General features: G+C 42.4%; 34 protein-coding genes. 8 read left to right on the forward strand and 26 right to left on the reverse strand.

Annotation, left to right across the window (positions count from 1 at the left end):
* Positions 1–381 precede the first annotated feature (381 nt).
* Positions 382–555, forward strand: a complete 174-nt coding sequence (locus H5185_RS07550) for a hypothetical protein (RefSeq protein WP_182741740.1) — start codon at positions 382–384, stop codon at positions 553–555.
* A 266-nt stretch (positions 556–821) separates the two neighbouring features.
* Here H5185_RS07550 and H5185_RS07555 read toward each other — a convergent pair whose 3' ends face one another.
* Entirely contained in the window at positions 822–2402 is a 1581-nt protein-coding gene (locus H5185_RS07555) for a M28 family metallopeptidase (protein WP_182741741.1), read from the reverse strand.
* A 342-nt stretch (positions 2403–2744) separates the two neighbouring features.
* Here H5185_RS07555 and H5185_RS07560 point away from each other — a divergent pair, with 342 nt between their 5' ends.
* Positions 2745–3086, forward strand: a complete 342-nt coding sequence (locus H5185_RS07560; protein ID WP_124017000.1) for a hypothetical protein — start codon at positions 2745–2747, stop codon at positions 3084–3086.
* Positions 3087–3088: 2 nt separating this feature from the next.
* Here the strand turns inward: H5185_RS07560 and tilS are convergent, their stop codons facing one another.
* From tilS to rpsB, 17 genes are all read right to left on the reverse strand, one after another.
* Entirely contained in the window at positions 3089–4540 is a 1452-nt protein-coding gene (gene tilS, locus H5185_RS07565) for a tRNA lysidine(34) synthetase TilS (protein ID WP_182741742.1), read from the reverse strand.
* 9 nt (positions 4541–4549) lie between these two features.
* Positions 4550–8023: a DNA polymerase III subunit alpha gene (dnaE, locus tag H5185_RS07570; protein WP_124016998.1), complete on the reverse strand. Its 3474-nt coding sequence runs from the start codon at positions 8021–8023 to the stop codon at positions 4550–4552.
* 109 nt (positions 8024–8132) lie between these two features.
* Positions 8133–8780, reverse strand: a complete 648-nt coding sequence (gene rnhB / locus H5185_RS07575; protein ID WP_404716157.1) for a ribonuclease HII — start codon at positions 8778–8780, stop codon at positions 8133–8135.
* 18 nt (positions 8781–8798) lie between these two features.
* On the reverse strand, positions 8799–9947 hold the full coding sequence (gene lpxB / locus H5185_RS07580) for a lipid-A-disaccharide synthase (protein WP_124016997.1): 1149 nt from the start codon (positions 9945–9947) through the stop codon (positions 8799–8801).
* A gap of 9 nt (positions 9948–9956) precedes the next feature.
* On the reverse strand, positions 9957–10727 hold the full coding sequence (lpxA, locus tag H5185_RS07585; RefSeq protein ID WP_124016996.1) for an acyl-ACP--UDP-N-acetylglucosamine O-acyltransferase: 771 nt from the start codon (positions 10725–10727) through the stop codon (positions 9957–9959).
* Complete coding sequence (fabZ, locus tag H5185_RS07590) at positions 10724–11185, reverse strand: 3-hydroxyacyl-ACP dehydratase FabZ (RefSeq protein ID WP_124016995.1); 462 nt, start codon at positions 11183–11185, stop codon at positions 10724–10726. The genes lpxA and fabZ overlap by 4 nt, the downstream gene beginning before the upstream one ends.
* A 31-nt stretch (positions 11186–11216) precedes the next feature.
* A complete protein-coding gene (gene lpxD, locus H5185_RS07595; RefSeq protein ID WP_124016994.1) occupies positions 11217–12242 on the reverse strand; it encodes a UDP-3-O-(3-hydroxymyristoyl)glucosamine N-acyltransferase in 1026 nt (341 codons plus the stop codon).
* A 5-nt stretch (positions 12243–12247) separates the two neighbouring features.
* Entirely contained in the window at positions 12248–12745 is a 498-nt protein-coding gene (locus H5185_RS07600) for an OmpH family outer membrane protein (protein ID WP_124017027.1), read from the reverse strand.
* Between the two features lie 65 nt (positions 12746–12810).
* Positions 12811–15294, reverse strand: coding sequence for an outer membrane protein assembly factor BamA (gene bamA, locus H5185_RS07605; RefSeq protein ID WP_124016993.1), 2484 nt, complete (start codon positions 15292–15294; stop codon positions 12811–12813).
* Between the two features lie 31 nt (positions 15295–15325).
* Positions 15326–16696, reverse strand: coding sequence for a sigma E protease regulator RseP (rseP, locus tag H5185_RS07610; RefSeq protein ID WP_182741743.1), 1371 nt, complete (start codon positions 16694–16696; stop codon positions 15326–15328).
* A 12-nt stretch (positions 16697–16708) separates the two neighbouring features.
* Positions 16709–17899 carry a 1-deoxy-D-xylulose-5-phosphate reductoisomerase gene (ispC, locus tag H5185_RS07615; RefSeq protein WP_124017026.1) on the reverse strand — a complete coding sequence of 397 codons (1191 nt, stop codon included), beginning with the start codon at positions 17897–17899 and terminating at the stop codon, positions 16709–16711.
* 5 nt (positions 17900–17904) lie between these two features.
* Positions 17905–18762 carry a phosphatidate cytidylyltransferase gene (locus H5185_RS07620; RefSeq protein WP_124016991.1) on the reverse strand — a complete coding sequence of 286 codons (858 nt, stop codon included), beginning with the start codon at positions 18760–18762 and terminating at the stop codon, positions 17905–17907.
* Between the two features lie 19 nt (positions 18763–18781).
* Positions 18782–19606, reverse strand: a complete 825-nt coding sequence (gene uppS, locus H5185_RS07625) for a polyprenyl diphosphate synthase (protein ID WP_124016990.1) — start codon at positions 19604–19606, stop codon at positions 18782–18784.
* An 81-nt stretch (positions 19607–19687) separates the two neighbouring features.
* Entirely contained in the window at positions 19688–20230 is a 543-nt protein-coding gene (frr, locus tag H5185_RS07630; protein ID WP_220487623.1) for a ribosome recycling factor, read from the reverse strand.
* Between the two features lie 134 nt (positions 20231–20364).
* Positions 20365–21102, reverse strand: coding sequence for a UMP kinase (pyrH, locus tag H5185_RS07635; RefSeq protein WP_124016988.1), 738 nt, complete (start codon positions 21100–21102; stop codon positions 20365–20367).
* A gap of 68 nt (positions 21103–21170) precedes the next feature.
* Entirely contained in the window at positions 21171–22022 is an 852-nt protein-coding gene (gene tsf / locus H5185_RS07640; protein ID WP_124016987.1) for a translation elongation factor Ts, read from the reverse strand.
* 117 nt (positions 22023–22139) lie between these two features.
* Positions 22140–22868 (reverse strand): 30S ribosomal protein S2, encoded by a 729-nt coding sequence (rpsB, locus tag H5185_RS07645; RefSeq protein WP_124016986.1) that lies wholly within the window; start codon positions 22866–22868, stop codon positions 22140–22142.
* A 350-nt stretch (positions 22869–23218) separates the two neighbouring features.
* On the opposite strand from rpsB, the gene map reads away from it, so the two are divergent.
* From map to dapD, 3 genes are read left to right on the forward strand one after another with little or no spacing between them, the layout of a single operon-like run.
* Entirely contained in the window at positions 23219–24016 is a 798-nt protein-coding gene (gene map, locus H5185_RS07650; protein WP_124016985.1) for a type I methionyl aminopeptidase, read from the forward strand.
* A 23-nt stretch (positions 24017–24039) separates the two neighbouring features.
* The gene (gene glnD / locus H5185_RS07655) at positions 24040–26613 is read left to right on the forward strand and encodes a bifunctional uridylyltransferase/uridylyl-removing protein GlnD (protein ID WP_182741744.1); all 2574 of its coding nucleotides are present in this window, start codon (positions 24040–24042) and stop codon (positions 26611–26613) included.
* A gap of 53 nt (positions 26614–26666) precedes the next feature.
* Positions 26667–27491: a 2,3,4,5-tetrahydropyridine-2,6-dicarboxylate N-succinyltransferase gene (dapD, locus tag H5185_RS07660; RefSeq protein ID WP_124016983.1), complete on the forward strand. Its 825-nt coding sequence runs from the start codon at positions 26667–26669 to the stop codon at positions 27489–27491.
* 167 nt (positions 27492–27658) lie between these two features.
* Here the strand turns inward: dapD and H5185_RS07665 are convergent, their stop codons facing one another.
* From H5185_RS07665 to H5185_RS07690, 6 genes are all read right to left on the reverse strand, one after another.
* Entirely contained in the window at positions 27659–29557 is a 1899-nt protein-coding gene (locus H5185_RS07665) for an HD domain-containing phosphohydrolase (protein WP_182741745.1), read from the reverse strand.
* A 362-nt stretch (positions 29558–29919) separates the two neighbouring features.
* Positions 29920–30792 carry a formyltetrahydrofolate deformylase gene (gene purU / locus H5185_RS07670; protein ID WP_124016981.1) on the reverse strand — a complete coding sequence of 291 codons (873 nt, stop codon included), beginning with the start codon at positions 30790–30792 and terminating at the stop codon, positions 29920–29922.
* A 178-nt stretch (positions 30793–30970) separates the two neighbouring features.
* Positions 30971–32449, reverse strand: coding sequence for a PTS transporter subunit EIIC (locus H5185_RS07675; protein ID WP_124016980.1), 1479 nt, complete (start codon positions 32447–32449; stop codon positions 30971–30973).
* Entirely contained in the window at positions 32401–32865 is a 465-nt protein-coding gene (locus tag H5185_RS07680) for a flavodoxin (protein WP_182741746.1), read from the reverse strand. Before H5185_RS07680 ends, H5185_RS07675 begins: the two co-directional genes overlap by 49 nt.
* Before the next feature lie 350 nt (positions 32866–33215).
* Positions 33216–34016, reverse strand: a complete 801-nt coding sequence (gene truC, locus H5185_RS07685) for a tRNA pseudouridine(65) synthase TruC (protein WP_404716461.1) — start codon at positions 34014–34016, stop codon at positions 33216–33218.
* 172 nt (positions 34017–34188) lie between these two features.
* The gene (locus H5185_RS07690) at positions 34189–34551 is read right to left on the reverse strand and encodes a YqcC family protein (protein WP_182741747.1); all 363 of its coding nucleotides are present in this window, start codon (positions 34549–34551) and stop codon (positions 34189–34191) included.
* 49 nt (positions 34552–34600) lie between these two features.
* Here H5185_RS07690 and H5185_RS07695 point away from each other — a divergent pair, with 49 nt between their 5' ends.
* Both H5185_RS07695 and H5185_RS07700 read left to right on the forward strand, forming a co-directional pair.
* Positions 34601–35614, forward strand: coding sequence for a DUF3549 family protein (locus tag H5185_RS07695; RefSeq protein ID WP_182698042.1), 1014 nt, complete (start codon positions 34601–34603; stop codon positions 35612–35614).
* Positions 35611–35997, forward strand: a complete 387-nt coding sequence (locus H5185_RS07700) for a DUF3301 domain-containing protein (protein WP_124016976.1) — start codon at positions 35611–35613, stop codon at positions 35995–35997. Before H5185_RS07695 ends, H5185_RS07700 begins: the two co-directional genes overlap by 4 nt.
* 119 nt (positions 35998–36116) lie before the next feature.
* Here the strand turns inward: H5185_RS07700 and H5185_RS07705 are convergent, their stop codons facing one another.
* On the reverse strand, positions 36117–36824 hold the full coding sequence (locus H5185_RS07705) for a hypothetical protein (protein WP_124016975.1): 708 nt from the start codon (positions 36822–36824) through the stop codon (positions 36117–36119).
* A gap of 1426 nt (positions 36825–38250) precedes the next feature.
* Between H5185_RS07705 and focA the strand changes: the two genes are divergently transcribed.
* The gene (gene focA / locus H5185_RS07710; RefSeq protein WP_182741748.1) at positions 38251–39831 is read left to right on the forward strand and encodes a formate transporter FocA; all 1581 of its coding nucleotides are present in this window, start codon (positions 38251–38253) and stop codon (positions 39829–39831) included.
* Between the two features lie 363 nt (positions 39832–40194).
* Here focA and H5185_RS07715 read toward each other — a convergent pair.
* Positions 40195–40502, reverse strand: a 308-nt coding sequence (locus H5185_RS07715) for a LuxR C-terminal-related transcriptional regulator (RefSeq protein ID WP_220494426.1), incomplete at its 5' end; no start/stop codon positions are given.

Genomic DNA, 40502 nt, shown 5'->3' on the forward strand with positions numbered 1-40502 from the left:
AAGCGTCCCGAAGCAGTATTTGCACATAAGCTCACTGCAGGTGATTGACTGCGTTGAAGCTACAAGCTTCAAACCCATTTAACCAAACACGACTCAACCAAACATAAAAATGCCAAACCTCATTCTAAGGCCAACAAACTTCGGGGCATAAATGATTTTCATACCTTGCTTGCAATTGGTGTGATTCAACTCTGAACTTGAGGACGCTGAAGACTCTTTATAAAAGAATGCGTGAGTCTGACAGGCCTTTCTCGCACATCCATGTGCTTCAAGGCAGGATGCCTGACAGGACGTCAGGCTAGCTTTCGCGGTACAGGATGTACCATCGGAAGCGTTAGCATTTTCACTCCTTATTAAAAGATGGGCCGAAGCAGGTTTCAAATGAAGTTAAAAGCTGGATCAATTTCCGTTGCGACCTTTTCGCTCTTTGAAAATGTTGCCGGAACGGCAGGGGTGATCCAAGAGGGGATTGCTGTTGATCCCCTCTTGGCCAGTGCAGGGTGGAACCTTGCGATCTTAATTCAAACGAAGTTTGAAAAAGTCTGGTGTGGGTGAAGCGCCACGACGTTGGTGGCCGCAGGCCATGTGTATCAGCCCATGTAGGGTGGAACCTTGCGATCTTAATTCAAACGAAGTTTGAAAAAGTCTGCTGTGAGTTAAGCGCCACGACTTTGGTGGCCGCAGGCCATATGTATCAGCCCATATAGGGTGGAACCTTGCGATATTACTTCAAACGAAGTTTGAAAATACCTTAGTGGCTGTAGGCCATATCTAATAAAAAAGGAGGCTTTCGCCTCCTCTCTTTATCCAACTATCTGACACTACTTACCGTCTTGTGCTCGACGCTTTTTGAAGTCTGAATCTTCGATCCATTTTGGCCAGTCGTTGTTATTGGCGAGCTTTTCAATAATGTCGCTGATCAAGGCTAAGTCTTGCTCTACCCCGCCTAAATCCCAATTAGCATCATAGTCATCTGCACCTTGATGGTATTTATGGGCAATGTAGTCTGGGTCGGTGTCGCCTAGGCTCATGAACATTAAACCTGGGACGCCTTGTTGGGCTAAGGCAAAATGGTCTGAACGGAACATTAAACCATTTTGTGGGCGAGGATCAGCCTTTACAGTGCGGCCTTGTGCTTTGGCGGCATCATCTAAATAGGTTTCAAGTTGTGATACACCTTGGCCGTAACGCAAGATGTAATTAACCCCTTTACCCACGTTCATGCCGTCTATGTTTAAAAACGATACCAGTTGTTTAGTCGGTACAGGAGGATTCGCGGCAAAGTATTGCGCGCCAATAAGGCCAGTTTCTTCTGCGGTAAATGCAGTAAATAAAATAGAGCGTTTAGGTGCTTTGTTTTGCTGTTTAAAATGACGCGCAAGTTGCAATACGCCTGCAACCCCAGAGGCATTGTCGACGGCACCGTTTAAAATTACCGCTTTACCGTCTTGCATGGTTTTACCTAAGTGATCCCAGTGGGCATGCATGACTACCCATTCATCGGCTTGACTGGTGCCTGGTATGAGTCCTGCTACGTTATTGGATGTAGCTAATTCAATAGTATTTTTTACCGCTAAATTGGCTTTGAGTTTAAGTGGTATAGATTTAAAACCCGCTTTTGCTGCACTGAGTTTCACTTTATCAAAGTCTAGGCCTGCTGCTTGAAACACCTTTTGCGCGGTTTGATGTTGCACCCAGCCCATGACACCAATATGTGATTGGTTTTTGTGATCATCAACTAAGGTGTATTTAGTATTGGTGTTGCTGTTTTCTACCACATTCCAGCCGTAGGCTGCAGGTGCAGTTTCATGGACAATAAACACCGCTTTGGCGCCCTGCCTAGCTGCTTCTTCGTACTTGTAGGTCCAACGGCCATAATAGGTCATGGCATTGCCTTTAAAGATAGCGGGATCTTGAGTGGCAAAGCCTGGATCATTAACTAACACAATGACGGTTTTGCCTTTAACATCAATGTTGGCATAGTCATTCCACTGATATTCCGGCGCATTAATACCATAGCCAACAAACACTATATCGCTGTTATCTACACTCACTTGAGGTAGAACTTGCTCAGTACGTGCAGTGAAATCAGTGCCATTATTAAACACTAAATCGCCAATAGTGAGTTGCATGCTTTGATCCGCGGTAATCTTAGCCATCGGCACAGCTTGACGATAACTGTCACCGAAACCTGGAGCGAGTCCCATTGCTTTGTATGCGTTTTCTAAATACTCAACGGTTAGCTTTTCGCCATGAGATAACGGCCCACGGCCCTCAAATTCATCACTGGCTAAGGTTTGGACATCTTGACGATAGGTTTTTTGATCAAATTGAAATGGCGTAGCATTGACACTTGGCAGAAGCAACACACCAAACACAGCTAATAAACGAAAGGTTTTCACGGACAAGGTCCCCTGTTGAGTATTGAGAGCAACCATTGTAACAGCAAGCAGCTAAAGCGAAAGTCGTTAACGCAGCATAATAAATAACGTCAGCTGGGTTCACACAAGACGCTTTGCATACGGCCATCTCTAACTAAATGCATAGCTATCTGACTAAAAATGATCGGCATGCATTTGTAATACAACAACACCTATTGACATAATATGTCGCAGCGTTCTATAGTGAGACATAAAATGTCATTGAGGGTATGTTTGCCATTTTGATGATTTAACGTGTATGAGCTTGTGTTAATAAAACACCCGAGGTGAATAGTGACAATACCGAAATATAAAGGGAAATATATGAAATTTATCATCGTTGGTGTAATCAGTTTTACACTGGGCATAACTGGCGCGGGCATGATTGCACTTAAATTTTTTGCCTATGGAGGTCAAAGCGTTGCCGCTGCAGAAATTCAAATGTCGGCGAGTACCTTACAACTGCTTGAATCAAATCAAACCGATATGGTAGTCAACAAGCTGTGTTCGATACTGCCTATTGCATTAAAAAATAAAGCCGAATTTGACGCCTCATGGTTTGCTATCGAATTTAATTATGGTCATACCCAATCAGACGAAGATATTGAAACAATCGCCAAAAATATGTTGGCAAAGGGCAATATTTGCAACCCGATAACGCATTAACATCAAAGTAAACTAATGCCTTGGTGCCCTGTTTGCGCTAAATAGCGTTTGTCTACCCATAGGCCGATAGCAGCAACTAATACTTCATCATAGAAAACTAACGGAATAAGTTGCCGACGCCAAGGTGGGATATTGCACTCTTGCCATAGTTTTTTTAACTCACGCGGTTTTGGCCGTTGTGAGGTAGCAAATTGTGGTTGGCACTTAATAGAGCCTGCTGCGCCATAGCGAATCGTCACTTTACTGTTAGTTGGCGCTAACGCTAATAGAGGCTTATCAGCAGATATTTGTTGGCTTAAAAGGCATTGATGCTGGCCGATATCTATCTGCAACTCAGTAACATCACCCTTTAATAGACGAATAAAATCAGCGGTTAATGAGAGCGGATCGGGCGTTTTAAGATCACTATTGCTCAGTACATAGGCCACCCCTGCATAGCGTTTTACTTGGTAGCCACCCCATTGGATCGCCATATTAGCATCATCTTTAGCAGCCAGCAGTTGTGACAGTATCTGCTGTAATTGCGCTTGCGAAGGTAAACTAACGCCACAATGGCTTAAATATCCGCGAAATAGTAATGCTTGCCAAGCAGCACTTAATTGACCAAAACCGCTAAGCTTAAATCCGCTTGATTCGATTATTGATGCATTGTCATCACTGGCTAACATTAGCCATTGAGGTAAGCGATGACTGACTTCATAATCAATAACGTCTTGTTGCTGAGCACACAATGCCGCACTTCTGGCGGCTGTTACTGCGATACTTGGCCAGCGTTGTTTTAAGCGGGGAATAATATCTAAACGCAGAAAGTTACGATCATAACTGTCGTCTTGATTACTTTCATCTTCAATATGAGTTAAACGCTGTTGCAGTGCAAATTGCTCTATTTGCTCTCGGCTGACATCTAATAATGGCCTAACCAACCAAGCGTGATGATAAGCTTGTATGGCGCCCATCGCACCAAGCCCTTTAGGGCCTTGGCCACGCTTTAATGCCAGCAATAACGTTTCAAGTTGATCATCCTGGTGATGGGCCGTGAGTAAAATATCACCCGGATTAAGGTAGCGGTCAAACGCTTGATAACGGGCGTCACGCGCTTGTGCCTCAAGGCTTTGCCTTGGACCTTTGTCAACATTAACGCGCTCAATTTGCACGGGTAATTGGTAATAACCCGCGCGCGTTATACAGTGTTGCACCCAAGTGTCGGCATTGGGACTGAGCCCATGATGAACATGGATAAGTAAACACGCAATATGTGGGTATTTTTGGGCGAACGCACTCAAACCATAAGCTAATACTTCAGAATCAACCCCACCACTGTAAGCCAGCACTAACTTAGGTGTGCGCTCATGTTGCAAACTCGTCTGTTGATAAAGTGGCATTACCGCTTGTTCAAGCAAACTAAGCAATTGTTGGCCGCTGAGTTGAGCTAAAGTCGAGTGTTTCACTGTCATGGTATGTACCTAGAAAACAATTTTAACATTGGTTGACCCGAGCATACTTTCGAGTGCTAACATCAACTCATCACTGGGATTAACTCGCCATTCATCACCTAAAGTAATTTTACCGCTAGCATGGTCTTGTGCATAATTAATGGTCACCGGAACCACACCATTTCGCCAAGGGGTTAAGGTTTGTTCAAAGGTTTCCAGCCATGCTTGGGTAACATCGTTGCCATGAACATTTATTGCAACCGCTTTAGCAAAATGACTACGAGCTTCACCAATTTCGATAATATTACGGGCATTCATCCGGTTACCACCAGAGAAATCATCAAAACTGACATCACCTTCGCAAATTAAAATACGATCTTTTTCAAGCATGTGGCCAAACTTTTCAAACGGTTCGGTAAACAGCATGACTTCTAAACGGGCACTTTTGTCATCTAAGGTGACTAGGCCCATTTTAGAGCCACGCTTGGTGATCATTACCCGCGTAGCAACTACTAGACCAGCAACTTTAACGGTTTTACCACGTTCTGTTGGGTGAATATCTTTTAAGCGACCGTTTGTGTATTGCTTCAACTCTTTTAAATACTGGTTAATCGGATGACCCGTTAGATACAACCCTAATGTTTCACGCTCCCCTTCAAGCCAAATTTTGTCTGGCCAAGGGGTACACTGAACAAAGTTTTGCTTACTGTCTTCTGGCTCAGAGTTGAGTAAACCAAACATATCATGCTGACCAATGGCTTCGGCTTTAGCATGTTGCGCGGCAGCACTAATAGCCTCTGGCAAAGTGGCCATCATTGAAGCGCGATGTGGGCCTAAGGTATCTAGTGCACCCGCAAGGATCAGTTTTTCAATCACTCGTTTGTTGAGCTTTTTCAAATCAACACGGGCACAGAAATCAAATAAGTCGATAAATGGGCCGTCTTTTCGGGCCTCTAAAATGGACTCAACCGGACCTTCACCTACGCCTTTAATCGCGCCGATACCATAAACAATATTTAAGTCGTCATCGACGGTAAATTTAAATTGGCCTTTGTTCACATCGGGCGGAATTAACGGTAAGCCCATGCGCTCACATTCATCCACTAAGGTGACAATTTTATCAGTGTTATCCATGTCGGCAGACATTACCGCCGCCATAAACTGCGCAGGAAAATGGGTTTTTAACCACAGGGTTTGGTACGAGACGAGTGCATAAGCGGCTGAGTGAGATTTGTTAAACCCGTAACCGGCAAACTTTTCCACCAAGTCAAAGATCTTCATCGACAAATCGCCATCGATACCGTTGTTAATCGCCCCTTCTTTAAACGTGCCGCGCTGCTTGGCCATTTCTTCGGGTTTTTTCTTACCCATGGCACGACGGAGCATATCCGCACCACCTAGGGTATAACCCGACAATACTTGCGCAATCTGCATCACCTGCTCTTGATACAAGATAATGCCGTAAGTTGGTGACAATAATTCTTTTAACGATTCATGCTGATATTCGGCATCTGGGTATGAGACTTCTTCACGCCCATGCTTACGTTCAATAAAGTTATCCACCATGCCTGATTGCAAAGGACCTGGGCGGAATAACGCTACAAGCGCAATCATGTCTTCAAAACAGTCTGGTTGCAGACGTTTGATCAAATCTTTCATGCCGCGAGATTCGAGCTGGAATACCGCTGTGGTCTCATAACGTTGCAGTAATCTAAAGCAAGCAGGATCGGCAAGTGGAATGGCTTCAATCAGTACCGGCTCTTTACCTTCTTTGGCTAGGCGCGGATTAATCATCTGCAATGCCCAATCAATGATGGTTAAGGTACGTAAACCCAAGAAGTCGAACTTAACTAAACCCGCGGTTTCAACATCGTTTTTATCAAATTGCGTAACCGGGTTTAGACCTTCTGCATCGCAATACAGTGGCGCGAAATCGGTAATCCGAGTGGGCGCAATAACCACACCACCGGCATGTTTACCCGCGTTGCGCGTCACACCTTCTAGGCGCCGACACATGTCGATGAGCTCTTTAACATCTTCGTCGCTGTCATAGGCTTCTGGTAGCGATGGCTCAACTTCAAACGCTTTAGCTAACGTCATCCCAGGCTCTGCGGGGATCATTTTAGTGAGACGTTCAACAAAGCCGTATGGATGACCTAAAACACGGCCAACGTCGCGCACAACCGCTTTAGCCGCCATGGTGCCAAAGGTAATAATTTGCGATACCGCTTCTCGGCCGTACAGCTCTGCTACGTGATCAATGACCTCATCGCGTCGGTCCATGCAAAAGTCGACGTCGAAATCGGGCATGGATACGCGTTCAGGGTTCAAGAAACGTTCGAACAGTAAGTCGTATTCGAGTGGATCTAAGTCGGTAATTTTAAGTGCGTATGCCACTAATGAACCGGCACCTGAACCACGACCTGGGCCAACCGGAATACCGTTATCTTTACCCCATTGGATAAACTCCATTACGATAAGGAAGTAGCCAGGAAACCCCATCTGGTTAATGACTTTCAGCTCAATCGCAAGGCGTTCGTCATACTCGCCACGCTTTTCGATACGAACTTGTGGGTCGGGGAATAAAAACGCCAGACGCTCTTCGAGGCCTTTTTCGGAGGCGGCGACTAAGAAGTCTTCAATCGATAAATCACCGGTGGGGAAATTAGGTAAAAAGTATTCATGCAAGCGGATGGTGACATTACAACGTTTAGCAATTTCAACACTGTTTTGAATCGCCGACGGAATATCACTAAACAGCGCGAGCATTTCGTCTTCGGTGCGCAGATATTGTTGATCGCTGTAGGTTTTAGGGCGACGGGGGTCAACTAAAGTATAACCATCATGGATCGCAACACGGATCTCATGAGCTTCAAAGTCGTCTTGCTTTAAAAACACCACTTGGTTAGTGGCCACAACGGGTAAACCTTTAATTGACGCTAGCTCAACCGCCATGTGTAAATAGCGTTCTTCGTGTGCCCGGCCGGTGCGAATAAGTTCGAGGTAATAGCGATCTTCAAAGTGTTGTTGATAAAAAGCAATCAGTGACTCAACTTGATTTTGGTTGCCTTTTAATAAGGCTTTGCCCACATCACCGTCTTTGGCGCCAGAAAGAATGATCAAGCCGCTGTTATATTTGATCAGCCAGTCTTGATCAATCACTACGCGGTTATCGATATGCCCACGAAGATAAGCTTCGCTGATTAATTGGGTTAGATTTTGATAACCGTCATTGTTCATCGCAATAATGGTTAACGCACAAAACTCTTTTTCAAAACCAGGAGTTTGTACCCAAAAATCGGCACCAATAATAGGTTTAATCCCAACGCCATGACAAGCACCGTAAAACTTGACCAAACCACAAAAGTTGTTTTGATCAGTTAACGCTATGGCTGCCATGCCCTGACTTTCAGCAGCAGCAATAATAGGTTTAACTTTGGCAACGCCATCTGACATTGAATAATCACTGTGGACGCGCAAATGAACAAAACGAGGATCGGACATAGATTATTTTTCTTCGAAAAAGATGAATGAAACAACACGAAAATGCGGAATTTAGACTACCAAACTAAGTGATTTTATCCAATGATAAACTCACTTAGTTTGGTGATTATCACAATGGATCCTGAAGTAAAATACGCTCAGCAACAGGTTTAAAACTTTTACGATGTTCAGGTAACACGCCATATAATGCCAGGGCTTCAAAATGTGCTTTGGTTGGGTAACCTTTGTGTTTAGCAAAGCCATACTGGGGATACTGGCTGTCTAAGGCATCCATCTCGGCATCACGAGTCACTTTAGCAATAATAGATGCAGCGCTGATAGCGGCAACGAGCCCATCACCTTTGATGATAGCATGGCTGGCAATACCAAAATGAGGCACACGATTACCATCAACTAATACTCGCTCAGGTAAAATGGCCAAACCTGCCACAGCGCGTTGCATCGCCAGCATAGTGGCATGCAAAATATTAAGCTCATCGATTTCAAGTGGACTGGCGCGGCCAATACTGACACTTAACGCGTTATCCATAATTTGTTGATATAAAGCGTTACGGCGCTTCTCACTGAGTTTCTTAGAATCATTAAGGCCAACAATTGGTTTACTCGGATCTAAGATCACCGCGGCGGTGACCACATCACCAATCAATGGACCACGGCCGACTTCATCAACACCGGCAACCACACCTTGTGAAATCATGGCGACGTGTTCTGGGGTAATATTTTTAATCACCACAGGAAGAGAATCAAGAGATGTCATCTGTTTTATCCTGTAAACCTAAGACGCATGTAACAATGCCACCACAGCATCTGCAGCTCGTTCGCTGGCGTTACATTTAAGTAAACCATGTAATTGCTCAAAACGGGCATTTAGCGGTGCAAAATCTTGATTGAGCTGGTTAATTACCGCGTCTGCAATTAACTGAGGCTGGCAATTTGCTTGCATGAGTTCAGGCACTATGGTCTCGTTTGCTAACAGATTAGGCAACGAATAGTTCTTGATTTTCATCATCCGAATCGCAATGGCGTAAGTAATAGGGCTAACACGATAAGACACCACCATTGGGCGTTTTACCAACATTGCCTCTAAAGTTGCAGTGCCTGACGCTAACAAAATACAATCAGCAGCAGCCATCACCTCACGAGATTGACCTTCGATAAGAGTGACCTCTAAATCGGGCGCAAACTCCTCCAGCGCAGTAAGAAATTGTTGCCGACGAGCATCATTAACCACAGGCGTGACAAATTTGATGTCCGGATAAGCTTGTTTAACTAACTGGGCTGCTTTGATAAAAGGTTCAGCTAATTGCTTTAACTCACCGCCACGAGACCCTGGTAATACCGCCAAGTATTCAGCATCGGCATCTAATCCTAATAATTGACGCGCTGCCTGCTTGTCGCTGTACATAGGTATATCATCAGCAAGTGTATGACCGACAAAGGTACAGGGTACTTGATACTGGTCGTAAAAGGCTTTCTCAAATGGCAGTAACGACAACACCATATTAGTGGCTTTGGCAATTTTGAAAATACGCTTTGGACGCCAAGCCCAGACCGACGGGCTAACATAATGGACCGTTTTTATTCCTTTAGCTTTTAACTTAAGCTCTAAGCCAATGTTAAAGTCAGGTGCATCAATACCGATAAAGCAATCTGGAGCTAATTCAGTAATCTGTTTCACTAAACTGGAACGAATATGCATAAGCCGCGGTAAACACGAAAGCACCTCAACTAACCCCATCACTGAAAGCTCTTCCATTGAGAATAAACTTTCAAATCCTAGGGCTTGCATGCGCGGGCCACCAATACCGATAAATCGCGCATCAGGGTAGCGTTGTTTGAGTGAATGAACTAAACCGGCACCTAAAATATCGCCGGAGATTTCTCCGGCGACAATGGCAAATACTTTTGAAGAAGAGTTGGTCATCGTTTCCGTCTATCGAATAATGCCACGAGCAGAGTGGTTTACAAAATCTACTAACATTTTTACATTGGCGTCATTTTTAGCAGACTCAGCCAGTTCAGCATTGGCTTCTTCAATGGTTAAGCTTTTACGAAATATCGCTTTATACGCATTCAAGATTGCACGCTGGCTTTCTTTAGTAAAACCACGGCGTTTTAAACCTTCTAAATTTAATCCACGTGGTGCAGCAGGAGATCCCGAAGCCATCACAAATGGAGGTACATCTTTTAAAATCAGCGAAGCACCAGCAGTGAATGCATGGTCACCAATATGAACAAACTGATGTACACCTGTCATGCCACCTAAAATAACCCAATCACCAACATGCACATGGCCAGCGATAGATGCATTGTTAGCCATAATGACGTTATTACCTACAACACAGTCATGGGCGATGTGAACATAAGCCATAAATAGATTATTTGAACCTATGCGTGTTTCACCATGATCTTGGGTAGTGCCTCGGTGAATAGTGACTGACTCACGGATAATATTATTGTCACCAATAATTAACCGAGTTTGCTCACCGGCATACTTTTTATCTTGGCACTCTTCACCGACTGAAGAGAATTGAAAAATACGGTTACCTTTACCAATAACCGTTGGACCTTTAACCACAACATGCGAGCTTATCCATGTGTCGTCGCCAATTTCAACATTTTCACCGATATAAGTCCAAGGACCAATAGTGACATTATGGCCAATTTTGGCTGTTGGGTGAACAAATGCTAATTTATCTATCACTTTTCAATCTCTCTACGTGCACACATGATTTCAGCGGAACAAACCAGTTCGCCATCAACCAGGGCTTCACCAATAAACACACCAATGCCACGACGCTCTTTAATCATTTTAACGTGAAAATGTATTTGATCGCCTGGTACAACTACACGTCTAAAACGCGCTTTATCAATACCGGCGAAATAATACAATACGTCAGGAGACGGCTCTGTACTCATGGTTTTAAATGCAAGCAAGCCTGTGGCTTGTGCCATAGCTTCTAAAATTAGTACACCTGGCATCACAGGTTGTATTGGAAAATGTCCCTGAAAAAATGGTTCATTAATAGTGACATTTTTAATCGCATGTAATTGCTCACCTACAGTAAAGTCTAATACACGATCGATTAACAAAAATGGATATCTATGGGGTAGATATTTAAGTATCTCTTGAATATCCATGGTGTTTAATTGGTTTGACACACTACATTCCTTTAATAAGGCAGAATTACAATTATTCTGTGCCCTTAGCACTTTTCTCGAGATTTTTCACTCGACTAAATAAATCATCTAGTTGGCGGAAACGCACAGTATTTCGACGCCAAAGTTTGTTTTCCATGGCAACTGTAGCAGATGAATACACGCCTTTCTCGCGAATAATACTCGTTATATTGGTACCGCCAGAGACATGGACACCATCCACAATACTAAGGTGTCCTGCAACAGCACTACCACCACCAATAATGCAGTATTTACCGATAGTAGAACTACCTGCAATGATGGAACCACCCGCCATCGCGGTATTTTGTCCAATAACAACATTATGGGCAATTTGAACTTGATTGTCGATAATCACACCATCATGAATCTCGGTATGCGACAGCGCGCCACGGTCAATACTGGTACATGCGCCAATTTCCACATGATTGCCAATACGTACACCACCTGTTTGAGGGATTTTAATCCAATTACCACGTTCATTGGCATAACCAAAACCATCAGAACCAATAACAGAGCCTGAATGAACGATACAGTGGTGACCAATATGCACATCATGATAAATCGTTACATTCGCCCAAAGACGTGTATCTGAACCAATAATACTGGTTTCACCGATCACACAACCTGGACCAATCTGAACATTTTCACCTAAAATAACATTGGCACCAATCACCGCATTTGCGCCAATAGCAACACCGTCACCAATAATGGCTGAGGCTTCTATTTGGGCTGAAGGATGGATACCAAGGCTCTCTTTTGGTGTGGTATCAAGTAATTGCGCCACGCGAGCGAACCCAACATAAGGGTCACTGACAATTAGGGCATTACCTTGATAATTGCTTGCTTCTTTTTCGCTAAGTAAAACCGCGCTAGCTTGAGTTGCCTCAAGCATTGCACGGTATTTACTATTGGCTAAAAAAGAGAGTTGGCCTTGGACTGCATGTTCAAGAGTAGCCACACTGGTAATTTCCAGCGTATCGTCACCTTTGACTGTTGCACCCAATAATTGGCTAAGCTCTTTTAAAGTCACTTTTTGCATACTTATTATTTGCCTTTGCTTAAGGCTTCTACCACTTTGCTGCTGATATCAGCTTCTGGCTTAACAAAAATTACCGCGCCACGTTGAAGAACCATGTCGTAGTTTTCTTTACCAGCAATGGTATTAATTGCTTTTTGAACTTGAACTAATAGCTTGTTCTGCTCTTCACCTTGACGGCGACGCATGTCTTCGTCTAAAGCTTTGCCTTTCAGTTGGAATTCAGATTTCAATGATTCCATTTTACGGACTAATTCAGTTTTTTGTGTGTCGCTCATTAACGCGCCATCACGTTGTTGCTTTTCAACCATAGAACGCATGTCTTCTTGCATTTTTTGGACTTCAGCAACACGATCACCAAACTCAGCTTTTAACGATTTAGAAATTTGTTCGCGCTGTGGCAACTGCTCGAACACTTGACCCATATCCACTACAGCAAGCTTTTCTGCTTGAACTAGCATAGGGGTAGCAAACAATGCCAATGTAATTAATGCGCGATTTACCATCTTTTTCAAAGTAGACTCCTTGTTGAACTTGTTGTTGTCAGCAAAACTTGCCGAGTGTATTTGTTTTAGAACGTTTTGCCAATATTGAACGAGAAAATCTCTGTCTCATCATCTGCGTATTCTTTCAGCGGCCAAGCTAAACTGAATACCATAGGACCCATTGGCGATAGCCACTGAACGCTCATACCCCATGAGGCACGTAAACGAGCTGGATCACTGTAATCTTCTAACTTAGAGAACTGATCCGCAGGCAGATTTCGATAAGATTCATAATCAAACTCTGTATCCCATACGTTACCGGCATCCACGAAGAAACTGGTCCGCACTGAGTTGGTGTAAGCTTCATCAAGGAATGGCGTTGGAACGATCATTTCAAAGCTTGCGGTTGCAATAGCATTACCACCAATTGAGCGACCTGAACTGACCTGAATCGTATTTGGGTCACCAGGTAAGCTACAACCATCACCAGAAACATCAGGCGCACATTGCTCACTACCACGGTATAAATAGAACGAGCGTGGACCGACTGAATTTGACTTGAAGCCACGTAACGAACTGCTACCACCTGAATAGTAGTTTTCCCAGAACGGTAAGATTTGGTCATTGTCGTTATATTGACCATAACCGTTTGAGTAACCTAAACGGGCGCGAGCCAATAATACAAACCCATGCTGAGGTGTCAGCGGGAAGTAGAAATTGGTATCAAAATCCGTTTTAAAGTACTGCAAGTCAGAACCCGGAACCGTCATTTTACCGCTTAAACGTTGCGATGAACCATCTGTAGGGAACGTACCACGGTTAAGTGTGCTGCGGTACCAACCAGCATTCAATTCAAAGTTATCAAAACTTAAGTCTGAATTTGGATCGTCCGTTTCACGATACACATTGTAGAAACGCAATGCTTGTTCATAAGCAGAGATTTCTGAAATGGTATTATGACGATAACCAATACCACCGTTCAAACGGTTATATTCGTTGATCGGGAAGCCTGAGTTTAACGCCACACCATAAGATTTATTCTTATAGCGTTCAAGGTTAGCCTGGTTAGCATCAAACTCGTTCCAGTAAACGCTACCACCTAAACTAACACCATCTTTGGTGAAATAAGGGTCAGTGAAAGACAAGTTAGCGCTACGGGAATATTTATTAGTGTTAATACTAATACCCGCTTGGTTACCGGTGCCAAGGAAGTTGTTTTGCTCAACGCCAAACTGCAAACTCACGCCAGATTCAGTACCATAACCGACACCTGCGTTAAACGAACCCGACGGCTGTTCTTTCACAGTTACTGCAACATCAACTAAATCGTCACTGCCCGGCACTTGAATCGTTTCTGCGTCAACCGTTTCAAAATAACCTAAACGGTTAAGGCGAAGTTTAGACTGCTCAATTTGGGCTGAGTTTAACCATGCCCCTTCCATTTGACGAAGTTCACGACGCATAACTTCATCTTTGGTAACCGTGTTACCGGTGAAGTTAATTGAGCGAACATAGACGCGTTTACCCGGTTTAACATTAATGTTTAGCACCACTTCTTTGGTGTCATCATTAATTTCAGGGTAAGTTTTTACTTCCGGATAAGCATAACCGAAACGGCCTAGGTATTTACTGTACATTTCTTCGGTGAATGTGACATCGGCACCGTTGTACATATTACCCGCTTTGATAGGTAAAATAGATTTCATTAACTCTTCGCGGCCCATAAGGTCACCAATTAAGTTAACTTCTTTTACTTTATACTTTTCACCTTCATTAACATTGATAGTGATGTACAAACCTTTACGGTCCGGTGTCATCGCCACTTGTGTTGAGGTGACTTCAAAACGAATATAACCTTGGTTATGGTAATAGGTTTTGATGGTTTCTAAGTCGGCTTGCAGCTTTTGCTTTTGGTAGCGACGCTCACCAAACAAATCCCACCAAGCCACATAATCTTTGAGTTCCAGCATACTGATGATCTCAGAATCTGAGAACACAGTATTACCTACCACGTTGATTTGACGGATTTCAGCCGCTAACCCTTCGGTAAATTTAAACTTAAGCTCAACACGGTTACGAGGTAAGTTGATGATTTGCGCTTCAACTTTAGCCCCATACTTACCCACACCGTAATAGAAATCTTGCAGGCCTTTTTCAATGCCTGTCAACATGGTTCTATCAAGTGACTCGCCCGCTTTAACACCAGAACCGTCAAGACTTTCTTGTAACTGTTCGTCTTTAATATCTTTATTACCTTCAAACGAGATAATACTGATAGTTGGACGCTCTTTAACCGTTACAAAAAGTATACCGTCTTCGTGACTGACACTGATGTTTTCAAAATTGGTTGAACCGTATAGGCTCTTAATCGCTTGCTGTAATTTAACTTCATCTACCGTGTCACCTACTTTCACAGGTAAACTCAATAGTGCTGCACCGAGAGCAACTCGTTGCAAACCTTCTACTTGGATGTCGGTCACTTCAAAAGGTTGGAAAGACTCTGCCCAACCATTCCCTGAAAAAGACGCGCCGACGAATAACATCGAGGCAAAAATTTTATTAAATCTCATAGAGCACTTCTAATTATTAGTCTGTCCTTGCTCAGAGTCGGGCAAAATCATTGAATAAGGCTACGCCCATCAACATTAGCAGCAAAGCTGCGCCAAACCTGAAACCTATTTCCTGAACCTTTTCGGGTACAGGCTTACCAGTAATCACTTCAATAAAGTAATACAGCAAGTGTCCACCATCGAGCACTGGCAAAGGCATTAAGTTGATAATGCCTAAGTTAACGCTGATGAGCGCGATAAATCCTAGAAAGTACACTAAACCGTAACTCGCACTGGCGCCTGCGCCCTGTGCAATAGAAATAGGACCACTAAGATTTTTCACCGACACATCGCCGGTAAATAATTTTCCAATCATCTTGAAGCTGACCACAACAAGTTGCGATGTTTTATCAGCTGCAGCGACAACAGAATCTACTATGCCATACTCAAGTTCAAAGCGCATATTATCAGGCCATGGAGCTTGAGTTGGGCTAATTCCGACAATCCCGATAGTCTTACCTTCAGGATCTTGTTGTGCTTTTGGCACAACATCAACATTGATAAGTTTGCCTTGGCGCAGCAATGTCATATTAATATTTTTGTTAGCAGAGCTTTGTATCACATCAACAAACGCATTCCAATCGCTGTATTGTGTACCGTTAATGTTGACCAGTTTATCGCCAGCAATAATGCCTGCTTGCTCAGCTGCGCTGTCTTTGCTCACTGCAGCTATAGTTGGATCAATACCTGGGCGAAAAATGCCTAATCCAAGAGCTGTAATCGGTGATTCTTTTTCAGGATCAAATACCCAGTTACGCGTATCGAGCTTGAACGTGCGAACTGGCATGTCCATCCCAGATAACTCAGGTAGTGACGCCAAGGTTAATTCAATACTGTCATCACCAATATGCCCCACTAGGGCCAAGTTAACCTCTTCCCAAGTGCGCACTTTTTGTCCTGACACCGCGATAATCTGTTGTGGCTCAACCAATTGAATAACACTGGCAGGACTGTCTAATTTAGTAGTATCAATCACAGGCTTAATCGACGGAGTGCCAATAAGGTACATGAGATACAAGGCTGCAAAAGCAAAAATAAAGTTAGCGATAGGGCCGGCTGACACAATCGCAATCCGTTGCCATACAGTTTTACGGTTAAACGCTTGATCAACTAACTCGGCGGGGACCTCTTCAACACGCTCATCGAGCATTTTGACATAGCCACCCAGTGGTATCATCGCAACCACATATTCAGTTCCGTCTTTACCGACTTTTCGCCAAATTGCTTTACCAAAGCCAATAGAGAAGCGCTCTACTTTGACACCACAGCGACGGGCAACCCAAAAGTGTCCGTACTCATGTGCGGTAATCAAAATACCTAATGCAACAATAAAAGAGCCTAGGCTCCACAAAAAATCTATCATTATTTCCCTGAACTAATTAAGTGCTTTAATGGCAGACATTGCTGTCGCACGGGTTTGAGCATCAAGCTGTAATATATCGTCAATACTCGCTAAGCGCGTCTGTTGTACCAGTTCTAAACAGCGAGCATTTACATTGGCAATATCAGTGAAGCGCATCTGGCCTTTTAAAAACGCATCAACAGCGACTTCATTCGCTGCGTTCAGCACAGTAGTGGCTTCTTGCCCTTGCTCGCAAGCCTGCATCGCTAAGCGTAAACAGGGAAAACGGTCAAAGTCAGGTTCACAAAAGCTTAATTGTCCGACTTTGAAAAAATCCAAAGGTTCAACGCCAGCGTCAATTCTTTGCGGATAGCTCATACAATGAGCAATCGGCGTACGCATATCGGGGTTGCCCATTTGCGCAATAACTGAGCCATCTCGGTATTGCACCATAGAATGAATGAGACTTTGAGGATGAATCACCACTTTCAGTTGCTCAGCTTGAGTATTAAACAACCAGCGAGCTTCAATAAACTCTAAGCCTTTGTTCATCATAGTGGCGGAATCTACAGAGATTTTAGGGCCCATAGACCAGTTGGGGTGATTACACGCCTGAGTCGGCGTCATCGCACTTAACGTGGTTAAATCGGTGTTTAGAAATGGCCCACCGGAACCTGTTAATAAAATATGAGCAATACCTGAAGCGGCTAAATCACAGTAACCTAATTGGGCTTGAACTTGTGTGGGTAAACACTGGAAAATCGCATTGTGTTCGCTGTCGACAGGTAACACAATTGCGCCCGATGTTTTTGCCGTGTGCATAAATAACTCACCCGACATCACTAAGGCTTCTTTGTTGGCTAACAACACCCTTTTGCCAGCTTTAACGGCATCAAATGTTGGCACTAAACCCGCCGCACCAACAATGGCCGCCATCACGGTATCGGTTCGACTGTCGGTCACTAAGGCGTTTAACGCCTCAGCACCGGTTGTCACTTGAGTAATACAGTTGCTCGGCAATAACGACTTAAGCTCCATAGCGGCGCGCTCATCGACCATGTGAGCATATTCAGGTTGATGACTGATACAAAGAGCCAGCATGTTATGCACGCTGGTATTAGCCACTAATCCATACACATGAAAATCAGCAGGATTATTTGCCACCACACTTAAGGTGCTTGCACCAATTGAGCCTGTCGCCCCTAAAATCACCATATTTTGCATTGGCATCACATCCACATAGCTATGTAGATAAACGTAAATACAGGTAATGCAGCCGTTAGACTGTCGATGCGATCTAAAATCCCACCGTGTCCGGGTAAAATGGTGCCAGAGTCTTTAATATTGGCTGCACGTTTAAACATACTTTCAGACAAGTCACCAAATGCAGATGCAAGTGCTGTAATTAAGGTAACCACAACAAGTAAACCCAGTTCTTGCTCTGGGGCAACATACATAATACCCGCGACCACAACCATAGTGGTCACCAAGCCACCAACTAAACCCTCAAGGGTTTTAGCAGGACTGACACTTGGCATTAATTTACGCTTACCTAACTTACGGCCAGCGAAATAAGCTCCAGTATCGGTAGCCCACACCACTAACATGACGATAAACACTAAAGCACCGCCATAATACGGATGCACATTGCTGCTTAACGATTTGAGGGCAATCAATGAAGCAAAGCACGGAATAAGCGTTAACTGACCAAACATGGATTTCAGCATTGGGCTGTCTTTCCATATTTTGGCGCTTTTGGGGAAACTGAACACCAATGCACTGCTCACTATCCACCAAAATACTCCAATGGTGATGATGGCGAGGTACATAGGGTGTAATTGCCCTTTAAACCACAACACATCAATTGGTACCGCCAAATTAAGCGCGATAAGTAATAAGCCCAGTGTTGCAGTAAAAGACCACTGCGTAACGTTACAGCTTGGGTCAATAAAACTGCCCCACTCTTTTGCTGCAATTAAAAACACTGGGACTAACACCCAAGCAAAAATATTTGCTGGGAGTAAAAATATTGCCCCGAGTACAATTGGGATTAACCACAATGCTGTTATTATTCGTTGTTTTAGCAAAAACTAATCCTCTTAATATTTATATTGCGCGTATCTCTTCAATTTGACTCCCGGTCAAACCAAAACGGCGCTGCCGACTGGCAAAAATGGCAATAGCATCGCGAAATGCTCGCTCATCAAAATCAGGCCATAAGGTGTCAGTAAACACCAATTCGGCATAAGCGGCCTGCCATAAAACAAAATTACTAATGCGGTAATCACCGCCAGTACGGATCATTAAATCAACTTCGCTCTGATTTTGCATGCACAAATGTTCATTTAAGGCCTCTTCGGTCATCTGACTGCTGCTGATTTCACCACTTTCCACTTTTTCGGCTAATTTCTGTGCAGCTTGTAAGATATCCCAACGGCCACCATAGTTCGCCGCCACATTTAATATCAATCCAGTATTGTTGGTGGTTTTCTCTTGGGCTGCGGCAATTTGTTTCTGCAAACGAGTCGAGAAGCGACTCGTGTCACCAATAATATTGAGCCTAACTTGGTTTTTGTCGAGCAATTTTAATTCACGATGTAACACGGTAAAAAACAGTTCCATCAACAAACTGACTTCTTTATCTGGTCGGCGCCAATTTTCACTGGAGAAGGCAAACAAGGTTAATGATTCAATACCCAGTTGACTTGCTGTGCTAACTGCACGGCGCACCGCTTTAACACCTGCTTTGTGACCAAAAACCCGAGCTTTACCCTGCAGTTGCGCCCAGCGGCCATTACCATCCATAATAATCGCAACATGCTTGGGCAGAGATTGTTTTACTACATCAGATAATTGTCCCGGCAAAACTTGCGAAGTCATATGCTCCGAATCGGCTTTAGGGTCTGATCCAAACTCAACTGTAGACGACATCTACGACAATCCTTTATAAAAACAAACGCCGTGTAGTATACCCTTACACGGCGTGTTAACTCTAGCGTCTAAATTGACAGATTATACTTCCATCAACTCTTTTTCTTTCGCTGCTAAGATCTGATCAATATTTTTGATTGATGCATCAGTATGCTTTTGCACCTCATCTTCACTACGACGTACATCATCTTCTGTGCATTCTTTGGCTTTTTCAAGCTTCTTAACTTCACTAATTGCATCACGACGAACGTTACGAATCGCAATTCGGCCATTTTCAGCTTCGTTACGTACCACTTTGATGAAGTCTTTACGACGTTCTTCAGTTAACGAAGGTAATGGAATACGCAAAGTAGCACCCGCTGTCATTGGGTTTAAGCCCAAGTCAGAGCTCATAATAGCTTTCTCTACCGCTTGAACCATAGTTCTATCGAACACACTAACCGTTAAGGTACGAGAATCTTCTACGCCTACGTTTGCCACTTGCTTAAGCGGTGACATAGAGCCGTAACAAGACACTTGGATAGAATCTAATAAACTTGGGTGTGCGCGACCGGTGCGAACTTTCGCCATTTGATTTTTAGTCGCATCTACACATTTACCCATGCGCTCTTGCGCATCTAACATAATAGTATCAATCACAATAGTTTCCTTTTTGTCACAAATTCACGTGTGTTTGAGCATTAGCCTAAGAATGACACATGCAATAAAACCGCTCAAACAGTTAAATGATATAATGTAAATATTTTCTGTGTCTGTGATTAAGCAGATTGTTTACTGCTAATAATCGTACCTTCTCTCTCACCCATAATCACGCGGCGAAGTGCTCCTGGCTTATTCATATTGAATACCAGAATAGGCATATTATGATCACGAGCCATAGTAAATGCAGCAAGATCCATTACTTTAAATTCTGATTCAAGAACTTCAGCATAACTAAGTGCGTCATATTTAACCGCTTCAGGGTCTTTCATTGGGTCAGCAGAGTATACACCATCGACTTTAGTGCCTTTTAATACCACTTCAGCTTCAATCTCAATACCACGTAAACAGGCTGCCGAATCAGTTGTACAAAAAGGATTACCCGTACCCGCAGCAAAAATCACTACTCGGCCAGACTTTAATAAACTAATTGCTTCTGTCCAGGTGTAATCATCACACACACCTTTAAGCGGGATAGCAGACATAAGACGAGCATTAACATATGCACGGTGCAAGGCATCACGCATGGCTAAGCCATTCATTACGGTTGCTAACATACCCATGTGATCGCCCACCACGCGGTTCATACCAGCTTTTGCTAAGCCTTCACCACGAAACAGATTACCACCACCAATAACCACGCCAACTTGGATACCAAGTTCAACAAGCTCTTTCACTTCTTGAGCCATACGATCAAGTACTTTAGGGTCAATGCCGAAGCCTTCTTCACCCATTAATGCTTCACCGCTTAATTTAAGCAGAATGCGTCTAAACGCTGGTTTTGGATTGGTGCTCATAATTTTCATCCTGATCATAACAAAACCGCAGCGGTTGCTGCGGTCTTAGGGTATTTAGATAAAAGCGATTACGCTTTTTTAGTAGCAGCAATTTGCGCAGCTACTTCAGCAGCAAAATCTTCTGCCTTCTTCTCGATACCTTCACCAACTTCTAAACGTACGAAGTTAGTTACTGTTGCGCCTTTAGATTTCAGTACTTCGCCAACAGTTTTCTTTGGTTCCATGATGAAAGCTTGACCAGTAAGAGAGATCTCACCAGTGAACTTCTTCATACGACCAACAACCATCTTCTCAGCGATGTCAGCAGGCTTGCCTTCATTCATCGCGATTTCGATTTGAAGTGCTTGCTCTCTTTCTACAAGTTCAGCAGGAACATCTTCAGGGTTGACGAAATCTGGCTTAGAAGCAGCAACATGCATTGCGATATGCTTCAATGTTTCTTCATCAGCTTCACCGGCTACAACAACACCAATGCGCTCACCGTGGCGGTAAGAAGCTAGGTTTGCACCGTCGATGTACTCAACGCGACGAACGTTGATGTTTTCGCCGATTTTAGTCACTAGAGCAACACGAGTTTCTTCAAACTGTGTTTTTAACTCTTCAATAGTCACTTTAGATGCAGCAGCAACGTCTAACACTGCGTTAGCAAATGCTAAGAAGTTTGAATCTTTTGCAACGAAGTCAGTTTGGCAGTTAACTTCTAATAGTGCAGCGAAACCTTCGCCATTCTTGATTAGAATTGTACCGTCAGCAGCGATGTTACCTGCTTTTTTAGCAGCCTTCGCAGCGCCGCTTTTACGCATGTTATCAATCGCTAGTTCGATGTCACCGTCAGTTTCAGTCAGTGCATTCTTACAGTCCATCATGCCAGCGCCAGTGCGGTCACGAAGTTCTTTAACTTGGGCAGCAGTAATCGCCATTGTTAAATCCTCTAATTTAATTCGTCTAATATTGCATTTATAAAACAGGGGCCAATAGGCCCCTGTTCACCAATTATCTTATTGGCAAATAAGGGGGATGCTAAGCATCACGCCTTATTAAACAGCTTCTACGAAACCGTCTTGCTCTGCTTGAACAGCTAAATCTTGACCACGGCCAGCGTTAGCAGCTGCAGCAACAGAAGAAGTGTACAAACGGATAGCACGCATAGCGTCATCGTTACCAGGAACGATATAGTTAACACCGTCTGGTGCAGAGTTGGTATCAACAACTGCAACAACTGGGATACCTAGGTTGTTAGCTTCTTTAATAGCAATATGCTCATGGTCAGCACCGATAACGAATAATACGTCAGGTAAACCGCCCATGTTTTTAATTCCGCCTAAAGACTTTTCTAATTTGTCTAATTCGCGTGAACGCATTAACGCTTCTTTCTTAGTTAACTTGTCGAAAGTACCGTCTACAGACTGGCTTTCTAGCTCTTTAAGACGCTTGATTGACTGACGAACAGTTTTCCAGTTGGTTAACATGCCGCCTAACCAACGGTGATCAACATAGTACTGATCACAAGAAAGTGCAGATGCTTTGATGGCTTCGCCAGCAGCGCGCTTAGTACCTACGAATAATACTTTACCTTTCTTAGAAGCAATGTTGCTAATGAAAGCTAGAGCTTCGTTGAACATTGGTACTGTATGCTCAAGGTTAATGATGTGTACGCCATTACGAGCACCGAAGATGAAAGGCTTCATCTTTGGGTTCCAGTAACGAGTTTGGTGACCGAAGTGAACACCAGCTTGTAGCATTTCGCGCATTGTAACAGTAGTCATTGTATATACCTTAATGTAAGGGGTTAGACCTCCACGCATCCCATGTTTTCGACTTTCTAACTTCCGTTAAGAATGAGAAAGCACCCCGAAAAATGTGTCGATACGTGTGTGATTTAGTATTTAAGTTAATTGCCATGTATAATAGCCGCCATATTTTACGATTTGCCGAACATGATGTACATCTCGCTTAAAAAGCGTCGATTGACATTATATTTACTCGAACCGTACAACAACGAACTTACACATAACGGCGCGCTTTATACCATAAACGGCAAGTAAATACAAATTTTTGCCGTAAAATCCTTGGATAAAACATGCCTATTTTGACCGTCAAAAGATAGAGAGTTTTCATGAGTATAGTGATCAAAAATGCAGACGAAATAGAAAAAATGCGCGCAGCGGGTAAATTAGCAGCGCAAGTCTTAGAAATAGTCGCTCCATATGTTAAGGCTGGAGTCACCACAAATGAATTAAATGACATTTGTGCTAAATATACCGAAGAGCAAGGTGCTATCTCTGCACCACTGAATTATCACGGATTTCCAAAGTCTATTTGTACCTCGGTAAACGAAGTCGTCTGCCACGGTATTCCTTCTGACTACGTGTTAAAAGAAGGCGACATGATTAACCTCGATATTACGGTTATTAAAGACGGTTATCATGGTGATACCTCTAAAATGTTTCTGATTGGTGAAGTGTCAGCAAAAGACAAACGTTTAAGCCGCATTGCCCAAGAAAGCTTATATTTAGCCATTCGCAAAGTGCGTCCTGGGTTAAAATTAGGCGAAATTGGCACGACTATCGAAAAATTCATCAAAACAAGTAAAACAGGGCTTGATAAGTATTCCATCGTGCAAGATTATTGTGGTCATGGTATTGGCACTGGATTCCACGAAGAGCCTCAAGTTGTTCATTATAAAAATAATGATAAAACCGTGCTAAGACCAGGGATGTGCTTTACGATTGAACCGATGATCAATGCGGGTCGTCATACCACCGTATTGAATAAAAGTGATAATTGGACCGTCACCACCTCAGATAGTAAAAATTCGGCACAGTGGGAACACACACTTTTAGTGACCCAAACTGGCGTAGAAGTGTTAACTTTGCGTGAAGAAGAAGACTTTCCTCGTATTATTAATCACTAAAAATTAAAAGAGTAAGGACATCAATGAATACTGCGCTGGCCGCCAAAAACACATTAATTGACCTAAACCAGCGCTTAGTTGAGCAGTACACTGCAAAACACCCAATTGCTGATATTGTTAAACACCGTAGTCAATTTGTTGATGCTTTACTCATACAAACTTGGCAAGATTTTGGCCTCAATAATGGCCACATTGCCTTGGTTGCTGTTGGCGGTTATGGTCGCGGCGAGCTGCACCCTCATTCAGACGTAGACTTACTGTTTTTGGTCGACGATGAACCATTGTCGCCAGAAACTGAAACTCTGCTGAGTCAATTTATTACCTACCTTTGGGATACAGGGCTTGAAATAGGCCACAGTGTTCGCACCATAGCGCAAACCATTGAACAAGGTAAGTCAGACATCACCATTGCCACGAATCTGATTGAAGCCAGATTGCTTACCGGCAATGAATTTCTGTTTGACGTATTATATGACGCCATTCGTCAACAAGACTTTTGGCCCTCATATGACTTTTATAACGCCAAAAAAGACGAACAATCGGCACGCCACAGCAAAGCCAGTGCCTTTGATTTAGAACCTAACATCAAAACTTGCCCTGGCGGATTACGCGATATTCAGACCATAGCCTGGGTCGCGATGCGCCACTTTGACGCGGCGACATTAGAAGAACTGGTCGAATACGATTTTTTGTCACCGGCAGAGTTAGCCGAACTCATTGAGTGCCAAAATTTTCTGTGGGAAATTCGCTTTGCCCTGCACATCACAGCTAATCGCAACGAAAACCGCCTACTATTTGACTTGCAACGCCAAATAGCCAGTTTATTAGGTTACGAAGATGCCACTCAGTTAGCAGTTGAGCAAATGATGAAACGCTACTATCGCACGGTGCGCCGCGTGATGGAGCTCAATCAAATGCTGTTGCAATTGTTTAAACGCGCGACTTTGGGCCATACAAAAGCGCTTGAGATACAGCCTATTAGCGATGTTTACCAACGTCGCGGGCGTTACATCGAAGTATTGGATGATGATTTATTTAGTCTCCACAACGAAGAGATATTACGCTTATTTCTGTTGGTGGCTAAAAACTCTAATATTCAAGAAATCTACGCGCCCACTCTCAGGTTATTACGCAATGCCCGTAGAGCGTTAACGACACCGTTACAAGAGAACCCTGCCTGTCGTAAAGTGTTTATGGAGATCTTAAAACATCCTCGCGGCATAGCGGCATTTTCATTAATGCATCGACACGGCATTTTATCGTCTTACCTACCTGCTTGGCGCAAAATTGAAGGCCAGATGCAGTTTGATTTATTTCATGCCTATACCGTTGATGAGCACACCCACAGATTACTGCTCAATATTGAACGTTTCTCACAAGCAGAACAAAAAGATGAATTCCCACTGGGCGCCATCTTAATTAATCAATTGCCGAAAAAAGGCTTATTGGTGCTCGGGGCCATTTTTCATGATATCGCCAAAGGCCGCGGCGGTGATCACAGTAAACTGGGCTCCAAAGATGCAATCGATTTTTGCAAATTGCATGGCATGAATGATCACGACGGACGTTTGGTGGCATGGTTAGTTGAAAATCATCTGGTAATGTCGATCACTGCGCAACGAAGAGATATTTCAGATCCAGAGGTCATAGCACTGTTTGCTGAAAAAGTTCGCGATGCCGCGCATTTAAGTTATTTGTACTGCCTTACCGTTGCCGACATTTGCGCCACCAATGAAAAAACATGGAATAATTGGAAAGGATCATTGCTGCGGGATTTGTATTTTGCCACCCAACGGGTATTAGCTCGGGGCAAAGAAAAACCTATCGACGTAAAAGCGCGAGTACAAGAGATCCAAGCCAAAGCGAAAAAAGAACTGATCCGCCGCGGGTTGAAAGAAAAAGACATGGATACGCTGTGGTCACGGTTTAAGTCGGAGTATTTTTTACGTCATCAACCAACCCAAGTTGCTTGGCATGCAGAAGCGATTTTAAAACATCATCACGATGATCCATTAGTGTTAATGTCAAAACATACTACTCGTGGTGGCACTGAACTGTTCGTCTACAGTAAAGATAAACCAAAACTTTTTGCTACTGTAATGACCGTTTTAGACAATAAAAACATCAATGTTCATGACGCCAACATCATGACATCAAAAGATAATTATGCACTCGACACCTTTGTTATTTTAGAACAAGATGGCGAACCTATTGTGCAATTATCTCGCATTCAAAGTATCCGCAAGGCGCTCGAAAAAGCCCTGGCCAGTGAAAACCCTAAATTACCAAAATTTAGAAAATTAGCGCGGATCATGAAACCTTTTAATGTTGCGACTCATGTGAGTTTCTTACCCAGTGCCCGTCATGGTACAAGTATGATGGAATTAATTACCTTAGATACGCCAGGTCTGCTGGCCAAAGTCGGTGATACCTTTTATCGTTGTAACGTTACACTGTTAGCGGCAAAAATTACCACTATCGGTGAACGTGCAGAAGACTTCTTTATTTTACAAAACCAAAATGCGACAGCCCTAGATGAGCAACAGCAGCAACAATTATCTGATGCGCTTACACTGGCGCTAAAATCATCTAACTAATTTTTTTAACCTTAATTTTTACGCTACTAATCATTTAATACCGGGAGAAAACAATGGAGGCTTTACGCCAACGCATTGAAGCAGCATTCGAAACACGTCAAGACATCTCACCTTCAAGTGTTGAACCTAGTGTTCGCGCCGATGTGGAGACAGTGATCAGTATGCTCGATAAAGGCCAAGCACGTGTTGCAGAGAAAATTGATGGCGAATGGCATGTGCATCAATGGCTTAAAAAAGCGGTGCTACTGTCTTTCCGCATTTTTGATAATGGCGTGATTGAAGGCGGCGACACTAAGTATTTCGACAAAGTCCCACAAAAATTTGCCGATTATGATCAAGCTCGTTTTCAAGCTGAAGGTATTCGCGTTGTGCCACCAGCCACCGTTCGTAAAGGGTCATTTATCGGTAAAAATACTGTATTAATGCCATCTTACGTTAACTTAGGTGCCTATGTTGATGAAGGCACTATGGTTGATACATGGGCAACGGTAGGTTCGTGTGCGCAGATAGGTAAGAACGTTCATCTATCAGGTGGTGTGGGTATTGGTGGTGTATTAGAACCATTACAAGCCGGACCAACCATTATTGAAGATAACTGCTTTATTGGTGCTCGCAGCGAAATCGTTGAGGGTGTGGTGGTTGAAGAAGGCAGTGTGATTTCGATGGGCGTTTACATTGGCCAAAGCACACGGATTTTCGACCGTGAAACCGGTGAAGTACATTATGGTCGAGTGCCAGCAGGTTCGGTTGTAGTATCAGGTAATTTACCATCAGCTTGCGGCACATACAGTTTATATGCAGCCATTATTGTTAAAAAAGTCGATGCTAAAACCCGTGGTAAAGTGGGTATTAATGAACTATTACGTATCGTTGATTAATCTTGCTCAACAGCGATAAATAGATAAAAGGCTCCTAGGAGCCTTTTTTATTGCGTTGATAATATTTACTGAACAAATTCACTTAACCAGTCAAATTGACAAAAAGCATCGACTCACATCAATAACCTAGATTAATTAAATCTGTAATAAGCTAGTACATTGGCTTATTAGGCATTAACCAATAATGCATTAGCTAATATTTTCCAGGTGAGCATACCGATAACCTGATGCTTGTCATTGTGAACAATCAAATAGTTTGCATTGGTTGTTTCCATCATGAGTTTGGCATCATTCAAAATCGTATTGTCAGATATCATATCGACCTTATGCACCATTACCTGATGCACACGCTTATTAAGCAGGCTTCTATCCACTGCGCGCTCTGCTGCGGTATCTAAAAAAGGGCTGTGCCAAAATGCCAAGGTATTGTTATCGATGACACCAATGGGCGTACGATGTTGTTCTGACAGTACCACAGCCACATCCATTTTAGCCTTTTTCATCATCGCTTCTGCATGCTCAAGAGTATGGTACTCCTCAAGAAATACAACCGGAGCTAATAGCAAACCGCTCACGACTCCCGCGTCTTTAAAGTCTTTACTCGCTAAAATATCCAGACATGCATCAACAACAACCTCATCGTATATTTTACCTCTGCCCTTTAGTAAATCTTGGGTTAGCACTGCCATGCCAAGGGCGGGACGATAAGGTCGATGGCTAAGTATTGATTCGGCAACGTCGGCTACGGCAATGATCTTAGCCTCAAGTATAATATCATCAGCTTTTAATCCTTTAGGGTAACCAGAGCCATCTAAACGTTCATGATGCTGGAGGATCATTTGTTTGATCGGCCATGGAAAATCGACTTCACTAACTATCAGCGCCCCTTGCTCGGGATGCTGTTTAACCAAGCCAAATTCAGCATCACTCAGTTTTGATGTTTTAGACAGGATCTGACTAGGGATGGCCAATTTACCAATATCATGGATCAATGAGCCCAGTTTAAGTCCTTCTAAACGATCTGGAGGTAAACTCATTTTCTCACCAATAAGATAACTTAATTGTGCCACTGACTTTTGATGCCCTGCGGTGTAAGCATCTTTAAGCTCTAGCGCCTCGGAAATAGCCCCTATAAGTTGGACTAAAATCGAGGTCATCTTTTCTTTTTGGATTTTAATGATGCTCGATTGCCGAGAGACGGCCTTCATGGTGCGAGGTAATTCGATACAGTGCCATAAAATTGTAGCAAAAATACTCAAGGATTTTGCATCAACTTGGGTATAGGTGGTGTCCCGATTACCCACCCCAATAATACCGACTAATTTTTTGCGATAATGAATAGGGACGCATAAATGGTTTTTAAAGGCAAAAAAGCCATCTTCTTGGGTGTTATTTTTAGACAACACAGTTAAATCATTATGAATAACGGGTTTGCCAGTACGAATGGTTTCGGCCCAAATACCAGAATTGGCTTTATACTCTTGGCCCTTGGAGAGGGTAAAATAATCAGCTACCGCTTCATTCCACGCAGTGCTAACGATTTGATTCTTTTTTTCATCAAATTTGTGTAAGTAACCCACTTTAGATTGGGTTAACGACAAGCCTTGGTTTATCGCAGTGGTAAATACCAAATCAGGACGAGCATTAATGACTTCTTCTATTTGATTAAGCCAATCATCACTTGAAAGTATCGCTTGATGATAATCAGGATGGAGCTGTGACAACCACGCTTTGTCTAACTCGATTACAATCACCGTTATACACCAATGCTGATCACTTTCTTCTATAGGAGTCATGGTAGCTTGAAGTGCATTACCTTTATCATCAACAAAATTGATAACATGATGGATATGGCGATTGTTAAAATCGATGTTGTCTAATGTAAGAGCGGAAAAGGCATGCGAAAGCGGTTGTTTTAAAATAGCCGCTATAGGTTTATTGACTAATTTATACAATGGCTCACTCAGCTTAATTAACTCAAGCCTGTCATTAAAAATACCCCAACACAGTTTGGCTGTTTTAGGCAATTCAGATGGTTTTAAGAATAAGTCAGCTTTGTGTAGCATGGTGGGCCCTATTTAATATTTTCAATCGGCATAGGAAGTGGTTTAACTTAGCGAGGTCAAGGATCTCAATATTTCTCCCTAAAATTGACCTTACGCTATGACGCATATTGTTTAAATAGCGTATCGTCCTTCAACACCAAATAGATACAATAGCGACAGGAATTACGACAGCATACCATTGATAATATTAAACAATCCTAACGATTATCTTTGACTAGTTCAAAGCGTGTTACTCGCTTAAACTAAATAACTGCAACATCCATATTCCGCAATGTACGACTAACACTCAAGTAAGGCTGCACTGCTTATATAACGCCTTACTTGGGCGATTTTTTATAGTATATGACCGATAAATAACGACGTTAAAAGACTACCGTTTTATTACCGTACACCACAACTTGTTCATTTAATACTAATTGTAGTGCTTTGCTTAATACGCTTTTTTCAACATCACGACCGTTATGTGCTAACTCTTCAGCACTGTAACTATGATCAACTGAAATCACATCTTGTTTGATAATCGGCCCTTCATCTAAAAGATTATTCACAAAGTGTGCTGTTGCACCAATAATTTTGACGCCGCGATCCCAAGCCTGCTTGTACGGAGATGCTCCAATAAAAGCCGGCAAAAATGAATGATGAATGTTAATAATCTTATCTGGAAATGCTGACACAAATTCAGGCGTTAACACTCGCATATATTTAGCCAACACTAAAAAGTCAGTCTCATAAGGCTGAATTACCGCCAACATCGCCTGCTCATGTTCCTGACGATTTAACCCTTCATGGCTAACATAATGAAATGGAATATCAAATTTTTCAGTCAATGGCTGCAGCACATCATAATTCCCCACTACAGCAGCAATCTCAACGTCTAAGCCGCCATAATAGGATTTCATCAAAATATCGCCTAAACAATGGGCTTCTTTTGTCACCATGATCACGATACGTTTTTTACCCATATCGACCAATTTCATCCGATTCTGGGTAGGCAATACCGCGCGTAACTCACTTAATAGCCGTTCATCATCAAACTGACCTTCAAGTTCTGCGCGCATAAAAAAGCGCCCTTGTGTGTGGTCTACAAATTCGGTGTTTTTAATAATGTTTAATTGATGAGCGAAACATACACTGGTAATTTTGGCAATCAAACCTTGGGCATCGGCACAATCGGTTATCAGCACTTTTCGCTGTAAAACTGGTGGGTTAATAATGGTATGATCTTGTTGGCTCACGCGTACAACTCCTCTTTAAATACTGTTCAACAGTGTGCCATTTAAAAAGATTTTTGGGTGAGGTTTTTAGTGATAAATTTTCATAAAATGAAAATTATCTACTTTTTTAATCCCATGTTCTAAAAAATGGCCGCCAAATTAAGCCAAAATTCAACACAACTACATATAACGGCTATCATTAGCGTCGAGAATCTAAATATTTTTGCAGTAATTTACGCAGTGTTTCCGCCTTAGTCCCATAGACAACTTGAACACCTTTACCCATTACCACCACGCCTTTAGCGCCCAAGCGCATCAGTCTGGCTTTATCAATTAAATGCGCTTGGTTAACACTAATACGTAAGCGGGTTAAACAAGCGTTAATTTCAACTATATTATCGCGCCCACCTAATGCCGAAATCATCGCTCTTAAGCTCTCTTTGGGTTTTGCGGGTATATCGCTTTGTTCTATTCGCCCTGGGGTTTTTAAGTTAAATGCTAAAATGCTGGCCCTAAAAATAGCGTAATAGATCACAGCAGTAAGCGGACCTAATACCAAAATCCAATGAGTATTGGCAGAGCGAGAAAACAATAACGTAAAATCCACCAATCCATGAGAAAACACAATACTGTGATGAATGTCGAGCAAAATACACACGCTATAGGCAATACCAGTGAGTAATGCATGGACAATAAATAAGATAGGCGCAACAAACATAAAGGCAAATTCAATCGGCTCTGTCACCCCAGTTAGCCAGCTGGCCGTAGCAGCGGATAACATAATACCTGCCACTCTGTTGCGCTCAGCTTTATCAGCACAACGCCAGATAGCTAATGCGGCGGCAGGTAAGCCCCACATTTTTATCAAATAGCCGCCTGCGAGATTTCCAGCTAATGGGTCACCAGCGAGATAGCGAGCCACCTCACCTCGTACAACTGTTCCTTGGTTAATGTATTGGCCTATTTCAAGATAAAATGGCGCATTCCAAATATGATGTAACCCAAGCGGAATTAATAAACGTTCAACCGTACCGTAGACCCCAAAAGCAATGGCAGGATCTTGATACACGGACCAATCAGAAAGATGTTCGATAACACGAGATAACGGTGGCCATACATGGATTAAAAGATAAGCCAACGCCATAGAGAGAGGAATAACAATGATGGGCGCACTGCGGCGACCTTCAAAAAAGGAAAAAATAGCTGGTAATTTAACATGATGACTAATGTTTACCGCTAAACAAGTGATCGCACCAACTAACATACCGCCAGCGATGCCAGTATCAATGGTTTGCATCCCCCACAATGGCCGCGAAACCAAGCCATAAATATCTGTGAGGGCCCCCATGGTAGATAAAAACACCCCAAAACCAAAGACTGCAGAAAAAGCAGCAATACCTTGATCACGGCAAAATCCAATGGCTACTGCGACGCTAAACAACAATGGCATCATGGTAAACACTAAGTTACCGACTGCAGACAAGACAGTATTTAATTCTGTTGGGATAAATGGCAGCGGATTAAACGTCAACCCTAACATCACCCCCGCAGCGGGTAAAATAGCAATTGGAATCAGCAGAGCTTGACTAAGACGCTGGGCAAATTTAAACCATTGTTGCGTAATAAAACTTACGCTACGTTTACCGATATAACGGTGCTGTGCCAAGTGGCTATCCATGTTTTAGCTTCTATTTCGGGTTCCATCGTCTCACAGGCATCGATCTCTAACCGTTCGGTCAGGGGTTTTGCACCTAATTCAGTAAATAATTCATCAAATTTTTTTATCGCACCACAATAGGTTTCGTAGCTTGAATCACCTAATCCAATAAGGCTGTATTGCAATGAGGGCAGATACGGTGCATTGGATTTAAGTTCATTAAACCAAGGCGCAATATCTTCAGGTAAATCACCTTGCCCAGTAGTGGACGATACGACTACTAGTAGCTCATTCTGTGGTGGCACAAAACCTAATAATTCATTAGGTTGCCAAAGTTTAGCGGTAAAACCTAATTTTGCAATCTCCTTAGTCACTGTTTCAGCAGTAAATTGTGCACTACCATAAACGGTACCAAAAACAATATTGACCATTTTCATGGTATACTTTCCCCTTAAATTAAATACTATGTAAAATACCTTGAGTGTTAATGACTTACCTTACTGTATTCTTTTAGTCTCTCGCAAGTGTCTTTATGCTGCTAAGGTTAAATCAATAGGGTCAAAGCAGGTTGGCTCAAAGTGAAATAACGCCACAATGGAATCTAGACCATGCGACAAGTGAGCCGAAAGCGAAAACTCAAACTCCAGCATAAATCTGCCCACATACGCCGTAATTACTATTTTCATATTGAACAACAAAATCATAAGCTTATTCCCCCTATTGCTGAGTTCGAAAAGCTCAAAAAAGCGATTGCTGATCACATAGAATAAATCAGCGTCTTACGGTGTTAACTGAGTAACATACTTGGCATAGATGATAATTGATCATCATCCCAGCCAAATGCAGCGAAAATATCTAGCCATTCTGCTTCTAACTCAGTTTCTATATGCATCGGTTGCTGTGTCACCGGATGGGTAAACTGCAAACTTTTTGCTATCAACCATAAACGATTAATACCGAAATGCTCACGAAAAAACTTATTTTGTTTACCATCACCATGGGTAGTATCACCAATGATGGGATGACGTAAATGCGCCATATGACGGCGTAATTGATGCTTACGCCCAGTATGAGGACTTAATCTTACTAATCCGAAACGGCTAGAAGGATAACGACCTGAGCTAAAGGGTATTTCAGCATTCAATAGTGGTTGGTAATCCGTTACCGCTTGTTGTGCTGCTTTATTGGGATCGACATGCTTGTCCCCCAAATCATCAAATTCTTGTTTCAGGGCATAATCTAACCTGCCAGACTCGTGCATATTGCCACGAATAATGGCTAAGTATTGCTTCTTAATACTGTGATCGGCAAATTGCTCACATAATGCCCGAGCCACCTCACTCGATTTAGCAAACAGCAATACGCCAGATGTCGGACGGTCTAAGCGATGCACTGGAAACACATGACAACCGACTAAATCACGGGTCATCTGCATCGCAAAAAAACGCTCTCTTCGAGCTAAATAACTGCGATGAACTAACAAACCTGCGGGTTTATGTATTGCAACAATATGCTCGTCTTCAAATAATATCTCGACATGAGGAGGCTGTACGTCGTCTAAGTCAGTGTCTTCAGCACTATAATTCATGTCATCAGAGCTTATTTGCCCAAATAAATCATCATTATCCAATGAGTATTCAGCATCGTTATCTTTTGTCATCTTTATCACTTTACTTATTTTGTATTGGGCTAGGCCTATTGGGTCAAGCTTTGTTGGCATAGGGTATATAGGATTAATGTGGCTGACGTTTATTGTTCGCTTAGCGCTGGCTGAGCAATATATCAAATTGCCGAAACTGGGCAATCATCACCTCACCATGGGGCTTACTTTGCCATACGTGCTCAGCCATAGGGGCTAACGCCATATTGCTTGGCAAAGGATGTCGTTGTACAACAAGCTCGGTCATCTTTGGAATAAAAATAAACTGCAACCATTGCTCAAATGCCATTACATCACAGCAAAATGGTGCCGTACTGGTCATTGCTGATACAGGAGGTAAAATATCAGACCACAGCTGAAACTCCTTAAGCAATTGTTCTAATTTAATTAAATGATTTTGGCTGGTTAAATAAAGCATAAAAGTGAACGACAACATCAAGGCTAAGTCGGAATATGATATCATTTAGCGCATTGAATACCCATCCAACATATGTGATTTAGTGACAACACCCATGACCGAGATAACTACCCTAAGCCAGTTTCTGACGACCGCAAATACTCAATTCCAAATATACGATTTAGGTCGCCGAGTGCAACATATCGATATGTTAGCCTTTCAGCAAATTGACTCTTTATTGGCGCCGTATCCTTATCCCATTCAAGGCCATGCGCAGTTTGCAATCGTATTTTGGCAACAAGCACAATTACCCTATATCTGGTTTGTAAAATTACCTTTAGATGAGCAAGGTTTATTATCACCTGCGCCGCGAACTCAGTTTATTAAAATGATTTTAGAGGCCTTGGGTCGTAACCCAACCCAAGCATTAACTGATGAACAGCAAGAGCAATTAGCCAATCATCCATTTAGCTTTAAGCCAAATCAACATAAACTGGCATTATTTAATGCCTTAGTAAGGCTTCAGCTTAATCAACCGGCATCGAGTCAATACGAATTTGCCGCACAGTATTTGTCTGGACAAGCGGCGCATGACACATGGCCACAACTGGGTGTTCAAGGTTTAGCAGATCTTTGCGTTCGCGCACACCAATTTAACCATCTTGATGACATAATCAACGCCCTTGATAATGCTCCTATTGAAGTAAAAGCTGCACTTTGCCAAAGTTTGGAGCACATTAATCTTGATAAGCGCCTTGCTGAACACTTGTTTAGTCAATTACAACAAGCTGAAGATCATCTAAAGGTCATGTATTTAGCGGCATTAGCGTCCAATGTGCACTACAGCATGGCAGCGATTAATCAGTTAAATGACCAGCAAGCTCTGGATGAAAACACCTTAATCACCATTGCGGCTCGTAACTGGTTAGCCCTAAAAGATGATGACACTCGTAAACACTATTTAGAAGCACTTGCAAAGCAGCCGCAGCACTTCTTTAATCAAGTATTTGCTGATATCGTGGCAATACCCAGCTTGCGTCCGGGATTATTAGCTGACTTAAGGCATCCAGACAGAAGCATTCAACTAGCGACCGCTATCGGCGGATTATTTAGGGCAACCAGCCTATGATGAGTGATTTTTTAATATTTGTTGCTTTAATTGTTGTTGGCGCTTTTTTTTGGCAATTAAGACAAATGGCCGAACTTAGCCGAACTGTCGTAGAGCAGTCGTGTAAAAAACAGAACGTACAATTGCTCGCCATTGCAATGGAATCGGCTCGTCCGAGTATTGGTGGCACGACAGGCATTTGTTGGAAAGCAACTTTTATGTTCGAATTTAGCACCGACGGTTTAAACCAATATCGTGGACACATCATGATGCATGGTAATCGTGCGACTAAGATTGAATGGCCTATTTTCCCGGAGCCAGAATGGATGGATGCCCCTATGGCCAGTGGTAAATTTGGCGGATGCGGCAGCAGTAAAAGTTGCGATTCAGGCAAATGCCATTAATGAGGTTAACTTGACGCTATTTTGCACTCTTGAGCAAAATAGCGTTTTATTGTTGTTCAATGCCCGAGAACTAAACATTACTGTTCATCTATTTGTTAATAGCATTGCTCTTACCTGCATTAAGCTTGAGGTTTGTTAATCATTTTATAATCGTGATAAGTCACCGTTTGGATACTATCAAGCGATTTAAAAATTGCCGCCGTTCCTTCGATGGTGGTTGATGTATGTTCTGGCATCGCTAAACCTTCGAACACAGCAAACCCTAATTCTAATTCAAATTTTGTCAAAGTGACTGAAAATGCCGGATTCAGATCATCGGTATTACTGATCAGAATTTTTTTCAGCTGTTTGGATGCTTTATCTAAATAAAGCATTCCAGTAAGAGCAGCATTATCAAGTTCTTCAATATTAGGAACAAATTTAAACGCTACACTCGTTTCATCTTCAGCCACCAAAACAAGTGTGGTTAAATCAATAAGATCAGAAAATGCTAACTCATGGCTGTTCTCATCTTTATCCTCTTTAAGATCTTGTTGATGTTGCTGATATTTGTCTGTGCGCTTTTTATCAGGTTTTTCACCATTTTCAGACACCAAGGTCCATCGCTGCATTTCAGGCTGTGACGCATCAAATCGTTCAACTCGTGTTAAGTCAGGCATAACAGTATGCTGAACATATTGCCAACGTACATTTGCATCATCTGTGTTATGGTTAATCTCACTTAATGCCTGCTCAACCCATTGCAACTCCTCAGGAGTCACCTCGGCATTAGCTTTGTAACACGTAAAAGCAATACTGATCACTAAAGCCAACGTAAACACATTCATACTATTCCCTCTTATACTAAACTCACATCAACTGTTTACAATTTGACAACATTACCAAGATAAGTTCCGATTATAGCGAAAAAAACACAAAAGAAAGGCCGCGACATTAACTGCCGCGGCCTCTTGATCTCTTGTTAAGCTTTCCAGCTATAAATGTGCTCCCTGCACCATCCATGCGTATCGCTTGCTTCCTGCTATGTCCTTGTTCAATCCTTGATGTTCCTTGTACAATTAAGTACTTTCCATCTTACTCGATTATCCTTTTACCGAGCCTGCTCCATCCTGAGCGTGTCCTTATATCATCCATGAAATTCTTAACATATCCTGTCGCAAATCATTTGCGTAGCATCTTGCATCCACTGCACATTATCATCCTGATAATGTTATAAAACCTGCTTAATCCGCTAGTGCGTCCATTGAGCAAGATTAGCGTTTCATCCTGAAACTTAATATCGTCCGTTATGTCCGTTATGTCCGTTATGTCCGTATAGTCATAGTCTTCCTAGACCTATTTACTACCTTGTAATGTCCCCTTCCTAGGTACGAGATAAATAATAGTTCATTTACCTCAACCTAAACAGGTACCTCTAAATGATTAAAATATCCCGCGGATAATGAAAAATAAACTTTATAACAAAATCATAAGCTTAGATTTAAAAAAGAAATAATCACCATTAATTAGGTGATTCATCTCACATGCTTTGTGAGATATATCTCACAAAAATGCAAGCTAAAAAGGTAAACATCAGGTTAACGTTTAACACTAATCAAACATTTATTCTGAGTAAATAGCACGAATACTCGCCTCAACTCGCTTTTATGGTCATTTTACCCAAATAGCATCATTTCAGGACTCGCAGATATTACCCGAATAGTTCTATACATAAATGACCACATTGACACTGGTTCATGCCAATTTATGAGCAATATTAGCCAATCCCAATAGATAGGTTTTAAGCATGAGTGGATTAAACCTAAATTTTAACATCCTATTTAGATTTTGCTTATATGGGCTGTTTGTATGTTGAACGGTGACAGTTTTACTACCTAAATAATCTTTAAGCCCAATGACATCATTCTCCCCCGAGTAAATTGATACTCACTATCAATTTTTATTTTTTGTGTATAGCAAGGCCTAAACGACCATACGGCCTGCTCCTCATAATGGCACAGCGTGTCATATGTAAAGGACAAAAAGCGGTTCTAATCAGCCTAAAACGCTAAAAAAGTACGCTCATCTACGACAAGCAAGCTATCAATTTAATTGATAGCTTGCTTAAAAAAGTCTCAATATTATTTATGCGATTTATTGTGTAATTTAAATTTGCACTAACGACACAATAAACACATTCAAGGAGTTATCGATGTACATAGCATATTTAAGTCCACCTCGATTTGGAGTCCGTAACACATTACGGAAGACATCATGAGGGAGGATCACGCCCCAGAGGCGAACCCATACTTATTAACAGCCAAGCAAAGAAACCATCTCGGCGTGGTAGATGAACATATTGTAATCAGCCCTTTTGAAAAGGCTGCGGAATATGGACACGCTAAAGTCACTAAGCACTTTGGGCAATCATTTGGTCTATCTGTATTTGCAGGCGCCTTCATTGCTCTGGCATTTGTATTTTATCTTACGGTAACGACTGGTTCATCAGCGGATTCATGGGGCTTAGTCAGATTTAGTGGTGGTATCGCTTTTAGCTTAGGACTCATTCTCGTAGTTGTTCTGGGTGGAGAACTGTTTACCAGCACGGTATTGAGTGCGATTGCTTGGGCACAAAAACGGGTCTCGACCAAACAATTACTGGGCTGTTGGACGCGCGTCTATTTAGGCAACCTATGTGGCGCGATGTTGATACTGCTACTGGTAATGATGTCAAAAATGTACGCAATGGACAGTAATCAATGGGGACTTAATGCACTGCATGTTTCACAACACAAGATCCACCATGATTGGAGCCAGGCTTTTGCTCTTGGGATACTGTGTAATTTGTTAGTTTGCCTAGGTGTGTGGATGACCTTTAGCTGCAAAGATGCTTTAGCTAAATCGTTACTGCTCATATTACCAGTTGCTATGTTCGTCTCCAGCGGTTTTGAACATAGCATTGCCAACTTATTCATGGTGCCACTGGGTATTGCCATTCAACACTTTGCTGGAAATGAATACTTCAGTGCATTGGGAGTAATGCGACAAACTTTTGCAGACCTTACCTTAAGTAACTTCCTATTTAACAACCTTATTCCGGTAACGCTGGGCAATATCGTCGGTGGTGCTGTGTTTGTGGGTCTTGGTTATTACTGGATAGATAATACCGCGATGAAAGTCCCTGGCGAAGCTGCATCACGACACATTAGCACCATCACAAAAACTCCGATGCAAATTTCAAAAAAGTACCAAGATTCAAGTATTGCTCAACAAACTCAATATCAACCAAGTCAAGAGGACTTAGCCATGAAAAATAAAATCCAAAAACTTATTGTCAGTGAACTAATGGACACTAAACCGACCACTCTTTCAGTTGATACAAGTATTTATCAAGCGCTTACCCTGCTAGCAAAAAATAATGTCCGCAGTGCACCTGTGATCGATAAAGATAATCAGCTATTAGGCTTTATATCAGAGCAAGATCTTATGCGCTCACTTTGGTCTGAGGAGTTTGCATCTACATTGCCTATTTCAGTCAAAGATATCATGCAAACTAAAATGCTCACTGTCGCACCAACAGAGAAAATTGTTCAATTGCTAGAGTTTATGGTGGTTGATAAAAACAAACTATTCCCTGTGACAGATTCAGGTATGTACATTAGCGGTGGCTATCAAAGCTATGAAGAACGTCTGCGTGATGCATCTGCAACAGTACCAAGTACTTATCCAGTTGTTGAAAACGGTCGTTTATGTGGGGTTATTCGTCGTGAAACCTTCATGCAAATGTTCGCTAAGCTTTATAGTCCAGAGCACGATGGCATTACCCATCCGGTTGAACAGCAATCAGTAGCATAATCCCGAGGACACAATGCCGATGCAAATACTGATTTCATAGTCAACTCACAAACACTTTCCTTAAGTTGATATCACCAGGAACAAGTTAACAATATCGTTAACTTGTTCCTATATAAGATTGACTCTCTTGGTTTATGCGCAGGGTAATGCTGTCTATAACAGTGCGAAACAGTTTGTCAGCCGATTAAGCTTATTATTCATCAACAACATCGATAAACCATATTGATTGTCATTTATACAACCAAGGCTGACAAATTCATCACACTAGATTATTCACCAAAGTGAAGCTAGCGTTATATTTCTTTTCACATTCAAGTCCCATTAAACAAACATTCGTATTGAGAGCTTTTGAGATATAGAGCGTTACAACGAGCCTTCCATGAACCAAGCAATAAAGCTAACTTTACTCGTAGTCGCAGATTTTTTATATACACTCGTTAACTGATTGCGTACGGTTTTATCTGAAGCGTTTCTAAAATTAGCGATTTCCTTAGCGCTATATCCCTTGAGAGTAAACAAAGCAATGTCAGACTCGCTATCAGTTAACCCCCATCTAGAAAATTGTTTTACTATTTCCTCGCCAAAATGTCGCTTGGCACTTATCAATTCTTTCGATGCCTGCATTGAGTAAATGATCGCTTGATCACGCTCTTTGAGCAACTGTGCGTTTC

This window comes from Shewanella sp. SG44-6 (genome assembly GCF_014164185.1).
GTDB lineage: Bacteria > Pseudomonadota > Gammaproteobacteria > Enterobacterales > Shewanellaceae > Shewanella > Shewanella vesiculosa.

What these genes read in the sequence shown, in the direction of transcription:
- lpxD (WP_124016994.1), bottom strand. Translation starts at nt 12,242, where the DNA reads ATGCAAAAAGTGACTTTAAAAGAGCTTAGCCAATTATTGGGTGCAACA.
- ispC (WP_124017026.1), bottom strand. Translation starts at nt 17,899, where the DNA reads ATGCAAAATATGGTGATTTTAGGGGCGACAGGCTCAATTGGTGCAAGC.
- frr (WP_220487623.1), bottom strand. Translation starts at nt 20,230, where the DNA reads ATGTTAGATGCGCAAGAGCGCATGGGTAAATGTGTAGATGCGACTAAA.
- rseP (WP_182741743.1), bottom strand. Translation starts at nt 16,696, where the DNA reads ATGATAGATTTTTTGTGGAGCCTAGGCTCTTTTATTGTTGCATTAGGT.
- H5185_RS07550 (WP_182741740.1), top strand. Translation starts at nt 382, where the DNA reads ATGAAGTTAAAAGCTGGATCAATTTCCGTTGCGACCTTTTCGCTCTTT.
- pyrH (WP_124016988.1), bottom strand. Translation starts at nt 21,102, where the DNA reads ATGAGCACCAATCCAAAACCAGCGTTTAGACGCATTCTGCTTAAATTA.
- uppS (WP_124016990.1), bottom strand. Translation starts at nt 19,606, where the DNA reads ATGTCGTCTACAGTTGAGTTTGGATCAGACCCTAAAGCCGATTCGGAG.
- lpxB (WP_124016997.1), bottom strand. Translation starts at nt 9,947, where the DNA reads ATGACCAACTCTTCTTCAAAAGTATTTGCCATTGTCGCCGGAGAAATC.
- focA (WP_182741748.1), top strand. Translation starts at nt 38,251, where the DNA reads ATGAGGGAGGATCACGCCCCAGAGGCGAACCCATACTTATTAACAGCC.
- bamA (WP_124016993.1), bottom strand. Translation starts at nt 15,294, where the DNA reads ATGAGATTTAATAAAATTTTTGCCTCGATGTTATTCGTCGGCGCGTCT.
- rnhB (WP_404716157.1), bottom strand. Translation starts at nt 8,780, where the DNA reads ATGACATCTCTTGATTCTCTTCCTGTGGTGATTAAAAATATTACCCCA.
- H5185_RS07680 (WP_182741746.1), bottom strand. Translation starts at nt 32,865, where the DNA reads ATGAAAATGGTCAATATTGTTTTTGGTACCGTTTATGGTAGTGCACAA.
- H5185_RS07675 (WP_124016980.1), bottom strand. Translation starts at nt 32,449, where the DNA reads ATGGATAGCCACTTGGCACAGCACCGTTATATCGGTAAACGTAGCGTA.
- H5185_RS07600 (WP_124017027.1), bottom strand. Translation starts at nt 12,745, where the DNA reads ATGGTAAATCGCGCATTAATTACATTGGCATTGTTTGCTACCCCTATG.
- H5185_RS07695 (WP_182698042.1), top strand. Translation starts at nt 34,601, where the DNA reads ATGACCGAGATAACTACCCTAAGCCAGTTTCTGACGACCGCAAATACT.
- tilS (WP_182741742.1), bottom strand. Translation starts at nt 4,540, where the DNA reads ATGACAGTGAAACACTCGACTTTAGCTCAACTCAGCGGCCAACAATTG.
- H5185_RS07690 (WP_182741747.1), bottom strand. Translation starts at nt 34,551, where the DNA reads ATGATATCATATTCCGACTTAGCCTTGATGTTGTCGTTCACTTTTATG.
- H5185_RS07665 (WP_182741745.1), bottom strand. Translation starts at nt 29,557, where the DNA reads ATGCTACACAAAGCTGACTTATTCTTAAAACCATCTGAATTGCCTAAA.
- H5185_RS07700 (WP_124016976.1), top strand. Translation starts at nt 35,611, where the DNA reads ATGATGAGTGATTTTTTAATATTTGTTGCTTTAATTGTTGTTGGCGCT.
- H5185_RS07560 (WP_124017000.1), top strand. Translation starts at nt 2,745, where the DNA reads ATGAAATTTATCATCGTTGGTGTAATCAGTTTTACACTGGGCATAACT.
- dapD (WP_124016983.1), top strand. Translation starts at nt 26,667, where the DNA reads ATGGAGGCTTTACGCCAACGCATTGAAGCAGCATTCGAAACACGTCAA.
- truC (WP_404716461.1), bottom strand. Translation starts at nt 34,016, where the DNA reads ATGAATTATAGTGCTGAAGACACTGACTTAGACGACGTACAGCCTCCT.
- map (WP_124016985.1), top strand. Translation starts at nt 23,219, where the DNA reads ATGAGTATAGTGATCAAAAATGCAGACGAAATAGAAAAAATGCGCGCA.
- dnaE (WP_124016998.1), bottom strand. Translation starts at nt 8,023, where the DNA reads ATGTCCGATCCTCGTTTTGTTCATTTGCGCGTCCACAGTGATTATTCA.
- tsf (WP_124016987.1), bottom strand. Translation starts at nt 22,022, where the DNA reads ATGGCGATTACTGCTGCCCAAGTTAAAGAACTTCGTGACCGCACTGGC.
- H5185_RS07705 (WP_124016975.1), bottom strand. Translation starts at nt 36,824, where the DNA reads ATGAATGTGTTTACGTTGGCTTTAGTGATCAGTATTGCTTTTACGTGT.
- glnD (WP_182741744.1), top strand. Translation starts at nt 24,040, where the DNA reads ATGAATACTGCGCTGGCCGCCAAAAACACATTAATTGACCTAAACCAG.
- rpsB (WP_124016986.1), bottom strand. Translation starts at nt 22,868, where the DNA reads ATGACTACTGTTACAATGCGCGAAATGCTACAAGCTGGTGTTCACTTC.